Annotated in this window: 46 protein-coding genes (1 of these 46 cut by a window edge); 20 read left to right on the top strand and 26 right to left on the bottom strand. The window is 68.4% G+C overall.

What is annotated here, in order from left to right:
• Nucleotides 1-2,755, bottom strand: the start of a protein-coding gene (locus tag LTT66_RS22030) for a type I polyketide synthase (protein WP_233060403.1). It extends 3,569 nt beyond the left edge of the window; the window shows 2,755 of its 6,324 coding nt (coding positions 1-2,755); the start codon lies at nucleotides 2,753-2,755; the stop codon falls past the left edge of the window.
• A gap of 458 nt (nucleotides 2,756-3,213) precedes the next feature.
• On the opposite strand from LTT66_RS22030, the gene LTT66_RS22035 reads away from it, so the two are divergent.
• On the top strand, nucleotides 3,214-3,762 hold the full coding sequence (locus LTT66_RS22035) for an ester cyclase (protein ID WP_233060404.1): 549 nt from the start codon (nucleotides 3,214-3,216) through the stop codon (nucleotides 3,760-3,762).
• Nucleotides 3,763-3,778: 16 nt separating this feature from the next.
• On the opposite strand, the gene LTT66_RS22040 is transcribed toward LTT66_RS22035, so the two are convergent.
• Nucleotides 3,779-4,504 carry a TetR/AcrR family transcriptional regulator gene (locus LTT66_RS22040; protein WP_195064683.1) on the bottom strand — a complete coding sequence of 242 codons (726 nt, stop codon included), beginning with the start codon at nucleotides 4,502-4,504 and terminating at the stop codon, nucleotides 3,779-3,781.
• A gap of 786 nt (nucleotides 4,505-5,290) precedes the next feature.
• Here LTT66_RS22040 and LTT66_RS22045 point away from each other — a divergent pair.
• Complete coding sequence (locus LTT66_RS22045) at nucleotides 5,291-6,403, top strand: MAB_1171c family putative transporter (protein WP_233060405.1); 1,113 nt, start codon at nucleotides 5,291-5,293, stop codon at nucleotides 6,401-6,403.
• On the opposite strand, the gene LTT66_RS22050 is transcribed toward LTT66_RS22045, so the two are convergent.
• The 3 genes from LTT66_RS22050 to LTT66_RS22060 form a co-directional block, all read right to left on the bottom strand.
• The gene (locus LTT66_RS22050) at nucleotides 6,400-6,801 is read right to left on the bottom strand and encodes a PaaI family thioesterase (protein ID WP_181718841.1); all 402 of its coding nucleotides are present in this window, start codon (nucleotides 6,799-6,801) and stop codon (nucleotides 6,400-6,402) included. The genes LTT66_RS22045 and LTT66_RS22050 overlap by 4 nt on opposite strands.
• Nucleotides 6,802-6,901: 100 nt before the next feature.
• On the bottom strand, nucleotides 6,902-7,651 hold the full coding sequence (locus LTT66_RS22055; protein ID WP_233060406.1) for an SDR family oxidoreductase: 750 nt from the start codon (nucleotides 7,649-7,651) through the stop codon (nucleotides 6,902-6,904).
• Nucleotides 7,652-7,713: 62 nt separating this feature from the next.
• The gene (locus tag LTT66_RS22060) at nucleotides 7,714-8,085 is read right to left on the bottom strand and encodes a hypothetical protein (protein ID WP_233060407.1); all 372 of its coding nucleotides are present in this window, start codon (nucleotides 8,083-8,085) and stop codon (nucleotides 7,714-7,716) included.
• 554 nt (nucleotides 8,086-8,639) lie between these two features.
• Here LTT66_RS22060 and LTT66_RS22065 point away from each other — a divergent pair.
• The 3 genes from LTT66_RS22065 (at nucleotide 8,640) to LTT66_RS22075 (ending at nucleotide 11,453) form a co-directional block, all read left to right on the top strand.
• On the top strand, nucleotides 8,640-9,944 hold the full coding sequence (locus tag LTT66_RS22065; RefSeq protein WP_233060408.1) for an N-acetylmuramoyl-L-alanine amidase: 1,305 nt from the start codon (nucleotides 8,640-8,642) through the stop codon (nucleotides 9,942-9,944).
• A 94-nt stretch (nucleotides 9,945-10,038) separates the two neighbouring features.
• A complete protein-coding gene (locus tag LTT66_RS22070) occupies nucleotides 10,039-11,073 on the top strand; it encodes a CobW family GTP-binding protein (protein ID WP_233060409.1) in 1,035 nt (344 codons plus the stop codon).
• Between the two features lie 188 nt (nucleotides 11,074-11,261).
• The gene (locus LTT66_RS22075) at nucleotides 11,262-11,453 is read left to right on the top strand and encodes a hypothetical protein (protein WP_043695958.1); all 192 of its coding nucleotides are present in this window, start codon (nucleotides 11,262-11,264) and stop codon (nucleotides 11,451-11,453) included.
• On the opposite strand, the gene LTT66_RS22080 is transcribed toward LTT66_RS22075, so the two are convergent.
• From LTT66_RS22080 to LTT66_RS22095, 4 genes are all read right to left on the bottom strand, one after another.
• Nucleotides 11,443-12,465 (bottom strand): AraC family transcriptional regulator, encoded by a 1,023-nt coding sequence (locus tag LTT66_RS22080; RefSeq protein ID WP_233060411.1) that lies wholly within the window; start codon nucleotides 12,463-12,465, stop codon nucleotides 11,443-11,445. The two genes, LTT66_RS22075 and LTT66_RS22080, sit on opposite strands and share 11 nt — an antisense overlap.
• 172 nt (nucleotides 12,466-12,637) lie before the next feature.
• A complete protein-coding gene (locus LTT66_RS22085; RefSeq protein ID WP_233060412.1) occupies nucleotides 12,638-13,072 on the bottom strand; it encodes a molybdenum cofactor biosynthesis protein MoaE in 435 nt (144 codons plus the stop codon).
• Complete coding sequence (moaCB, locus tag LTT66_RS22090) at nucleotides 13,059-14,111, bottom strand: bifunctional molybdenum cofactor biosynthesis protein MoaC/MoaB (RefSeq protein ID WP_233060413.1); 1,053 nt, start codon at nucleotides 14,109-14,111, stop codon at nucleotides 13,059-13,061. The genes LTT66_RS22085 and moaCB overlap by 14 nt, the downstream gene beginning before the upstream one ends.
• Nucleotides 14,108-15,352: a molybdopterin molybdotransferase MoeA gene (locus tag LTT66_RS22095; RefSeq protein ID WP_233060414.1), complete on the bottom strand. Its 1,245-nt coding sequence runs from the start codon at nucleotides 15,350-15,352 to the stop codon at nucleotides 14,108-14,110. Before LTT66_RS22095 ends, moaCB begins: the two co-directional genes overlap by 4 nt.
• A 177-nt stretch (nucleotides 15,353-15,529) precedes the next feature.
• On the opposite strand from LTT66_RS22095, the gene moaA reads away from it, so the two are divergent.
• Entirely contained in the window at nucleotides 15,530-16,588 is a 1,059-nt protein-coding gene (gene moaA / locus LTT66_RS22100) for a GTP 3',8-cyclase MoaA (RefSeq protein ID WP_233060416.1), read from the top strand.
• Nucleotides 16,581-16,823 (top strand): MoaD/ThiS family protein, encoded by a 243-nt coding sequence (locus LTT66_RS22105; protein WP_181718831.1) that lies wholly within the window; start codon nucleotides 16,581-16,583, stop codon nucleotides 16,821-16,823. Before moaA ends, LTT66_RS22105 begins: the two co-directional genes overlap by 8 nt.
• Before the next feature lie 209 nt (nucleotides 16,824-17,032).
• Here the strand turns inward: LTT66_RS22105 and nadE are convergent, their stop codons facing one another.
• Nucleotides 17,033-17,857, bottom strand: coding sequence for an ammonia-dependent NAD(+) synthetase (gene nadE / locus LTT66_RS22110; RefSeq protein ID WP_181718828.1), 825 nt, complete (start codon nucleotides 17,855-17,857; stop codon nucleotides 17,033-17,035).
• 22 nt (nucleotides 17,858-17,879) lie between these two features.
• Entirely contained in the window at nucleotides 17,880-18,485 is a 606-nt protein-coding gene (locus tag LTT66_RS22115; protein ID WP_233069350.1) for a TetR/AcrR family transcriptional regulator, read from the bottom strand.
• 144 nt (nucleotides 18,486-18,629) lie between these two features.
• Here LTT66_RS22115 and LTT66_RS22120 point away from each other — a divergent pair, with 144 nt between their 5' ends.
• The 9 genes from LTT66_RS22120 (at nucleotide 18,630) to LTT66_RS22160 (ending at nucleotide 26,232) form a co-directional block, all read left to right on the top strand.
• Nucleotides 18,630-19,256 carry an NAD(P)H-dependent oxidoreductase gene (locus LTT66_RS22120; RefSeq protein WP_233060417.1) on the top strand — a complete coding sequence of 209 codons (627 nt, stop codon included), beginning with the start codon at nucleotides 18,630-18,632 and terminating at the stop codon, nucleotides 19,254-19,256.
• A 394-nt stretch (nucleotides 19,257-19,650) separates the two neighbouring features.
• Nucleotides 19,651-19,884, top strand: a complete 234-nt coding sequence (locus tag LTT66_RS22125; protein WP_181718826.1) for a redoxin NrdH — start codon at nucleotides 19,651-19,653, stop codon at nucleotides 19,882-19,884.
• A 70-nt stretch (nucleotides 19,885-19,954) separates the two neighbouring features.
• Nucleotides 19,955-20,416: a class Ib ribonucleoside-diphosphate reductase assembly flavoprotein NrdI gene (gene nrdI, locus LTT66_RS22130; protein WP_181718825.1), complete on the top strand. Its 462-nt coding sequence runs from the start codon at nucleotides 19,955-19,957 to the stop codon at nucleotides 20,414-20,416.
• A 62-nt stretch (nucleotides 20,417-20,478) separates the two neighbouring features.
• On the top strand, nucleotides 20,479-22,560 hold the full coding sequence (nrdE, locus tag LTT66_RS22135; protein WP_233069351.1) for a class 1b ribonucleoside-diphosphate reductase subunit alpha: 2,082 nt from the start codon (nucleotides 20,479-20,481) through the stop codon (nucleotides 22,558-22,560).
• A gap of 85 nt (nucleotides 22,561-22,645) precedes the next feature.
• Complete coding sequence (locus LTT66_RS22140) at nucleotides 22,646-23,467, top strand: SAM-dependent methyltransferase (protein WP_233060418.1); 822 nt, start codon at nucleotides 22,646-22,648, stop codon at nucleotides 23,465-23,467.
• Between the two features lie 438 nt (nucleotides 23,468-23,905).
• Nucleotides 23,906-24,553 carry a hypothetical protein gene (locus LTT66_RS22145; protein ID WP_233060419.1) on the top strand — a complete coding sequence of 216 codons (648 nt, stop codon included), beginning with the start codon at nucleotides 23,906-23,908 and terminating at the stop codon, nucleotides 24,551-24,553.
• A complete protein-coding gene (locus LTT66_RS22150) occupies nucleotides 24,553-24,882 on the top strand; it encodes a hypothetical protein (RefSeq protein ID WP_233060420.1) in 330 nt (109 codons plus the stop codon). The genes LTT66_RS22145 and LTT66_RS22150 overlap by 1 nt, the downstream gene beginning before the upstream one ends.
• A gap of 65 nt (nucleotides 24,883-24,947) precedes the next feature.
• Nucleotides 24,948-25,679 carry a hypothetical protein gene (locus tag LTT66_RS22155; RefSeq protein WP_233060421.1) on the top strand — a complete coding sequence of 244 codons (732 nt, stop codon included), beginning with the start codon at nucleotides 24,948-24,950 and terminating at the stop codon, nucleotides 25,677-25,679.
• The gene (locus LTT66_RS22160; protein WP_233060422.1) at nucleotides 25,666-26,232 is read left to right on the top strand and encodes a hypothetical protein; all 567 of its coding nucleotides are present in this window, start codon (nucleotides 25,666-25,668) and stop codon (nucleotides 26,230-26,232) included. Before LTT66_RS22155 ends, LTT66_RS22160 begins: the two co-directional genes overlap by 14 nt.
• 97 nt (nucleotides 26,233-26,329) lie before the next feature.
• Here LTT66_RS22160 and LTT66_RS22165 read toward each other — a convergent pair whose 3' ends face one another.
• A complete protein-coding gene (locus tag LTT66_RS22165) occupies nucleotides 26,330-27,328 on the bottom strand; it encodes an LLM class F420-dependent oxidoreductase (protein ID WP_233060423.1) in 999 nt (332 codons plus the stop codon).
• Between the two features lie 244 nt (nucleotides 27,329-27,572).
• On the opposite strand from LTT66_RS22165, the gene LTT66_RS22170 reads away from it, so the two are divergent.
• The gene (locus LTT66_RS22170) at nucleotides 27,573-28,121 is read left to right on the top strand and encodes a hypothetical protein (RefSeq protein WP_233060424.1); all 549 of its coding nucleotides are present in this window, start codon (nucleotides 27,573-27,575) and stop codon (nucleotides 28,119-28,121) included.
• Nucleotides 28,122-28,358: 237 nt separating this feature from the next.
• Here the strand turns inward: LTT66_RS22170 and LTT66_RS22175 are convergent, their stop codons facing one another.
• From LTT66_RS22175 to LTT66_RS22190, 4 genes are all read right to left on the bottom strand, one after another.
• On the bottom strand, nucleotides 28,359-29,318 hold the full coding sequence (locus LTT66_RS22175; protein ID WP_408638659.1) for a TauD/TfdA dioxygenase family protein: 960 nt from the start codon (nucleotides 29,316-29,318) through the stop codon (nucleotides 28,359-28,361).
• A gap of 163 nt (nucleotides 29,319-29,481) precedes the next feature.
• The gene (locus LTT66_RS22180) at nucleotides 29,482-30,372 is read right to left on the bottom strand and encodes an ABC transporter permease (protein WP_233060426.1); all 891 of its coding nucleotides are present in this window, start codon (nucleotides 30,370-30,372) and stop codon (nucleotides 29,482-29,484) included.
• The gene (locus LTT66_RS22185) at nucleotides 30,365-31,222 is read right to left on the bottom strand and encodes an ABC transporter ATP-binding protein (protein WP_233060428.1); all 858 of its coding nucleotides are present in this window, start codon (nucleotides 31,220-31,222) and stop codon (nucleotides 30,365-30,367) included. Before LTT66_RS22185 ends, LTT66_RS22180 begins: the two co-directional genes overlap by 8 nt.
• Complete coding sequence (locus LTT66_RS22190; RefSeq protein ID WP_233060429.1) at nucleotides 31,219-32,301, bottom strand: ABC transporter substrate-binding protein; 1,083 nt, start codon at nucleotides 32,299-32,301, stop codon at nucleotides 31,219-31,221. Before LTT66_RS22190 ends, LTT66_RS22185 begins: the two co-directional genes overlap by 4 nt.
• Nucleotides 32,302-33,162: 861 nt before the next feature.
• Between LTT66_RS22190 and mgtE the strand changes: the two genes are divergently transcribed.
• Nucleotides 33,163-34,527 carry a magnesium transporter gene (gene mgtE, locus LTT66_RS22195; RefSeq protein ID WP_181718816.1) on the top strand — a complete coding sequence of 455 codons (1,365 nt, stop codon included), beginning with the start codon at nucleotides 33,163-33,165 and terminating at the stop codon, nucleotides 34,525-34,527.
• A gap of 86 nt (nucleotides 34,528-34,613) precedes the next feature.
• Here the strand turns inward: mgtE and LTT66_RS22200 are convergent, their stop codons facing one another.
• The gene (locus tag LTT66_RS22200) at nucleotides 34,614-35,006 is read right to left on the bottom strand and encodes a MerR family transcriptional regulator (protein ID WP_233060430.1); all 393 of its coding nucleotides are present in this window, start codon (nucleotides 35,004-35,006) and stop codon (nucleotides 34,614-34,616) included.
• A 71-nt stretch (nucleotides 35,007-35,077) separates the two neighbouring features.
• Between LTT66_RS22200 and LTT66_RS22205 the strand changes: the two genes are divergently transcribed.
• The gene (locus LTT66_RS22205; protein WP_233060432.1) at nucleotides 35,078-35,587 is read left to right on the top strand and encodes an SRPBCC family protein; all 510 of its coding nucleotides are present in this window, start codon (nucleotides 35,078-35,080) and stop codon (nucleotides 35,585-35,587) included.
• Nucleotides 35,588-35,685: 98 nt separating this feature from the next.
• Here the strand turns inward: LTT66_RS22205 and nrdF are convergent, their stop codons facing one another.
• A complete protein-coding gene (gene nrdF / locus LTT66_RS22210; protein ID WP_195032479.1) occupies nucleotides 35,686-36,648 on the bottom strand; it encodes a class 1b ribonucleoside-diphosphate reductase subunit beta in 963 nt (320 codons plus the stop codon).
• A gap of 517 nt (nucleotides 36,649-37,165) precedes the next feature.
• Between nrdF and LTT66_RS22215 the strand changes: the two genes are divergently transcribed.
• Nucleotides 37,166-37,558 (top strand): DUF7144 family membrane protein, encoded by a 393-nt coding sequence (locus LTT66_RS22215; protein ID WP_233060433.1) that lies wholly within the window; start codon nucleotides 37,166-37,168, stop codon nucleotides 37,556-37,558.
• 57 nt (nucleotides 37,559-37,615) lie between these two features.
• Here LTT66_RS22215 and LTT66_RS22220 read toward each other — a convergent pair whose 3' ends face one another.
• From LTT66_RS22220 to LTT66_RS22255, 8 genes are all read right to left on the bottom strand, one after another.
• Complete coding sequence (locus LTT66_RS22220; RefSeq protein ID WP_233069352.1) at nucleotides 37,616-38,494, bottom strand: dioxygenase family protein; 879 nt, start codon at nucleotides 38,492-38,494, stop codon at nucleotides 37,616-37,618.
• Nucleotides 38,495-38,649: 155 nt separating this feature from the next.
• Nucleotides 38,650-39,468, bottom strand: coding sequence for an ABC transporter permease (locus LTT66_RS22225; RefSeq protein WP_233060434.1), 819 nt, complete (start codon nucleotides 39,466-39,468; stop codon nucleotides 38,650-38,652).
• Nucleotides 39,468-40,286: an ABC-2 transporter permease gene (locus tag LTT66_RS22230; RefSeq protein ID WP_195064660.1), complete on the bottom strand. Its 819-nt coding sequence runs from the start codon at nucleotides 40,284-40,286 to the stop codon at nucleotides 39,468-39,470. The genes LTT66_RS22225 and LTT66_RS22230 overlap by 1 nt, the downstream gene beginning before the upstream one ends.
• Nucleotides 40,283-41,269: an ATP-binding cassette domain-containing protein gene (locus tag LTT66_RS22235; RefSeq protein ID WP_233060436.1), complete on the bottom strand. Its 987-nt coding sequence runs from the start codon at nucleotides 41,267-41,269 to the stop codon at nucleotides 40,283-40,285. Before LTT66_RS22235 ends, LTT66_RS22230 begins: the two co-directional genes overlap by 4 nt.
• Nucleotides 41,266-54,570 carry a non-ribosomal peptide synthetase gene (locus tag LTT66_RS22240; RefSeq protein WP_233060437.1) on the bottom strand — a complete coding sequence of 4,435 codons (13,305 nt, stop codon included), beginning with the start codon at nucleotides 54,568-54,570 and terminating at the stop codon, nucleotides 41,266-41,268. The genes LTT66_RS22235 and LTT66_RS22240 overlap by 4 nt, the downstream gene beginning before the upstream one ends.
• A gap of 199 nt (nucleotides 54,571-54,769) precedes the next feature.
• Nucleotides 54,770-55,231, bottom strand: a complete 462-nt coding sequence (locus tag LTT66_RS22245; RefSeq protein ID WP_233060439.1) for an AMP-binding protein — start codon at nucleotides 55,229-55,231, stop codon at nucleotides 54,770-54,772.
• 138 nt (nucleotides 55,232-55,369) lie between these two features.
• Nucleotides 55,370-56,464 (bottom strand): ABC transporter substrate-binding protein, encoded by a 1,095-nt coding sequence (locus LTT66_RS22250; RefSeq protein WP_233060440.1) that lies wholly within the window; start codon nucleotides 56,462-56,464, stop codon nucleotides 55,370-55,372.
• Nucleotides 56,465-56,754: 290 nt separating this feature from the next.
• On the bottom strand, nucleotides 56,755-57,564 hold the full coding sequence (locus LTT66_RS22255; RefSeq protein WP_233060441.1) for a VOC family protein: 810 nt from the start codon (nucleotides 57,562-57,564) through the stop codon (nucleotides 56,755-56,757).
• Between the last annotated feature and the right edge of the window lie 107 nt (nucleotides 57,565-57,671).

Consider the following 57,671-nt stretch of genomic DNA (forward strand, 5'->3'; position numbering starts at 1 on the left):
GATCGGGCAGCCACGGCAGCGCGGCCACCGACAGCTCGACCTCCCATTCCGGCGCGGACGCCGCCGTGCGCTGGCCGAGCATGACGTAACCGTCGGTCGCGCCGACGCGGTCGGCCTCGATCGCGGGGTCCTCGGTCCACAGCCTGCGGCGCTGCCATGGGTAGCGGGGCAGATCCAGGTGTGCGGCAGGCGTTTCCGGCACGCCGGGCGCGTGCGTGGTGTCGAGCCCGCCCACCTGGTACAGCTCGCCCACGGCGCGCAGCAGGTTCTCGCGGTCGTCGGTGTTGCGGGACAGGGTGCTGATCGCCGCGCCGTCGAGGCCGCGGCGCACGAACGCCTCCCTGATGTTGCCGCTGAGCACCGGGTGCGGTCCCACCTCCAGGAAGACGCGATGGCCCGCGTCGAGCAGGCTGTCCACGGCCGCGCCGAACCGCACCGGTTCGCGGACGTTGCGGCACCAGTATTCGGCGTCCCAGTCCGGCCCGGACAGTTCGCCGCCGGTGACGGTGGACCAGATCGGCACCCGCGCCGGATGCGGCGTGAGGCCGGCCAGCACCGTCGTGAGGTCGCCGAGAATGGGGTCCATCAGGTGGCTGTGATAGGGCACCTCGACGCGCAGCGCCTTGGCGAAAACGCCTTCCTCGGTCAGTTCGGCCCGGATGCGGTCCAACTCGGCGAGGTCGCCGGAAAGCGTCGCCGCCGAGTGGCTGTTGATCGCCGCGACGCAGACGCCCGCCACGCCCGCGAGGCGCTCGTGCAACTGCTCTTCCGCCAGGCCGACGGCCAGCATGCCGCCGGTACCCGCGGTGGTGGCCTGCAACCGGGCGCGGTGGTAGCTCACCAGCAGCGCGTCGCGCAGCGACAGCGAGCCCGAGGCGTAGGCGGAGGCCACCTCGCCGACGCTGTGGCCGACCACCGCGGCGGGATGGATGCCGAGTTCGGCGAGTTCGGCCAGGAGCGCGGCTTGGACCAGGAAATTCGCCGGCTGTGCGTAGGCGGTCCTGGTGATCCGCGACTCCTCTTCCGGGCGCAGGAGTTCCTCGACGATCGACCATCCCGCGATCTCGCGGAAGATCTCGTCGATCGAGCGCGCGGCCGCGGCGAAGTGCCCGTCGGCCTCGAGCAGGCCGCGGGCCATGCCCCACCACTGCGGACCCATGCCGCTGAATACGAACACCGGCTGGGTGGAACCGTCGGTGAGCGCGCGGGCCGGTGACTTGCCCGCTCCCGCGGCGAAATCGGCGAGCTTGGCACGCAGATCGTCGGCATCCCGGTATCCGAACGCGGCGCGGAGCGGATGGTGCGCGCGCTGGGTCCAGGCCGCTTCGGTCACCGCGTCCACCGGGGCGGTCTCGGTCAGGTCGTGCAGCTGGGTGGCCATGGTGCGCAGCGCGGTCTCGTTGCGGGCCGACAGCGGCAGCACGGTGATCGGCGTCCGCGCGGCGTCGGCGGGCACGGGAAGCTCGGGCGCGCGGGTGAGGATCGCGTGGGCGTTGGTGCCGCCGTAGCCGAAGCTGTTGACCGCCACCGCGGCCCGGCCGTCGTCGTTCGGCAGCGGTTCGGTCGCCAGCGGAATGCGCACCCGCAGTTCGTCGAACCGGATCTCCGGGTTCGGGTTGTCCAGTCGCAGTTGCGGGGCGATGACGCCGTGGTGCAGGGTGAGCGCGGCCTTGATGACGCCGGCGACGCCGGCGGCGGCCTCGGTGTGCCCGATGTTGTTCTTCACCGAACCGACCGGCAGCGGCTCGTCGCGGCCGTCGACCGCGCCGTACACCGCGCCGAGGGCGGCCAATTCGAGCGGGTCACCGACCGGTGTGCCGGTGCCGTGCGCCTCCACGAAACGGATGTCGTGCGCGTCGATGCCCGCCAGCCGGTGCACCCGCCGGGCCAGGGCCTCCTGCGCGACCGGGTTGGGCACCGGGATCGCCAGCGTGCGGCCGTCCTGGTTGACGCCGCTGCCGCGCACCACCGCGTAGATCCGGTCGCGGTCCCGGACCGCCGCGTCCAGCGTCTTCAGCACCACGGCGCCGGCGCCCTCGCCGCGCCCGTAGCCGTCGGCGGCCGCGTCGAAGGACTTGCACCGGCCGTCGACGGCCAGGAACCGGCCCTTGCACATGGAGATGAACGCCTCGGGCCGCAGCATCGCGTTGGCGCCGCCGACGATCGCCGATTCGCACTCGCCCGACTCCAGTGCGAGCACCGCCTGATGCAGCGCGACCAGGGAGGACGAGCAGGCGGTGTCGATCGTCATGGTGGGCCCGAGCAGGTCCAGCAGGAACGCGATGCGAGCCGACAGCAGCGTGTGCGACGAGCTGGTCGGGCTGTGGCTGTTGATCGAGGCGCGGGACATCGAACCGCTGCGCACCAGCGCGTTGTCGTTCATGAAGCCGCCGACGAACACGCCGACCTCACGTCCGCCGACCCGGCCCGCCATCCCGGCGTCGTCGAGCGCCTCCCAGGCGACTTCGAGCAGCAGCCGCTGTTGCGGATCCATGATCGACGCCTCGCGCTGGGAGATGCCGAAGAACTCGGCATCGAACTCCCACAGCGACTGGGTCAGGAAGCCACCGTGCCTGGTGTACATCCGGCCGGGCGCGTCCGGGTCGGGATCGTAGAACTTCGCGAGATTCCAGCGATCCGCGGGCACCTCCACGATCCCGTCGCCCTTGCGGACGACGAGGTCCCAGAAAGAGTCCGGCCCGTCGATGCCGCCCGGAAAACGGCAGCCGATACCGACAATTGCTACATTGGGCATGCAAAATCCCCTGGTGCTCAGGTATTCGTAAACCGCCGACGCGTTTTCCGTCGGCGTCTTCGAATCAGCGTGGAGACAACCGGAATCGCGACGCCGGTAAACCTGTTCGGCTGTGCGCGTCGGCCGGAGCGAAGTGGTTCCGCGGTAGGAGGTCTGTGTCCACCCATGGTAGGAGGACCGATTCGCGAAGGTCAATACGGAACTGTGCGGTCGGAGACCGAAAATTGTTGCGCGGGAAGTAATGCTGGACGCGTCATCATCGCAGTTCAGTGCCGGTATGACGGTATTATTCTGCTGTTATTACACGGTTATTTACCCCCGAATGCCGAGCAATTACACCGTTATTCCGGTGTTATTCCGTTCGTCCTGGCCCCGATCTGCCGGAAGCTGTTGAGTGCGCGCTCGATTCGTGGCTACGATGACTCGTGCGAATACGCACTGGGCGAAAGGCGATGGGCGTGGATCCGTACAACACCGGGCAGTTCCGTATCGAGGCGGAGGCCGAGCCCATCGAAAGCCTCGCCTGGTTGCTCGGGTTCACCGAGCAATACATCGCGGGCTGGAACAGCGGGGACGGCACGGCTGTCGCGAAATGCGTCACCGAGGACACGATCTGGCACGACCCCTCGCTGGACGCGCCCGCGCACGGGCGGGCGGGAGTGGAGAAATTCGTCGCCGACACGGTGCGCTCGTTCCCGGATGTGGCCTACACCAACCCGTTTCCGCCGGTGCTCGCCGCGGACGACCGGATCGCCCTGGTGCCGTGGCGGATGACCGGGACCCATCTCGGGCCCATCGACCCGCCCGGCTTCGGGCCGACCGGCAAGCGGATCGACCTGCTGGTCATCGACGCGTGGCAGTTCCGCTCGGGGCTGATCTGGCGTAGCCAGGCCACCTGGGACCTGACGGAGATGTTGCTGCAATTGGGTCTGATGCCGCCGCGCGGAAGCACCGCCGAGCGCGCGATGGCCCGCGCCCAGCGGCTGCGGTCCCGGCTGCCGTTCTGACCGGCACCCGGGGTTTTCAGTCGCCGAATCGATCGGCGAAGCGCTCCACCGCGAGCAGGACCGAGGCGCCGACGGTCTCCAGTTCGGCGCCCATGCCGACGAGCAGATTCACGATCGCGGGCACCAGCACTTCGAGCAGGCCGTCGTCACCGAGGTGTCCGGCCATCTCCAATTGGACGAAACCGAACAGGCCCATCCAGAGCTGCGCCGCGGCCGAACGGACGTCGGAGGTGTTGATCAGCCCGGCGTCCTGGGCGCGCTGCACCGCGCCGACCACGTGGTCGAAGGTCTCCGCGTAGTGCTCGAACTCCGAATCGTGCCCGGCCACCAGCACGTTGCCGCGGTTGATCTTCATGTCGATGCGCGTGCCGGTGCCGAACATCAGCCCGAACAGCTCCGGCCTGCGCTGGGCCTCGTCCCGGAACACCAGGCCGAGCACGAGCAGATCGGTGATCGGCTCCTCGCTCACCCCGGCCGCGTTCATGCGCTCGGCCAGTTGCGCGAAGCCGGCGGAACCCGCCGCCCGGATCAGGCCGGGCATTCCCCCGAAATTGGAGTACACGGCCATCGTGGAGACTCCGCACATGCGCGACACGCGGCGGACGGTGAGCGCGTGCAAACCCTCGGTGGACACCACCTCGACGGTCGCGTCGATCAGGCGATCGCGCAGCGCGGTGTTCATCGAGTCCGTCCCGGCAGGGCGCACGGCTAGTTCGGTTGTTCCGGCAGTCTGCTTGCTCATCGCTTCCGTTTCCCCGAACACGGTCAAGCCGTGACGCATAGGTCCGCTAGTGCGCTGTCTTCGGGAACGCGGTATCGCGGCGCGGCCGAGCGCCCTCCGGTCGCCGCCACCGCGAAGGCCGCCGGTCTCGCGGCCGTCGATCGTGGCCGGAGTGCTCGGCCCTGTCCTGGCAGTGCCAACGGAACGACGCCTGTTCCGATCGATGCACCATCGACTCGCTCGGTCCGGAAAGCTGATCGTGGTTCATCGCGCACAGATATCTCCGTTCTTGCCGCACGAACGGGCGGGCAGAGCATGAGGTGGGACCGCGTTCGCGGACTACGAAGAGTAAGCGCACCCAGCGCGGGGTGCGTGTCGGAAGTGAGTGTCGTCACTGAAACTCTATGTGATACAGCGTAACATCGACGCGCGATCCGCCAAATGTTTTGCGTCCTTTTCGAATTCGCCGTGCGACGAGGCGTTGTGAGATCGAACGACGGAGACGCCGAAGTTATGGGTGCGGTGACAATCGCTGTCCCCGCCTTCGGCGCGCACTGTCGCAAACTGGGCAAACGGGACATGGGCTCGGTGAACGAGTGCGCGTATCGCGTATCTGTCAAGATCGACCTCGAATGTGCGGAAGCGGCGACTTGCCGGTCCCGGGAGCGCTCCGGGAAGGTGGAATCACGGGCGAGGGGATGACGCGCCTCGGTAATCGGCTGCTGCCGTTTCTCGATCTGCGCGGTCACGAACACGCGGCAACGTTATCGTTCGCGGAGGACAGTTTCGTGGGTGGGAGGTCGGCCGATGTCGTCATCGATTTCGGGAATCATCGCGTGGCCGGTAATCGGCTTCGTCGCCGCCGTTCTGGCGGGCCGGTGGTTGCTGGTACGCGACACCCCCGTCGATAAACTGCTGAATCAGCTGTTCCTGTGGGGCTTGCTGAGTCTGCTGCTGTATCGCTGCACCATGACACCCGGCATCGCGAGCCTCGCTCATCAGCTCTCGCTCGGCTGCACGGTGATGGCATCGATGTGCCTGCAGGGGATCGTCCGCATCTGGGCCTTCGACGCGGACCCGGGTGCGGTGCGGCGCAGGCACCGCGTCTGCTGTGTGCTCGCGGCCGCGTCCACCGCCGCGATCCTGCTGGCGGGCACGTCGGCGCGGCAGGAAGGCAGACTCGTCGACCTGACGCTGGACGCAGAGGGATTGGTGGTGTGGACCGCCTTCGGCCTCCCGCTGCTGGTCAACGTCTCGCTGCTGGCCCGCATGTGCGTTCGCGAGCTGCGGACGGGCGGGATCGACCTGGCGGAAAAGCTGGTGTGCGGCCTGATGATCTGGGCGGCGACACTTTTCGGGGTGAACCTGGTGTTGTCGACGGTGCGTGCGATCACCGGATGGCAGCGCTGGGGCACGCATCTGATCAGGATCGAAGCAACGGTCACCATCTGCCTGGCGCTCGACGCGGCGGTGGTCGCCATTCCGCTGATCCGGTCGCTGCTGGCCACCGCGGAACTCGATCGGGCCGGACGAGTCTGCCGCAAGCTGCGCCCGCTGTGGCGGGATCTCACCACCGCGGTGCCCGAGATCGTGCTGCGGCCCGCGGCGGGCGAGCGGGCCGACCCGGGGACCCAGCTGCTGCGGATGACGGTGGAAATCCAGGACGCGCTGCTGCATCTCGGTCGCTACGCCCCCGTGGCGCCCGGCTCGCGGTGCCCGATGACCGACTACGCACACCAAGTGGCGTGCGCGGCGGTCGCGCGAAAGGCGGGGTCGGCACCGATCGGATCGAACTCGGCCCGGCTGCCGGTCCCGGCGGCGGATTTCGACGCCGAGCTGCGCCAACTGCTCGATCTCGCCCGGGTCTGGCCCGCGGCCCGCGCGTCGGCGGGCGAGCGGGCGCCGGTGGGCGTCGGCTAGAGCACCGCTTGGGTCTGGGTGACCTTCGCGACCAGCTTGTCCGCGTCGTCCCGGATCACCGTCTCGACCACGATGAACGAGCGCCCGGCATGCAGCGGCGCCGCCGAGGCGATGGCATGCCCCGAGCGGACCGCGCGCAGGAAATTGGTCTTCGACTCCACCGTGGTGGTGCCCTGCTTGCCTTCGGGCAGATTCAGGAACGCGCAGACCGCGCCGGTGGCGTCGGCGAGCGACATCAGCACCCCGCCGTGCAGCATGCCGCCGAGTGTGCACAGTGATTCGTCCCAGGCGAGGCGGCTGCGGACCAGTTCCGGTCCGTGCGCGAGGACTTCGACGCCGAGGCGTTCGGTGAACGGCATGGTTCGGTGGAACAGCGCGGTGCCCATCTCATCGATCATGGCCGCGATCCTGCCTGCCACGAGTCATCGAGTCGATTACCTGGCGGGTAATCGACGGCTGCCCGTCCTGTTGCGCGACCACCGGGAGGCGGCGGCCGGTTCAGCTCATCCGCGCCACCAGGGCGTCGGGTAGGTGGGGGAGGGCGACATCGATCAGGCGCCACGGCCATCCCGGCACGCAGGCCCGGCGGCGCTCTTTCTCGATGGCGGCGACCATCGCCGCCACACCCTTGTCCAGGGGCGCCACCATCCGCGCGTCACCCGCTTTGGCCGCCATGTCGGTGGCGATGAATCCCGGCAGCAGCGTGGTCACCGCGATCGGCGTGCCGGCCAACTCGGTGGCGAGTCCCTCGCCGAGCGCGGCGAGGCCCGCCTTGCTCGCGGAGTAGGCCGCCTTCTTGCCGGGGAGTCCGCGCACCGCGCTCATCGAGGAGACGAGGACGAGATGCCCGGCGTCGCGGGCGCGGAAGATCTCCAGTGCCGCTTCCGCCTGCGCGAGCGCGCTGACGAAGTTCGTCGTCGCCGTGGCGATGTTCGCGTCGGCCCGGCCGCTGCCGACGCGCGCTCCCTTGCCGATCCCGGCGTTGACGATCACGCGGTCCAGTCCGCCGAGTTCGTCCTGCAATTCGCCGAACACGAGCGGCACCGCCGCGTGATCGTCCACGTCGAGTGCGCGGATCGCGACGGTGACGCCCGGGTGGGCGCTCGCCAGTTCGTCGCGCAGCGCGGTGAGCGCGTCCAGCCTGCGGGCACACAGCGCGAGGTCGCGGCCCTTGGCGGCGAAGTTCCGCGCCATGGCGGCCCCGAGGCCCGCGCTCGCGCCGGTGATCAGAATCTTGCTCCTCGTCATGCGGCCGACCCTAGCTTCTGTTGAACGCCAGTCAATAGGCCGCCCGCCGGGCGCTGCCCGGTTCAGCCGCCGAACGATCCGCTCGGCGGCGGCGTCGGCAGCAATCGCCACGGACCGCAGTTCTCGGTCTTGAATCCGACGTCGGTCGGCTTGATCACCACCCGGACCGGGCTCAGTCGGGTGTAGTTGTTCGCGATGATGTTCTGCATATTCGTGTTGTCGCCCTCGACCTTCCACAGCCTGGCCCAATCGCAGGCGTAGGCGGGGTCGGGCGTGCCGGGCGCCTCCCAGACGCCGGGGAGGATGTCGACGCCGACCAAGTAGACGCCGTCGTGTGACATGGTGTTCGACGGTTCGGCCGCCGCCGTACCCGTGGCGAGCAGGGTTACCGCGGAGGATATGGCCCCAGCGAGCAGAAGCGTGCTTGCACGCATACCGGTTCTCCTTGACTTGTACTACCGCCGCGTTCACGGTCGTCCGTCCGTGGTCGCGGCCGACTCGGGAGATCCCCGCATCTCCGCGGCCAGAAATACCAGAACCGACCGAGTGGTGTGCCGAAAATCCGTGGATCCGGCGGTCGATGCCGACGGGCCGAGGGCGGCGCTCCGGCCGAGTCCCACTCCGCGCACCCGGATTTCGCGGACGGTCGGTCGAGGGATTTCTGGCGGCCCAGCTACTTGCTTTACTCCCGTTGTTGCCGCGCGCTGTGGTCGCCGGGGTACTCTTGCGCGACCACGCCTATCAGGAAGTTGATAACTTCCCGACGAATTCGGCGTGCCGATCGGCATGGCGCCGGTTCGGGTGCATTACGCTCTGCTATCTCTGCGCAAACTGCCGCGGCTGATCCGACAGCCGGGCGCTGGGCCTGCGGTAACACTTCGATAACGCTCCTTGATTTGCTGATACGCACGTTGCCAGAGTTAACCACTGGGTTTGGTGTTACAAGTGGGAAGGGAGGGGCGCCTCATCCCGGGGCGCCGACCGCACTATGAAGCCAAGCATCGTCAAAGCCGGTATCTGTACCGCCGTCACGGCTGCGGTGACGGTGACGTTGTCCGGATTGCTTCCGGTCAGCGCACATGCGGCGCCGTCGGCGCTGGACATGTCGAAAAAGCTCGCAGGCAAGACCGTGTTCCTCGACCCCGGACATCAGGGGTCCAACCACACGCAAGATTTGGCCAGACAGGTCAGCGATGGTCGCGGCGGCACCAAGGACTGCCAGACCACCGGTATGACCACGATGAACGGCGTTCCCGAGCACACCATCACCTGGAACGTCGCCCAGGTCGTCAAGACGTCGCTGGAGACGCTCGGCGCGCACGTGGTGCTGAGCCGTCAGGACGACATGAACTGGGGCGGCTGCGTCGACGACCGGGCCCGCGCGGCGAGCCAGTCCGGCGCCGACGTCGCCGTGAGCATTCACGCCGACAGCGCGCCCGCGCAGTATCGCGGGTTCCACCTGATCGTTCCGGAGCTGCCCATCCCGAATCCGATCATCGATCAGGCCCAGTCGGGAGCTGGTCTGGCCGCGTCGAAGTCGGTGCGCGACGCGTATCGCGAGGCGGGTTTCCCGCCCGCGAACTACGGCGGCGTGGTGGACGGCCTGCAAACCCGCAAGGACATCGCCGGGCCCGCGCTGACCACCGTTCCGGTCGTCTTCCTCGAGATGGGCAACGGCGCCAATCCCGAGGACGCGGCGCTGCTGGAAACACCCGATGGGCAGCTCAAGCACGCGATCGCGCTCACCACCGGCGTGGTCGGCCACCTGCTCGGCGCCCAGCCGGGTACGTCGTCGGATCAGCAGGCGGCGCAGTCCGTTCCGCAGGGTACGTCGTTCGACCGCCCCGCGGTGAATCCGGACGCTCCGCAGGGGCAGACGAACCCGGCGGCACCGCAGGCGCAGACCAGCCCGGGTACTCCACAAGCGCAGACGAACCCGGTGATCCCGCAGGCCCAGACGATTCCGGCGGTGCCGCAGAGCCCTGCGGCTCCCGCTGTGCCGCAGGCACAGGTCGCGCCGGGCACCTCGACGCCGAAGCCTGCGCCGGGTACGGCCACACCGCAGTCGCCGGGTACCTCGGCGGCGCCGAAATCGCCCGGCACCTCCGGTAACCAGTCACCGGGTACGCCGAACGCCCAGCAGTCACCCGGGACCGCGGGCGGTGACGCGTCGATCATGGAGTTGCTGATGCCGTTGGCGAAGATGCTCGGCCTGGACGACAACGCCATCGCCACGGAGTTGATCAACCTCGGCTACAGCCTGGCGGGCATGCTGCTGGGGCCCTCGAAATAGTCCGCACACCGAACCCGCCGGACGCCATCCCCGTCGGCGCGAGGGTGGCGTCCGGCTTTTTCCGCGGGCCGCGCGGCGCACTAGGGTGAACGGAATGGCTGACCGGATTCCTGTTGTGCTGGTCGCGGGGTTTCTCGGTTCCGGGAAGACCACGCTGCTCAATCACTTGCTCCGGGACAACCGGGGGACGCGGATCGGCGTGGTGGTCAATGATTTCGGGGCGATCAACATCGATTCGATGCTGGTCGCCGGGCAGGTCGACGCCATGGTCTCGCTCGGCAACGGCTGTGTGTGCTGCGCGGTCGACGTCACCGAGCTGGACGAACTGTTCACCCGGCTGACCCAGCCGCGCGCCGGGATCGACGTGATCGTGGTCGAGGCCAGCGGCCTGGCCGAGCCGCGCAACCTCATCCGGATGGTGGTCGGCAGCGACAACCCGCGACTGCGCTACGGCGGCCTGGTCGAAGTGGTCGACGCCGAGCAGTTCCCGCGCAGCAGCGCCCGTCATCCCGAGCTGCGCACCCATCTGCGGCTGGCCGACCTGGTGGTGGTGAACAAGGCCGATCGGGTTCCGTCCGAGCAGCTCGCCCGGCTGCGTGCGGACCTGGCGGAACTCGTCGGTCCGGTTCCGGTGTACGCGACCACGTACGGCCGGATCGATCCCGGGCTGCTGTTCGACGAGCCGTCGCGGGAGCGCCCGCTGGTGGCCGAGCAGCTGAGCTTCGACGAACTCCTCGCCGAGCACGACCACGATGACCACGCCGGGCACCGCCATCTGCACGACGATTACACCAGCGTCTCCTTCGCCAGCGGCCGAGCACTGGACCCGCGCAAGCTGATCGGTTTCCTGGAGGACCCGCCGCCGGGACTGTTCCGGGCCAAGGGCTTCGCCGCCTTCGGGGTGGCGGAGGAACGCAGAAAGTTCGTTCTGCACGTGGTCGGCCGCCACATCGTCTTCGAGCCGGGCAACTGGTCGCGGGGCGAAGCACGGGGCGCGCGGCTGGTGCTCATCGGGGCGGGCCTGCACACCGATGCGGCGCTGGCCCGGCTGCGCGACACGGTGCACGACGGCGCCGATCCGCTCGACCCGCAGAGCATGCTCGGCGTGTGGCGCTATACACCGCACTGAGCCACACCAGATTGGCGCGTTCGGTAGCGACCTGTCGCGTTCGGTGCTGGTGACAGAGCGGTCTTTTCATGAGACTGAATGCGGTGTCCGCCGGTCCGCGGGCGCCGGGAGCGAACTGCCGCGAACGGCGCCGCTCGGCAGCCGATCCGTGACCGACCGAATCGTTCTGCGACCGATGGGAGTTTCCCGTGTCAGATTCCATGGAGAGCGCCACCGCGTACGTCATCGAGGCGCTGGAGGCCAAAGGCACCGCCACCCGCGACGACTTCGACGTACCCGCGATCGTCGCCGAGACGCACGCCCTCACCAACAGCTGGGATTTTCGTGCGATCGAGGACGCGACGTTCTGGTCGATCGCCGCGCGTTTCCTCAGGCCGTGAACGTGCGCTCGACCCGCTCGGCGCGGTGTGCGGAGGTGGCCGGCGACCACCGCCGCGCGGCTCGGCGCATCGAACCCGGGTCGGAGTAGCCGAGGATCTCGGCCTGACGCGACGGACTCAGCGGCCCGGCGGCGCTGGCGGCGACCAGCCGGGCGCTGCGAGCCCGATCCAGTTCCGCGCGCCAGGTGGTACCCGCCTCCCGTAACCGGCGCTGGAGCGTGCGCGGGCTGGTGGCCAGCCTGCGCGCCACCCGCTCCAGGGACGCGTCACCGTCGTTCAGGCAGTCCGCCAGGGCCGCCGCGACGCGCTCCGGCCAGGCGTCGGCCAGCGGCGGCGGTGGCGGAAGGGCGGCGGCCAAGGGCCGGAGTATGCCGGCCAGCACCGGATCACTGGTGGTCAGCGGCAAATCCATGTCCGAGGCGCGGAAGGTCATGGCGTCCACCGGCGCGTCGAACTCGATCGCGGTGGTGCCGAACACCCCGATGAAGGCTTCGACCTTGGCGGGCGCGCGCTGGCGCAGCGAGACCCGCAGCGGGGCCAGCGGTTCGCGCACCACGCGCCGGGCCCGGCTGAGCACCGCGCTCAGGCCCCACAACTGGGTGAGGTCGCGGCCGCGGCCCGCCCCCTCGATCATGTCCAGGTACAGCGTCACCTCGTCGTCGTTCTCGGTGACCAGATCGAAGCGGTGGTTGGTGGTCACCGCGGTGACGTACGGTCCGCAGGTCGCCAGTCCGGCGCCCAGCGTCGGAGCCGAGGAGAACAAATAGTCGTAGAGACCGAGGCAGGTGAGTCGATAGCGGCTCGCCACGTTCAGTGCGACGTCCGGGTCGCCCAGCGCGTGTTCGCCGATCTCCCACAACCGGGAGAACGTCTGGCTGGGCAGGTGCAGGTCGTCGCCCGCCATGGTCCACTCCGGCAAGCGGGATTCCCGCAGCAGCCGGTCGCGGTCCACGCCGGCCGCGGTGAGCTGCGAGACGACGAATCGGTGGAGCAGAACCTGGTCGGTTCCCATCGCGCGCTCCCTTCTCTCTCCCCACGCGACGAGAGGCCCTACCGGCCTACGCGCGAAGCGAGATCAAGTATGTTCCGGCCGCGGCGCCGCGGGCACCCCGAGAGCGACACCGCGACGCGGACACGCTATACCCGCCGTGTTGATTCGTCATGAGATTCACGTCACGGGGAGATCACCCGCAGGCGTTCACCCATTCGGACAGGCCGTCGGCGAACAATTGGCGCTTCCAGATGGGGACTTCGTGTTTGATCCGGTCCACCAGTTCGGCGCAGGCCGCGAACGCCTCGCCGCGATGCGCCGCCGCGACCGCGACGACGATCGCGCGGTCACCGATGCTGAGCGATCCGACGCGGTGCGCGGCGGCGACCGGCAAGCCGTGCGCGGCGGCGAGTTCCGCGCAGACAGTGTGCAGGAAGCGCTCCGCCTGCGGATGCGCGGAGTACTCCAGCGCCGAAACGGACTGTCCGCCATCGTGGTCGCGGACCTTCCCGGTGAACACCACGACCGCACCGTAGTGCGGCCCGGTGACCGCCGCCTCGACCTCCGCCGCGTCGAGCGGCTGGTCGCTGATCCGGGCGAGCCGGACCGTGGCCTCAGCCGTTGTCATGACTTCCACCTCCGGCAACTTGTGCGAGCAGATGATCGAGCAGCGGTTCCAGCACCGCGATGCCGTCTCGGACGCCGCCCGGCGAGCCGGGCAGATTCACGACCACCGAGTGCCCCGCGAGCCCGGCCACGCCGCGACTGAGTGCGGCGAGCGGGAATTTCGCGGTGCCGCGTTGACGGATCGCCTCCGCCACGCCCGGCAGTTCGCGGTCGAGCACGGCGAGGGTGGCTTCGGGAGTCGCGTCGGTGGGGGAGGCGCCCGTGCCGCCGGTGCTGATGACGAGGGCGGGTTCGAAGCGCAACGCGTCGGACAGTCCGTATTCGATCTCGGCGTCGGCGTAGACCAGTGGACCGCGCACCGAGAATCCGAGACCGGCCAGCCAGTCCACGAGCACCGGGCCGGTCGTGTCGGCGCGGGTGCCCGCCGCGACGCCGGTCGAGGCGACCAGTACCACGGCCGAGCGTTCCCCCTCGTCGAATGCCGGTTCGGTGGCCTCGGCGGTTTCCTCCGCGGCCTCCGCACCGGCGGCGAGGTCCTCTTCGGCGGAAGGCCCGCTCGTGTCCTCGTCGGCCGGGCGCTCCCAATGTCCGCGCTTGCCGCCTTCTTTGGCGAGCAGCCGCACGTCGGTGAGGGTAGCCGCGGGATCGACCGCCTTCACCATGTCGTGCAGGGTGAGCCCGGCGACCGCGACCGCGGTGAGCGCCTCCATCTCGACACCCGTGGGGCCCTTGGTCTTCGCGGTGGCCTCGATGGTGATGGCGGTGTCGGTGAAACCGAACTCCACCCGCACCGACGAGAGCGCCAGCTGATGGCACAGCGGAATCAGCTCGGAGGTCTTCTTCGCACCCGCGATGCCCGCGATGCGGGCGGTGGACAGCACGTCCGCCTTCGGCAGGTCGTCGGCCCGGACCAGGGCGACCACCTCGGCCGTGGTGCGCAACTCGCCTGCCGCGACGGCGATCCGGCTGGTCTCGCTCTTCGCGCTCACATCGACCATGCGGGCGCGACCTTCCTGGTCGACATGGGACAGCTCGCTCATAGTGACCACACTCGCACAAGCGCTCCCGCGGGCAGCGCGGTGACCTCGGCGGGCACGTCGATCAGCACGTCGGCCCAGGCCATGGCCGCTACCAGATGCGAGCCCGCGCCGGACACGACCTCCACCGCCTCCGGCTGCCGGGGCGCCTGCGCTTGCCCCGGCCGCGCGCGGACGAGCTTGCCGCGCAGGAATTGACGTTTGCCCTCCGGCGAGCGCGCGATGGCGGTGCGCAGCGGAAGCTGGTAGGCGTCCACCTCGGGCAGCCCGGCGAGGTGGCGCAGCATCGGGCGGGCGAAGACCTCGAACGAGACCATCGTGCTGACCGGGTTGCCGGGGAAGCTGAGCACCGGCACGCCGTCGACGACGGTCAGTCCCTGTGGGCCGCCCGGTTGCATCGCGACCGCGCCGAACTGGCCGCCCATCGGCTCGAGCACGTCCTTGACCACCTCGAAATCGCCCTTGGACACCCCGCCGGAGGTGAACACCACATCGGCGCCGGCGGTCGCGGCCGACAGCAGCGCGCGGAAGCGCGCCGGATCGTCGGTGCTGTGCGCGACCGAGACGACGTCGACGCCGTTCGCCGTGAGCGCCGCGGCGAGGGCGACGCCGTTGGAGTTGTAGATCTGCCCGGGACGCAGGGTTTTTCCGGCCGCGACCAGTTCGTCGCCGGTGGTGATCACGGCGGCGCGTACCGCGCGGAAGACCGCCACCGCGGGCAGGCCGACCGCGGCGAGCGCGGCGACGTGCCGAGGCGCGAGCACCGTGCCCGCCCGCACGAGCAAGTCCCCGGTCCGGACGTCGGTGCCCGGTTCCCGTACGAATTCGCCTGCGCCACGGACGCGTTCGATGGTCACCGTGCCGTCGCCCGCGTAAGTGTCCTCCACCGGCACGACGCAGTCCGCGCCGGGCGGGATCGGTGCGCCGGTCATCACCTTCATCGCCGCACCCTCCGGCAGCGGCGCGCGGCCCGCCGCGCCCGCCGCGATCACGCCGGTCAAGGGCAGGGTGACCGGCGCGACCAGCACCGATTCCGCGCGCACCGCGTATCCGTCCATCGCGGAGTTGCGGAACACCGGCAAGTCGATCGGCGAACGGACGTCCTCGGCCACCTGCCTGCCCAGCGCCCGTGGCACCGCGGCGGACTCGACCGCGCGCGCGGCGAGCGGCCGCAGCAGCTGTTCGATGCTGTCGCGGTAGTCGTCGACGGGCCTGGCCGACAGACCGGCGGGCCGAGGGTTCATGCGAGTCAGCCTAACGCCCGATCGGAGCGGTTTTCCGCCGCTGTCGCCGGGCGCCGGTTCGCCAGCGGGTCGCTCGGCGTCGCGGGCAGGCGCCTCACCGCCGGTTCGCGATCGTGGTGAGCCTCGGGCGGGTATTCCGCCCGATGACGAATCGGGATAGGCGGTCATAATGGACGTGTGACTCTGGTCGAGATCGGGATACCCGCCGTGCGTTCCGGGCGTCCCTCGCTCGCCGGCCGTCCCGACACCCCCCACTTGCTGGATCGTTTCGGACGCGTCGCCCGCGACCTGCGCATTTCCATCACCGAGAAGTGTTCGCTGCGCTGTACCTATTGCATGCCGGAGGAGGGGTTGCCGGAGATCCCCCGGCACGAACTGCTCACGGTGGACGAGATCGTGCGGCTGGTGCGCCTCGCGGTGCGCGATCTGGGGGTGCGCGAGGTTCGCTTCACCGGGGGCGAGCCGCTGATGCGCCGAGACCTGGAACACATCATCTCCGGTTGTCATGCCGAGGTGCCGCACATCCCGCTGGCCATGACGACCAACGGCATCGGGCTCGAGCACCGTGCGTTCGGCCTCGCCGCCGCGGGCCTGCACCGGGTGAACGTGTCGCTGGACACCGTCGACCGGGCCGGTTTCGCGCGGCTGACGCGCCGCGACCGTCTCGAATCGGTGTTCGCGGGCATCCGCGCCGCCCGTGCCGCGGGGCTGGCCCCGATCAAGGTCAATGCCGTCTTGATGCGCGAAACCCTCTCCGGCGCGGCGGATCTGCTGCGCTGGTGTCTGGACGAGAGCTGCGAGCTGCGTTTCATCGAGGAGATGCCGCTCGACGCCGACCACGAGTGGGCGCGCGCCAACATGGTCACCGCCGCCGAACTGCTCGAGGTGCTCGGTACCCGGTTCGACCTCACCGAGGTCGGCCGCGCCGATCCGTCGGCTCCGGCGGAGAAGTGGCTGGTCGACGGCGGCCCCGGCACCGTGGGCATCATCGCCACGGTGACCCGCAAGTTCTGCGACACCTGCGACCGCACCCGGCTCACCGCCGACGGCATGCTGCGCTCCTGCCTGTTCAGCGACCAGGAGTTCGATCTGCGCCAGGCGCTGCGCTCCGGCGCCGGCGACGAGGAGGTCGCGACCCTCTGGCGCGGCGCGATGTGGAACAAGTGGGCAGGTCACGGCATCGATGCCGAGGGCTTCATCCCCCCGGAGCGGACGATGGGAGCCATCGGTGGTTGAGATCCGCTATTTCGCCGCGATCGCCGACGCCGTCGGCAAGGACAGCGAAACCCTGGACTTGCCGGCCGGGGCCACGGTGGCCGACCTGCGCGCCGCCCTATCGGCGACCTACGGTCCGGACCTGGACAAGATGCTGTCGGTGTGCGCGTACCTGATCGGCGACGAGCTCACCCGGGATCCCACATCCGCGCTCAGCCCGCGCGTCGACGTCCTGCCCCCTTTCGCGGGCGGATAGACCGCGCCCGCCGGGCGAGGATCTCCAGTCGTGCCCGCGGTCGACCGGGTCGCACGTGATTCCTGCGACCCCGCGCCGATCCGCTGCGGCGCAGCGGTCGTCGGCGGGAGGCGCGCGGAACTACCGGGCGGCGCTGGAACTCGCGGGCAACCACCAGGTACGGCGGTTCCTGGCGCGCCGTCTCGCGGGATGCGAGTCGGTCCGGGCGCTCAGCGCCACCAGGTGTCCAGCGGCGTCACCGGGACGGTGCGCTTATGGCGGGTGTCGCGGAAGATCTTCTCCAGCCGCTCGGCGACCTCGGGAGTGACCTCTTTGCCCTCCAGGTAGTCGTCGATCTCGCTGTAGCGCAGGCCGAGCGCCTCCTCGTCGGGCAAGGCGGGCCGGTCGTCCTCCAGATCGGCGGTGGGCACCTTGGACCAGATGCTGGCGGGCGCGCCGAGTTCCTGCAGCAGCGCCGCGCCCTGACGCTTGGTGAGGCCGGTCAGAGGGGTGAGGTCGACGCCGCCGTCGCCGTACTTGGTGAAGAATCCGGTGACCGCCTCGGCCGCGTGGTCGGTGCCGACGACGAGCAGGTTCTCCTGCCCGGCCAGAGCGTACTGGATCACCATGCGTTCGCGGGCTTTGATGTTGCCGCGCACGAAGTCGCGCAAGTTGTCCACCTGCAACCCGGACGCCGTCTCGGCGGCTGCCGCGTTCGCGCTGGGGCGGACGTTCACGACCACCTGCCGATCGGGCTGGACGAAGGTCAGCGCGGTCAGCGCGTCGGCCTCGTCGGCCTGCACGCCGTAGGGCAGCCGCACGGCGAGGAACGTCGCGTCCACGCCGTCGCCGCGCAGTTCCTCGGCCGCGAGCTGGCACAGCCGACCGGCGAGCGCGCTGTCCTGCCCCCCGCTGATGCCGAGGACGAAACCTCGTGCGGGAGTGGCGTTCAGATAATCCTTGAGAAAATCGATCCGGCGGCGCACCTCGTCCTTCGGTTCGATGCTCGGCAGGACGCCCAATTCGCTGATGATCTGTTCGCGCAGATTCCCCATGGCGCCCGAGTCTACTGGCCGATCACCGGCCGACAACGCGCCGAACGACGCTCTCCCAGTTGTCGCCGATCTGTTCACGGGTATAGCCGAGAACCTGCATCTGGTGCATGATCAGCGCCGCGCCCAGCATCGCCAGCAGCCAGTCGGCGACGAGCAGGAGGTCACCGGGCGCGTCGGCCTGCCGCAACAGCATCACGACGTGCGCGCGCAGCAATCCGTACGGCCCGCCGGAATAGCGGTCACCGGCCTCGCCGAGTTCAGCGGCGCGGTGCAGTTCGCCTTCCACTTCGATGTCCAAGAGCCGGGCCCGCCCGAAGGCGACCAGCCGTTCCACCGGGGGTGCGCCGGGACCCAGCGGCGGCGGTCCGAAGATGAACGACTCCTGGTACTTCCGCTCCGAGTGGTCCAGCAGCGCGAGCATCAGGCCGGACCGGCTGCCGAACCGGCGGAACACCGTCCCCTTGCCGACCCCGGCGCGTTTGGCCAGCGCGTCCATGGTGAGGCTGTCCACGCCCTGCTCACGCACCAGCTGCTGCGCCGCGTCCAGCAGCAGCCGGCGGTTGCGCGCCGCGTCGGCGCGCTCGGCGGGCTCCGACGCGCCGAGCAGCGGCGCGCCGACGTCGAGCAGCCGGCGCGGGCCGGATGTGGACGCGTCCGATGTGGGGTAGTTCACAGCGCTCACGCAGACTCCGCGGGAAGTATTCGGACCGTGGTCCGGTTAGTGTGTGGTGAACGTAAGGACACCACACCATTCAGTACACCAGGAGTCGTCATGAGTGAGCGAAGCGAGCAAATCGTCAACCCAGCGTCCGTCGACTCCGGCGAGGCCGGGAGTCGGACCCGCGTTCTCGCACTCGTCGGCAGCCTGCGTGCCGCCTCGGTCAACCGGCGGCTCGCCGAGGCTGCCGCGCATACCGCGCCGGAAGGTGTCGAGGTCATCCTCTATGACGGCCTCGCCGGCATCCCGTTCTACAACGAGGACATCGATGTCCCCGGCGCCGTTCCCGCCGCCGCCCAGGCGCTGCGCGAGGCGGTCGCCGAGGCGGACGGCCTGCTGGTCGTGACGCCGGAGTACAACGGCACGCTGTCGGCGGTGCTGAAGAACGCGATCGACTGGGCTTCCCGCCCGTACGGCGCGGGCGCCATCAAGGGCAAGCCCACCGCCGTGGTGAGCGCGTCGATCAGCCCGAACGCGGCGCAGTGGGCGCACGGTGACGCGGTGAAGGCGCTCGGTGTGGCGGGCGCGCAGGTGGTCGAGTCCGCGCATCTGCACTTCGGGGTCGTGGGCGAGCGGTTCGGCGCCGGGCATCCGCGTGACGACGCCGAGGCGCTGACCCAGCTGGCCGGTACCGTGCGCGAACTGGTCGAGGCCACGCGCGGCGAATTGGCGTCGGTGTAAGCTCCATCTCCGGTCTCGGACGAGGGTCATCGCTGCGTGTGCAGCGGTGGCCCTCTTCGCTTGCCAGATAGTTTGCTGGAAGTATGCTGACGCGCTGGGCAGTGATCTGCACCACTGTTTGATCCAGGGGTGAATCGAGCGTCCTGGTACTTCTCTCGATGGAATTTCATCAATGTGACTCGCTACATGTCGTGTTGTAGGAATCTGTCGGCCACTAGGTGTAGTGTCTTCGCTACTGGAAGACGGTGAGAGGCCCCCCTCTCTAGGAGTCGGTCACATGTGGCTGATCAGGGGATTCGAGTCCGGCTCCAGGAGTTTGCGCAGCATACGTTGGATCGTGCATTGCATACGGATCTCAGGCTGTGGATCAGGCACAAGGAGAGAGGGACATCAATTGACCGTCACTGTGTACACCAAGCCCGCTTGCGTCCAGTGCAACGCCACCTACAAGGCCCTCGACAAGGCCGGGGTGGACTACGAGGTCATCGACATCTCGGAGAACGACGACGCGCGTGACTACGTCATGGCCCTCGGGTACTTGCAGGCGCCGGTCGTGGTGGCGGGGGACGATCACTGGTCGGGTTTCCGGCCCGACCGCATCAAGTCGCTCGCGACAGTGGCGGCCTGAGGCGCTTCCACCGCTTCCGGTTCATCCGAAGGGCGAGCGCCGCGGCGCTCGGCGAGAGAGGAAGGCGACCATGCCGGACACGACGGCGCTGGTCTACTTCTCCAGCGCTTCGGAGAACACGCATCGCTTCGTCGAGAAGCTGGGCCTCCCGGCGACTCGCATACCACTGCACACCGCCGACTCGCTGCGCGTAGACGAACCGTACGTGCTGATCGTCCCCACCTATGGGGGCGGTCGGCACGTGCTCGGGGGCGACCGTTCCGACAAAGATTTCGTACCGCGGCAGGTCGCGAAGTTCCTCAACGATCCGCACAACCGGGCGTTGCTGCGTGGCGTCATCGCGGCGGGGAACACGAACTTCGGCGACACCTTCTGCTACGCGGGCGAGCTGATCGCACGCAAGTGCGGCGTGCCGTACCTGTATCGCTTCGAACTCATGGGAACCGCTGAGGACGTCGAACGCGTCCGAGAGGGATTGGGATTGTTTTGGCAACAGCAACGACAGCACCGGCCGGAAAAACAGCTCGCTTAGAGCAGCCCCCGGTCCGCGGCGCCGAAGCGGGCGAGGTCCTCGACTACCACGCCCTCAACGCCATGCTGAACCTGTACGGTCCGGACGGCGAGATCCAGTTCGACAAGGACCGTGAGGCCGCCAACCAGTACTTCCTGCAGCACGTCAACCAGAACACCGTCTTCTTCCACAACCTGGACGAGAAGCTGGACTACCTGGTCGAGGAGAACTACTACGAGGCAGAGGTTCTCGACCAGTACAGCCGCGAGTTCATCAAGAAGCTGTTCAAGCGGGCCTACGCCAAGAAGTTCCGGTTCCCGACCTTCCTCGGCGCGTTCAAGTACTACACCTCGTACACGCTGAAGACCTTCGACGGCAAGCGCTACCTGGAGCGGTTCGAGGACCGGGTGTGCATGGTCGCGCTCACGCTCGCCGCCGGTGACGAAGAGCTGGCTGGCAAGCTGGTCGACGAGATCATCGAGGGCCGCTTCCAGCCGGCCACCCCGACCTTCCTGAACTCGGGCAAGAAGCAGCGCGGCGAGCCGGTGTCGTGCTTCCTGCTGCGCATCGAGGACAACATGGAGTCCATCGGGCGCTCGATCAACTCCGCGCTGCAGCTGTCCAAGCGCGGCGGCGGGGTCGCCTTGCTGCTGAGCAACATCCGCGAGCACGGCGCGCCGATCAAGAAGATCGAGAACCAGAGCTCGGGCGTCATCCCGATCATGAAGCTGCTCGAGGACTCCTTCTCCTACGCCAACCAGCTCGGCGCGCGTCAGGGCGCGGGCGCGGTCTACTTGCACGCGCACCACCCGGACATCTACCGGTTCCTGGACACCAAGCGGGAGAACGCGGACGAGAAGATCCGCATCAAGACCCTCTCGCTGGGCGTGGTCATCCCGGACATCACCTTCGAGCTGGCCAAGAAGAACGAGGACATGTACCTGTTCTCGCCCTACGACGTCGAGCGCATCTACGGCAAGCCGTTCGCCGACATCGACGTCACCGAGAAGTACTACGAGATGGTCGACGACAAGCGCATCCGCAAGTCGAAGATCAAGGCGCGCGAGTTCTTCCAGACCATCGCGGAGCTGCAGTTCGAGTCCGGCTACCCGTACATCATGTTCGAGGACACGGTGAACCGGGCCAACCCGATCGCGGGCAAGATCACCCACTCCAATTTGTGCTCGGAGATCCTGCAGGTCTCCACGCCCTCGGAGTTCAACGACGACCTGTCCTACGCCAAGGTGGGCAAGGACATCTCGTGCAACCTCGGGTCGCTGAACATCGCCAAGACGATGGACTCACCCGACTTCGCGCAGACCATCGAGGTGGCCATCCGGGCGCTGACCGCGGTGTCGGACCAGACCCACATCTACTCGGTGCCCTCCATCGAGCAGGGCAACAACACCTCGCACGCCATCGGCCTCGGGCAGATGAATCTGCACGGCTATCTGGCGCGGGAACGGGTCCACTACGGGTCCGAAGAAGGCATCGATTTCACCAACATCTACTTCTACACCGTGGTCTACCACGCGATCCGGGCGTCGAACCGGATCGCGATCGAGCGCGGCACGTACTTCGGCGGCTTCCCCGAATCGAAGTACGCCAGCGGCGAGTACTTCGACAGGTACACCGATCAGGCGTGGGAGCCGAAGACCGATCGCGTCCGGCAGCTGTTCGCCGACGCGGGCGTGCACATCCCGACCCAGGAGGACTGGCGGGAGCTGAAGGCCTCGGTCATGGCACACGGCATCTACAACCAGAACCTGCAGGCGGTGCCGCCGACCGGGTCGATCTCCTACATCAACCACTCCACCAGCTCCATCCACCCGGTGGCGTCGAAGATCGAGATCCGCAAGGAAGGCAAGATCGGGCGCGTCTACTACCCGGCGCCCTACATGACCAACGACAACCTCGAGTACTACGAGGACGCCTACGAGATCGGCTACGAGAAGATCATCGACACCTACGCCGCGGCCACCCAGCACGTGGACCAGGGCCTGTCGCTGACGCTGTTCTTCAAGGACTCCGCCACCACCCGCGATCTCAACCGAGCCCAGATCTACGCCTGGCGCAAGGGCATCAAGACCCTCTACTACATCCGGCTGCGCCAGATGGCCCTGGAGGGAACCGAAGTCGAGGGTTGCGTCTCCTGCATGCTGTAGTTACCGAGCTTCTGTCGCGGGCAGTGCCCGGCCCGTATCTGGAATATGCTGGCGCAGAAGCGATCTGGTAGCGATAGGAACGACGATGACCGATCTCGGCGGCGACGCCGCGCCGCTCCGGCCGATTCACGACCCGAGCGTGCCGAGCAGCGCCCGAATATACGACTACGTCCTGGGTGGGAAAGACCATTACCAGGCGGATCGGGACGCGGCCGAGAAGGTGGTCGCGGCGTTTCCCACCGTCCGTGTCGCCGCTCGGCAGAACCGGCTGTTCATGCACCGCGCGGTGAACGCCCTCACCGCGCTGGGCGTGACACAGTTCCTCGACATCGGCACCGGCATCCCCACCGAGCCGAACCTGCACCAGGTGGCCCAGGCGCCGCGGCCCGAGGCGCGCGTGGTCTACGTGGACAACGACCCGATCGTGTTGAGCCACGCCCGTGCTCTGCTCACCGGCACCCCGGAGGGACGCACCGCCTACGTCGATGCCGACCTGAAAGATCCCGCCGCGATCCTGTCCGCGCCCGCGCTCCTCGACACCCTGGACCTGAAGCGCCCGGTGGCACTGAGCCTGGTGGCCGTACTGCATTTCCTGTCCGACGAGCACAACCCCTACTCGATCGTCGAGACGTTGCTGGACGCCCTTGCCCCGGGTTCGTTCCTCGTGGTTTCGCATATCACCGCCGACCTCGAACCGGAGATCATGTCCGACGCCCTCGCCGTGTACCGGCAGAGCGGTGTCTACGCCCAAGCGCGCACACGGGACGAAGTCGCCCGATTCTTCACCGGATTGGAACTACTGGACCCGGGAGTCGTCGTCGCCAACCAGTGGCGTCCGGCGACGGAGTCACCGGCATGGCTCGACGCGCAAGTGAACTGCTGGAGCGCGGTCGGCCGAAAGCGGTGACCCTGCCCGCGCCCAAGTCCCAATTGGATCAGGTTTGATCTGATATGGGTGGGCTCGTTTGAGCGTTCATTGACAGGGGTGGATAGGTTCAGTAGCTGTCCGATCGCTCAACGAGTTTCATGCAGAAGCGCCCCGCGGATGGTTGGTTGACAGAACGATCAGACGACTGAGAGCATGGCTGCCGTCGTCGTGTGCGGCGTACTGACAATTCTGGGGTGATTTCGGTTCGCGCGAAGACGCCGTACGACTGGAGAGTCGCGGCGCGAAGGTCGGACGGTTAGCGGAATGGGGGTGCTTCTGATTTTTGATCCGTATCTTACTTTATACGATGCGAGCGTGTCCTCGTCATATGTACACGTCGCTGATGGTAATGGGATAAAGCACTCGAATAGGGTGTAGTCGAGTCGACCGCTGTCAGGATGCGGAGAGGAAGAATGTATGGCTTCGAATTATCACTTGTACGGCGATGATCTGGATGACATGGGGAGGGGTGATGCCGGAGGCAAGGATACTTTGCAGCAGCCGCAGAAGTCTTCCCTGGTGAGGGTGGAAATCGGTAGTGATCGTCTGCCTACAAGTGTCGAACTGGCTCGCAGCTGGAAAGAAGCGTTCGACCCGTTGCACTATGGTCGATCCATCATGGATGCATACGACTATGCAGTATTTGAATTGACGATGCATTACGTGGATTCGGCCACGTCACCGCCATCGACTTTGCCAACTTTGCGTGAGGTCACACCTTTGCTGTTGCAGACCCGCACTTACGAAGAATATCGAGATCTGTACAATCGGCTATATCTAGAGGAGGTGTATACCGTTCACGGCCCGGGTTCCAACGAATACGACGAACCCGCTATGACGGTGACCGCGACGCTATCCAGCCTTGTTTCCGTTGACATCGACCCGAGTTGGGCCAAGAAAATCGAGGCGGACTTCATCGCGCAAGATATCATCGAATGTTTCGATCAGGTGCGCGCAAAAAAGCCAGAATGGGTCAGAGATGTCTATCTGGATCAAGAATCCGAGCAAGAATTGGCTGCTCGTCTAATCAAGCACGAACGGCAACTGCTGAGGAATGAGTTCTAATGGCTGATGGCATGAAGGCGGAGTTGGACCGCCTTGAGGGCGCGTCGAAGACTTGGATAAACGATGTGGCACCCGCATTGCGGAACGTTGCTGCATCGATCGAGGAGTTGAAATACTCGTCGCTACAATTCGGGCCACTCTTTATTCTGGCATGGAAGAACTACAGCATAGCCGCGGCATATATTCAGGACCGACTCAATGAGGGTGCTCCTGCGGCCGAACAAATCGGAACTGCTCTGTACAGCGCGGTGGTCAGTTTGCATGAACAGCAGGTGGAGCAAAAGGAGGGCTTGGAAAAGCTCGCGGGAGAGATGGACTTTTCGATCTAATGGGAAACGGCGCAAACCCGACGATAGATCAATTGACGGCAATAAGTGACGAATTCACGAGGAAGGTGGAGGAGGTCAAAGAGTTACCGGATCGGCTGAACCGCAGATTTGATGAACTGAAATGGAAACTGCCAGGCGCCTACTTGGCGTTGACCGACGTCAGAGACGCCGCGCAGGATAACTTGAAGACTCTGATGTCGAAACTGGGGGATGCTGTTGAGGGGCAGGCTGCTCCGATATTATTCGTCGGCTACGCAGCCAACTGGCAGCAGGTCGGCGCCAATGTGTCGAAGGTCAACAATACGCAGAACGATCCCAGGGTGAACCTAGAGGGCTACTGGGACGGAAGCGCATACAAGGCATTCAAAACGGCGCAGACCTATCAAGCGGCGGCCATGTCCAAAATAACGGAGATGTGCGAAAAAGTTCATGACCAGCTTCTGATCATTGCAGAAGAAGGCAGGGCGCTCTATAAGCAGATAATAGACAAGCTGGGCACGCTGCTCGGGCAGGCGGCTACCGCCTTGGCGGAGTCTTCAACGGGTGTCGGAATAATTTGGTCGATAAACAGTTTTAATGATGCGATAGTCACCGCTGTCGAACTTGTTGTCGAGGCAATGACCAGCTTCCTTGAATTGCAGGCGAAGTCGGTAATTGCTTCGAATGAGCTCGCAAATATCATCAATCATCCGGCGGGATTCTTTCCCGACAGCGAGGGCAAAGATCGGTGGCCCAGTCCCCAAGTAGAGGGGTATGACAGCAAAGAAGATGATTGGAAGTTGGATGGGGCAGACTGATATGCGTGCTTCTACTGGACGTTGGACGCTAAGAAGTGCTGGGATCGCTGGGATCGCTGTCGGGGCATCGCTGATTATCGGTTGTGGCGCGGCCGAGGTCACTCCGACGGCGCAGCCGAGTTCCCCTGCTGCCACCACGGCGGTTCCGAAAACATGTCTCACGGTGCCTGCGGCGGAATACCAGAGTTCGGACGAAAAGGAGTTGACCGGAAAGTTGGCGAAACTGGCGCTTCCGGTTGGCACCTGCTTCTTTGCGGTGGACACCGGCGACCTACCTGGCCAGCCCGGAAAGATCTCGGTGCGAGTCGACCTCACCATTCCGGCATCGACCGGCCCCGAAGATCTCCGAGCGGTTGCGACCGATATCGCTCACCTGGTGAAACAAGATGAAGTCGCGCAGCGGACGTCCGTCCTGAGGGTCACCAACTGGGGTTTCGCGAAGCCGAAATATCGAGATCACCTCGTCGACGACAACTTTCAGGCCCATCCATGGGACGGGACTCCGTCCCGGGAGGCAGAAATGGCGCTGTGGAAAGTCTTCGAGCAGAATTGACCGCATAACGGAGCAGATTGGCTAGAAAGGCCGGGTGGTTCCGAAATTGCTGGCCGCTGGAGGAAAGGACAGCCATTTCGGTCTGGAAACCGGGGGATTACGATGTCGACAAAACCGGGATCACTTCGCGTTCGAAGAGTTCGATGCCGGAGGTGTCGTAGGCGGATTCGGGGAAGTTGAGGATGGCGTAGCCGAGGCCGAGGTCGCGGACGCGGGTGAGGTTTTCGATGATCTGCTCGGGAGTGCCGACGGCGGCCGAGCCGCGGTAGACGTCATCGATGTGGGTCTTGGCTCCGTCGGCGCCGATGAAGGGGGTCAGGCGCGCGGCCAGGGTCGCGAGGCGCTCCTCGACGTCGGCCTCCGTCGAACCGATCGCGACGTTGAAGTTCGACGTGCGCACGATGGCGTCGAAGTCGGTGCCGACCTCCGCGCAGTGGGTGCGCAGGATGTCGGACTTGCGGGTGAACTCCTCGGGATTACCGCTGAAGTTGGTGTACCGCGCGTATTTCGCGGCGATGCGCAGCGTCTTCTTCTCGCCGCCTCCGGCGATCCAGAGCGGAATTCCGTTCTCCTGCAAAGGAAGCGGACGCACGATGGCGCCGTCGACCTGGTAGTACCTGCCGTCGAGCGTGGCCGAGCCCGTCGTCCATGCCTGCCGGAAGATCTGCACGCCTTCGTCCAGACGGCCCAGTCGTTCGCCCGCGGACGGGAAGCCGTAGCCGTAGGCGCGCCACTCGTGTTCGTACCAGCCACCGCCGATGCCCATCTCGACGCGGCCGCCGGAGATCAGGTCGACCGTCGCGGCCACCTTGGCAAGGTAGGCCGGGTTGCGGTAGCTGATCGCGGTACACATCTGGCCCAGGCGGACGCGTGCGGTGGCGGCGGCGAACGCCGACATCAGCGTCCATGCTTCGTGCGTCGCCTCCTCGGTGGGGACCGGGACGGTGTGGAAGTGGTCGTAGACCCACAGCGATTCCCACGCCGGATTCGCATCGGCGCGCTGGGCGAGGTCTCGCATCACCCCCCACTGGTCGGCCGGGTCGATGCCCACCAGATCGAGCCGCCAACCCTGCGGAATGAAGATGCCGAAGCGCACGAAACTCTCCTCCGTGTGTACCCGCCGCGGCGAACGTCGCGGCCTCCGTACCTCACTGTTCCCAGTCCACGGCTGATGGGCAACCGTTCGGCGCTCGACGTATCGAATTCGGCCAGGAACGCGCTCTCCACCGAGGCTCGCCCGACAATCGGATCGTCACGAGTGAGGTCGCCATGCCGCCGAGTCCTTCCCGCAGGGAAATCCGCTGGCGGAAGACGGTCGGATTGCCGCACGCTGGAACCGTATGAACGAAGTGAGAAGACAGTCGAACGAAGAAAAGCAACCTCGACTCGGCGTCGATTTCGGCCGGGTCATCCAAGGGGCAGCCATGGCGCCGGGAGACGAGGACACGGTATTCCTCTCCGGCGGACTCGAAGAGGCACTGCGCACACCACCCACCACGGGCGCTTTCGAAGTCCTGCCGCGTCTGGTCCGGCGCTTCGAGGGGCGCGCCTGGGTCATTTCCAAATGCGGCCCCCGGATCGAGCAGCGCACCCGCCAGTGGCTCGATCACCACGACTTCTACGACCGGATCGGAATCGCACGGGAGAACGTGCGCTTCTGCCGTGCGCGGGCGGACAAGGCGGTGCACTGCGCCGAACTCGGCATCACGCACATGATCGACGATCGCCTCGACGTGCACCGCGTGCTGTGCGATCTGGTGCCGTACCGGTTGCTGTTCGGCGTGCAGCCGGAGCCGATTCCCGACTGGGTGCGCCACGTCCCGACCTGGGACGACGTGGAGCGCGCCGTGCTGGAGACGACCGATCCGACGCCGCCGGTGCGCTCGTAGCCGGTGGTGCCCGGATATTCGCGGTGCATCGAGCGCAGTCGGAGGAGCCGCGTCCCGGCTCGTCTCCAGCGGTCTCGGAATCCGGTCGATGGTCGAATGCGGGCTGTTCTTCCTGGCAACGGTTGCCCGGCTGCCAGAGACAGAGACCGTCATTCTTGCGGCATCGGTGCCGTGGCGACCGCGCGAAATCGGCCGGGCGCCCGTGAGGCACCCGGCCGATCCTGGCCTATCCCATCCCTACGCGCCGGTGAACTTCACTCCGGCGATGGACTTCGACGGCTCGCCGTCGACGCCGACCGGGATGTCGCCCTCGAGCGTCGTGCGGTACAGCACCCGGGTGACGTCGAGATGGTCGAGATCGCTCGGCGCCAGATGCGCGGTGGCGCGGTTGTCCCAGAACGCGAGACTGCCCGTCTCCCAGCGGAACCGGACGGTGTACGCCGGGTTGGTCACCTCGTCGAACAGCAGTTGCAGCACCGCGTCACTCTGACTCGGCCGGAGGCCGACGATCCGGGTGGTGAAACCCGGATTGACGAACAGCGCCCGCTCGCCTGTCACCGGATGCACCCGGACCACCGGATGCTCGGTGATCAGCGGCGTGGCGGCGACCTTCTTCGCGTAGTCGCTGTCGGCGTCCCAGGCCGGCCTGCTGCCGCCGAAGCGGTGCTCGGCGCGCAACCCTTCGACGAACCGCTGGAGCGACTCCGGCAGGTTCTCGTAGGCGGCGACGAGGTTCGTCCAGCCGGTGTCGCCACCGCGCTCCGGTGCGATCTCCGCGCGCAGGATGGAGGCCGCGGGCGGGTTGATCAGCGCGGAGACGTCGGTGTGCCAGTGGTTGGTGTAGCTGAATTTCCGCACACCGAACCGCTTCTCGTACAGCCTGCTGTCGACCGCGAGGATCTCCGGGTGCTCGGTCGGCGCGTCGTCGTCGTACGGGTGCGACGGCGTGACCGCGCCGAACCGGCGGGAGAAGGCGATCTGCTGAGCGTGATCGATGTGCTGATCGCGGAAGAACAGCACCTTGTAGGTGTGCAGCGCGTCGGTGATGGCCGCGACCTGCTGGTCGGTCAGCGGCTGACGCAGATCGACGCCGGAGATGTCGGCGCCGATGTAACCGGCGACGGGTGCGACGTGCACCGCGTGATCGGTGGCGTTCGCGACGGGGGTTTCGTGTACGGCGGTCACTGAAATACTCATTTCGGGATAGCGGATCGGGCCGGCTCCAACCGGAGATGCGGGGGTCGGGCCGAGCGACAAGCGCTGCCGCAGGTCCGCATGAAGTCGACGACGCGCCGTTTGGTCAGCGCCCGGACGACCACCGCCTTCCGCGCGCGGCGAGCCTGGCGACGGGCGGTCATGGTCAGCCGTTCGCCGGGGCGCGCCACCGCGACAGGCGGCGTTCGAGGGTGACCAGCAGGCCGTTGAAGCCGAGGCCGAGCAGCGAGATGGCGAGGATTCCCGCGTACATGTTCGGGATCGCGAAGTTCTGCTGCGCGGCGGTGATCAGATAGCCGAGCCCGGCCCTCGCCCCGAACATCTCCGCGGCCAGCAGCACGAGGATGGAACTGGCGGCCGCCATCCGCAGACCGGTGAAGACGGACGGCAGCGCCGCGGGCAGAATCACCTTCTGGAACAGGCGCAACGGCGAGAACCCCAGGGATGCTGCGGATTTGACGAGCAGGGGATCGACGGTGCGCACACCGGTGATGGTGTTGAGCAGAATCGGGAAGAAGCTCGCGTAGACGACAATGGCGACCTTCGAGGTCTCGCCGATGCCCAGGATCAGCAGGAAGACCGGGAGCAACGCCAGCGCCGCGGTGTTGCGGAACAGTTCGAGAATCGGGTTCAGGAAGTCCGCCACCGGCTTGTACCAGGCGATCGCGATGCCCACCGGGATGCCTGCTACCAAAGCGAGCGCATACCCGGCCAGCGAACGATTCAGGCTCGCGGACAGGTGGGTCCACATCTCTCCACTCGCTACCAAGTCGGCGAACGCCTGGGCGACCACCGAGAACGGCGGCAGGAACACCTCGTCCACCGGACCGAGCGTCGGGGCGAGCTGCCACAGCAGCAAGAACAGCGCGATCACGACGGTCGGTTTGAACACCCGCCAGGCCAACCGGCGCACCGCCCGGAGCGCTTGCGGCACGGCGCTGGGGCGCGCCTCGGTCAGGCGCACCGGAGCCGGACGGGTGGGCGCGGCCGTGTGCTCGCGCACCGGCCGTTCGCTCAGCTGAATGGCACTAGACATCGGCTGTCCTCTCGATGGTGGATTCGACATCGGCCGGGTGGTCGGACAAGGACTCCAGTTCCAGGCTCGCCGCCCGCTGGACCTCGCTGTGCAGCAGCGTCCAGATCTCGTGGCGGTAGTCCCGGAAGCGTTCGGACGAACGGACGTCGTCGTCGGTGTCCCGATCGATCTCGACGTCGACGATGGCCTTGATCCGGCCGGGTCGTGAGGTCAGCACGGCGACGCGCTGACCGAGGTACACCGCTTCGTCGATGCCGTGTGTGATGAACAGGACGGTCTTACCGGTGGCCCGCCAGATGCGCAACAGCTCGTCCTGCAACGATTCCCTGGTCTGCGCGTCCAGCGCGGCGAACGGCTCGTCCATCAGCAGCACCTCGGGATCGAACGCGAGACTGCGCGCGATCGCGACGCGTTGTTTCATGCCGCCGGACAGCTCGTGCGGGTAGCGGTCGCCGAAACCGGAGAGCCCCACCAGTTCCAGGTAGTGGTCGGCGAGTTCGCGCCGTGCCTTGCGGCGCAAACCCTTGGCCTCCAAACCGAATTCGATATTCGATCGCGCCGTGCGCCAGGGCAGTAACGCGTACTGCTGGAAGACGATGCCGCGATCCAGGCCCGGCCCGGTGATCGGTTTGCCGTCCAGCAGGATCTCACCGGAGGTCGGCTTGCTCAGTCCACCCAGCAGGTCCAGCAGCGTCGACTTGCCCGAGCCGCTCGGCCCGACCAGGACCAGGAACTCGCCTTCGCGCAGCTGCAGCGAGATGTCCTCGATCGCGGTGAACCGCTCGGCGGAGCCGCGCACCGCGAACTGCTTGTGCACTCCGGTGAGCGATAGTTTCGTCGCCGTGGTCATTTCGCGGCCACCACCTCTCCGGTCGGTCCCGCCTGCGGCTGGTATCTGCCGTTGGCGTAGGGGTTGAACTTGTTGGTGTACAGATCCGCGGCCTGCAACTTGCCGTTCGGCAGTTCGCCGTTGCGTACCAGCCAGTCGATCCAGATCTGCAGCTCCTTCTCGGCGACCACCGCTCCCGGCACCGGGATGCCCGAGCTGAGCCAGTACGGCACCAGGTTGGTGTTCTCGTTGCGGCCGCGCTTGCCGATGATCTGGATGAACCGCTCGCGCACCTGATCACGCGGCGTCACCTGCAACCAGCGGATCGCGCGTGCGGTGCCCTGCACGAAGTCCTCCACGGCCGCGGGATTCTTGGCGATGTAGTCGTCGCGGAAGACGTAGGTGCCGTAGTCGAACGTGCCGAAGATGGCCTTGTCGGTGTACAGCGGATGCAGGCCGCCGCGCTGCAGGGCGGTGTCCCGGAAAACGCTGCCCAGGGCGCCGACGTCGACCTGCCCCTTGCGCAGCGCGTCCTCGGTGTTGGCCGGTGGCACGACGATCAGCTGCACCTGCTTGATCTCGTCGTCGGTGAGGCCCTGCTGATGCAGCCACTCCCTGGTGATGAATTCGTGGTGCGCGCCGAGGGTGTTGACGGCGACCTTCTTGCCGATCAGATCGCGTGCCGAGGTGATGCCGGAGTCGTCGCGTACGTAATAACCGGTGAACGACTGCTCGTCCGCGCCATAGGAACTGAGCACGGAGGTGACCTTCGCCCCGCCCGCGATCAGCTTCACCACGGCGCCGTTGAACGCGCTGCCGAAGTCGACCTGGTTGGTCGCCGCGGCCTGGATATTGGCGGGGCCACTGGTGGTGTCACCCTCCCAGCGCAGGCTGATCTTCGTGAAGTAGCCGAGGTCCTCGGCCAGCTCGAAGTGGTTCACCTGCCCGGTGGCTCCCTGGTAGCGGAGCACGGTCTTGCCGTCGGCGGTCTTGGCGGGAGCGGTCTGGCCGCATCCGGTGAGCACGGACAGGCCGGTGAGCACGGCGACAGCGGCGGAGAGCGCGCGGGTGACGCGCCGGGTGGGTAGGGGGAAGGGCATTGTTCGTTCTTTCGAAGACGAGAGGACGCCGGGCGGTTCGATGCTCGGCATCCGGTGACACCACAGCGGAGCGATGCGGCGGTGGATGACCGCGCGGGATTCGGTCGCAAACCTCGGCCGCGCTGACTCAGCGGCGACAGATTCCGTGCGGAACGCGCATGAAGTCGACCGCGCGACGGCGGATCAATGCTGTTGCTGTCGACATGCGAGACTTCCGTGAGCTGTGCTGGGTGTGCGCCTGTGCCGGGAACTTTCGGTTTCCCGCACCTGCTTGGCAAACACTGTCCCGCTTCCCGGGCATGGGAGCAACAGTTCGACGCCGACTGCGTATAACCCTGTATTCCGGCGGTTTATCGATGCCTAGCCTGGTACGACGGTCATCGGTTGCGGTGATATTCCACGCTGCGTGATCGGCGTGCGCATCCTGAGGCGACGACGGCACTGGGCGGCGGGGCGTCGTGGCTTCCGTCGCCAGGTGCGCCGGGTTCGGTCGGTCATCGTCGCGGTCGGCGCGCCGTGCCGATGCGACACCGGCATCCTCGGGCGCGACACACCCGGATTCGATCGATATGGAGCGGCTTAGGTCACAGCGCGCTGCCGTATGGTGATCATCGTCGCCGAAGCGATGTAAGCTGCACGAGGACGTTTCCGCGTCCGCGAGATGTTGATCCGAATGGTGCGGATTCCGAGATCCGCGGCGACGAGAGGGAGGTGGGGTAGCGATGCGCAGCGAACCTCCCAGTCGAAGGCCGCGCGGCGCCGCCCCTTCGCATTCCTAGTCAGGTCGCGACGGCAGGGGCCGGCGCCCGCGGTGTGAATTTCGAGCTCTCCGTTCACTCACGCATGTGCTGAGGTCCTCCCATGTCGCAGACCGACATCATCGAAGTACGTCCGACGCTGTCCGAGTCCCTGCAGGACGTCGTCGAATCCCGCCGCGTGGACGCCGCGCTGGACTGGCTCGGCAACCATCCGCCGCACGTCATCGCCGACCAGCTCGCCCGCATGGACGCGGTACGAGCCGGGATGGCGTTCCGCCTGCTCGACAAAGACCTGGCGCTGGCCGTGTTCGAGGAACTCGAGCCGGTCGACCAGCAGCAGATCCTGCAGGGGCTGCGCGACCAGAGCTTCCGCGACCTGGTCGAGGGCATGGCGCCCGACGACCGCGCCCGCATGCTGCGCGAGGCGCCGGCCAAGGTCGCCAAGAAGGCGCTGGCCGGGCTGAGCCCGCGCGAGCGGCGGATGACCGCGAGCCTGCTGGGCTACCCGGAGGGCTCGGCGGGGCAGTACATGACGCCGGAGGTGGTGGCGTTGCCGCGCAACCTCACGGTGGCCGAAGCGCTCGGCATGGTGCGGACCAAGGGCGGCAACGCCGAGACGGTGTACACCCTGCCCGTTGTCGACGCGGGCAGGCGGCTGACCGGGATCGTCGAACTGCGGGAGCTGGTACTCAGCAAGCCCGAGACGATGGTGTCGGAGCTGGTGGTCACCGAGCCCGCCTTCGCGCGCGCCACCGATTCGGCGGAGAAGGCCGCCCGGTTGATGCGCGAGACCAACGACATCAACCTTCCGGTGGTGGACAGCGAGGACCGGTTGGTCGGGTTGCTCACCATCGACGACGCGGTCGAGGTGATCGAAGCCGCCGACAGCGAGGACGTCGCGCTGCAAGCGGGTTCCGCGCCGTGGGAGGGCCACTACATGGCCGCCGGGGTGTTCCAGCTGGCCCGCTACCGCGCCTTGTGGCTGCTGCTGTTGCTGTTCGCCGCGACCCTCACGGTGAGCGTGACCGATTTCTTCGAGGGCACCTTGCAGCAGGCCGCGCACTTGGCCCTGTTCATCCCACTGCTGATCGGCGCGGGCGGGAACGCGGGCGCGCAAGCCGCCACCGCCTGCGTACGCGCGGTGGCGGTCGGTGAGGTCCGGGCGTCGGACCTGTTGAAGGTGATCTGGCGGGAATGCCGGGTCGGCCTGGTGCTGGGCTCGCTGCTGGCCTCGGTGGGCCTGGCGATCGGCGCGCTGTTCGTCGGCCCGCGCATCGCCTTGGTCGTCGGCATCACTCTGATCCTGATCTGCGGCTGGGCGGCCACCATCGGCGGCACCATGCCGCTGCTGGCCAAGAAACTGCGCATCGACCCGGCAGTCGTCTCCGCCCCGATGGTCACCACGCTGGTCGACGCCACCGGCCTGATCATCTACTTCACGACGGCCAAGTTGGTGCTGGGGATCTGAAGGGCTGAGGCCCCGGCCTCCGATCGTCGATCAGCGCCGCCGCGTCCGATCCGGAAACCGGACGTGGCGGCGCGGCGCGCTGATCGTCAGGAAAGACGTTCCGCTCGACCGAGCGATTTACCGTGGCGGCGAGCGCTGTCCTCCAAGCGCTTCTGCTCCCGCGTCAGCGTCCGGCTGAGTTCTCGCAGGCCGGTGATCTGTTCTTCCACACGCGCGCGTTTCTCCGCCAGAAGCCGGGCGCCGTCCGCACAGTCGATGTCACGGGACCGCAGCCCGTCCAGAACCTGGCGGATTTCGCCCAGCGAAAACCCCAATGACTGCATGCTTCGCAGCAGCGTGACTTCCTTTACCGTCGACTCGGGGTACTCCCGATAATTGCCGCGGGTCCGGCGCACTTCCCCCAGCAGACCCAGGCGCTCGTAATAGCGCAAGGCGTGCCGACTCGCGCCGGTCCGTGCCTCCAGCTCACTGATCTGCATGGTTTCCCGCTTGACTGTAGACCTGGCTCTACACCTTAGCCTTCGGCGACCACTATCCGAAGGAGGCCAGAATGTTCCCCATTGCCGGCGCCGACACCGTCGTGGCGTGTTCTCCCGAGAAGGCATTCGCCTATGCGGCGAACCTGGAGAACTTCGCCGCGTGGTTCCCCGGTGTGATCAGCATCGACTCGGACGACGAACTGCCGTTCACCGCGGTCGGCAAGCACTACCGCGAGACCGTAGCGGTGCCGCTGCGAGGAAGACGGGAGGTCCGCATCAAGGTCGTCGAAGTCGGTGCGTCACGGCGGCGGTTGGTCACCGAAGGTCGGCTGCCACTGCTGTTGCCGCGGATGGAGATGGAATTCCTCGACGCGGGACCGCATGCCTGCGAAGTGCGCTGGCGCATGTTCAGCAGGAACACGAGGGCACTTCCGCGCTGGACGGTGCTGCCGCTGGCCCGCTTCGTCATACGAAGGCGCGCCGAGTCGGCATTGCGCAACCTGCGGCAGCGACTGGAAGGCGCCGCGCCGCCGTCCGGCCCGGACGATGCGATCCGAGCGACCGATCGCCGCGAGCCGTAGCCGCAGCGGAGGGTTCCGTCGCGCCGGTACTCGGGCGAAAACGAAGGGAGCCCGGCGCCGCGACCGAATCGCGGGCACCGGGCTCGATGTACGCCCGCTCAGAACTCCCAGTCTTCGTCCTCGGTGTTCACGGCCTTGCCGATGACGTAGCTCGAGCCCGAGCCGGAGAAGAAGTCGTGGTTCTCGTCGGCGTTCGGGGACAGCGCCGAGAGGATGGCGGGGTTGACTTCGGTTTCGTCCTTGGGGAACAGGCCCTCGTAGCCGAGGTTCATCAGCGCCTTGTTGGCGTTGTAGCGGAGGAACTTCTTGACGTCCTCGGTGAGACCCACCTCGTCGTAGAGGTCCTGGGTGTACTCGACTTCGTTGTCGTAGAGCTCGAACAGCAGCTCGAAGGTGTAGTTCTTGAGTTCGTCGCGCTCGGCCTGGGAGACCAGCTCGAGGCCCTTCTGGTACTTGTAGCCGATGTAGTAACCGTGCACCGCTTCGTCCCGGATGATCAACCGGATCATGTCGGCGGTGTTGGTCAGCTTGGCCCGCGACGACCAGTGCATCGGCAGGTAGAAGCCGGAGTAGAACAGGAAGCTCTCCAGCAGCGTCGAGGCGACCTTGCGCTTGAGCGGATCCTCGCCGTTGTAGTACCCCAGCACGATCTCGGCCTTGCGCTGGAGGTTGCGGTTCTCCTCCGACCAGCGGAACGCCTCATCGATCTCGCGGGTGGAGCACAGCGTGGAGAAGATGGAGCTGTAGCTCTTGGCGTGCACCGACTCCATGAACGCGATGTTGGTCAGCACCGCCTCCTCGTGCGGGGTCAGCGCGTCGGGGATCAGGCTCACCGCGCCGACCGTGCCCTGGATGGTGTCCAGCAGGGTCAGGCCGGTGAAGACCCGCATGGTCAGCTGCTTCTCGTCGGCGGTGAGGGTGTTCCACGACGGAATGTCGTTGGAGACCGGCACCTTTTCCGGCAGCCAGAAGTTGCCGGTCAGCCGGTCCCAGACCTCGGCGTCCTTTTCGTCGGGCACCCGATTCCAGTTGATGGCCGATACCCGATCGATCAGTTTCATCCTGCCTCCACGCCCTTCCCGAGCACGCTGCCGTCACGGAATGTCTCCCCTCGGAACACTACTCCTTGGGGGTGACATGTCCGCGTAGCACAACACCTTGTGTCGCCGCGACACGCGTCCTGCATGCGTAAGAACGCCGGGACGCGCCGCGCGCGGCCCCTTATTGTGCGGCACGCGTCCCGGGGTGACCACACCGGTGCCGATGACCGAATCGGTCGCTGGATGTTTGCCAATTCCTTGCCCCGTAGCCGGGACCGAGGTGCCGACCGCCCGGCACACAGGTACGGACGCTCGCCTTCGCCGGGCCGCGAAAGCGTTGCCGGGCGCCCCGATTCACCGATTCCCGGGATTTCCGGGAGTCGGACCGTGCCGGAAGTCACGGGCGCTCGGTGGCGATCCGGCTCGCGATACCGGGCGGGCGCGGTGCTGACCCGCCCGCTCACCTGCGCCGATCGGCCCCGGCGAGCGGCTACGTTGGGCCGAGGGTGTCCCACGCGTTTTGGAAGGAGTGAGTGTTATGACCAGTCCGATCACCACCCGTCCGGTACTCGGCGACATGACGATCTTCGCAGGCGTGCTCATCCTCGTCGCCGGTGTGCTGCACCTGCTGACGGCCGTCGCGGCGATCAGCGGCCGCGAGGTCTTCGTGGTCACCGAGGATCAGGTGTTCCTGGTCGATGTCGCCGCGTGGGGCTGGATCCACCTGACCATCGGGGTACTGGTGGTCATCGCGGGCCTCGGCATAGTCGTGGGGAAGCCCTGGGCCTTTCTCGCCGGCCTCGTGCTGGCGGCGCTCAGCATCCTGGACAATTTTCTCTTCGTGTCGATCTACCCGTTCTGGGCGCTGGTGCTGATCGCCGTCGACGTGCTGGTCATCTGGGCGCTGGCCAGGCAGCTCGCCGCCGCATAGCCGTTGCCGAAGGGACCCGGCCCCTGCCCCGTGCTACACGGGCGCGGGGGCCGTCTGTTACCGCGGCGGCCGACCGCCGGGTGCACCGCCACCGGGCCCGCCGCCGGGCGGTCGCCCACCGGGACCGTTGCCCGACTGGGTGTTCTGTGATCGCTCGGCGACGCCCACGGTGAGCGAGACCCGCATGCGGGAGGACGGCGCGCCCGTCACGGTGGCCAGTTCCGCGTCCCACCCATCGCCGAAGACGTTGTCGGAAGCCAGCGTGACCTGGGCGAGGTTGGTGACGCTGCGCGCGTAACCGGCGTCGTGGGCGAACACCGCCGCGCAGGTGTCATCGGGGAGTGCGATCTGCGAGGTCAGCCGCGCGTTCTGGCCCGCGACGGCGGTCTCCAGTGAGTCGTAGACCTCGAAGTGGATGTGCGGCCAGCGGCCCGAGTAGCAGGCCGGGAAGATCGACGTGAAACTCACCTTGCCGTCGGCGTCGGCCACCTGCACACCGCGCAGATAGTTCTGCTCGGTGACGCCCTCGCTGTAGAGCGAGTAGTTGCCGTCCCGATCGCAGTGCCACACGTACACCGCCATGCCCGTCCCGGCGGCGCCGTCTTTCGCCAGGTCCCGCAGCGTCAGGTCGAGTGTCATCGGAACACCTTGCGCGACACCGGAATACGAGCCGAACGAGGTGGTGATGTCGCTGCGCACCACCCCGGACTCGACGAGCACGTTGGGACCGTTGGACCCGTCGCCCGGATACGGTCCCGCGGTTTCCTGCGGGGCGGCGGCGGTGTCGCCGGATCGCGTGGTGGTCGCGGCCGCGGTCCCGGTCGTCGTGGACGCCGTGCCGCTCGATCCCGAGGCGCAGCCGGTCGCCACCGCCGCCGCCCCTGCCGTCGCGCCGAGGAAGAACAGGGCGCGGCGCCGGGACACCATCACCTTCATGTCGTGTGCGAGGCCGAGATCGTGCTCGTGCACCTCACCGCGTCGTGCGCCCACTATCCGTCCTTTCGTCGAAGTCGTCTCCCGCGACGTTAGGAACGGGCGCTGCGGACCGGCTGGTGCCGGGCTGGGAGTTCGCTGTGGATGGCGCTGCGGGCTCAGCGCCTGCTCGCGCGGCGGTAGCCGATGCTCGCGGGCACCGCGAAGAGGAGGATCGCGCCGAGCGACCACACGACGGTGAGGGTGAGCGAGCGGGTGAGCGGGCCGCCGGAAGCGAGCGCGCGCATGGTGTCGACCGCCACGGACATGGGTTGGTTGCGGACCACCGGCTGAATCCACTTGGGGAAGGCGACCAGCGGAACGAATCCGGTGCTGAAGAACATCATCAGCGAGGTGAGGATGGTGATGCCCTCCACCAGAGTCGATTTCGCGGTGAAGACGGCGACGGAGGTGACGATGGTGGCGAAGGCGAGGCCGAACAGCACCGGGATGAACAGGAAGACGATCGTCGCCGCGAGGCCCTGGTGGAAGCGGAACCCGAGCACGAGGCCCACCAGGACGACCGCGAGGGTGCACAGAAAGATGCGGCAGCCTTCCGCGAGCACCCGTGACGCCAGACCGGAAGCGCGGTGCACCGGCAGTACCCAGAAGCGGGCCAGCAGGCCCGCGTCGCGTTCGCGGCCGAGCAGGACGCCCCCGGCCACCGCGCCGGACAGCGCGCCGACCAAGGCCACCATGGGCACCGAGCCGTACAGCGCGCTCTCGCCGGTGAACTTCTTGATCTGCCCGCCGATCACGGTGTTCAGCATGACCAGCAGCAGGCACGGGACGATCAGCGTCTCCAGCAGGGTGACCGGGTTGCGCCCCCAGCGCAGCAACAGTCGCTGGGTCTGGATCAGCGTGTGCAGCACCAAGGCCGACAGCGACAGTTCGGAGCTGGTGCGCAGCTGATCCGGGCGATTCGCCAGCGATATCATCACGCCCTCCTGGAGCTGAGCCGGATCGACAGCGGAACGCAGACGATCAGGATGCCGAGCGCCCACGCCAGTGGGGGACCCAGTAGCGACCAACTCACCTGGCCCGCGTTCGGTCCGCTGTCACCGGCGAACGCGCGCAGGGCGACGGCCCACTGCGACACCGGCTGATTGCGCACGAACGGCTGCACCCACTCCGGGAACTGATCGGCGGGAGCGATCCCGGAGGAGAGCATCCCGAAGATCAACGGCGGCAGCACCAGCGCTTGCGCGGTCGCCTCCGGGTTGCGCGACACGGTGCCGATCACGTCACCGCCCCAGATCAGCGCGAGACCGATGAGCAGCGAGAACAGCACGAAGCCGAGCGTGTGCGCGGCATCGAGATAGAAGCGGAACCCGATGAGGTGACCGCAGATCAGCGCGGTGATCACGCCGATGGCCAGCCGGAAGACGCTGCCGGACAGGCGCGCCGCGACCGGCACCAGCGGGCCGATCGGCATCGCGCCGAAGCGCCGGTTGAGCCCGGCGACCGAATCGGTGGCGGCGCGGAAGGCCGCCGAGACAGCCGTGAACGCGGCGGCCTGCAGGATCACCAGCGGCATCATGTACTGCGCGTAGCTGCTGAATCCGGTGCCGAGGACGGTCATGATGGTCTTCAGCGGGATGTAGAAGCTGGCGGTGAACGCCGCGGGCGCCAGCACCGAGGTGAGCACCTCGCCGGTCTGGACCGACGGCACGATCAGCCGGGTGGTCAGCACCCACCACTGTTGCGGTCGCAGCGGCGCCGCGCGGGTCTGGGAGAGCCAGGTCGCCGTCGTCATGACACGACCTCCGGCTGCGCGGTCTCCTCCGCCGTCGCCAGATGGCCGGTGAGTTGAAGGAAGACGTCGTCGAGTGAAGGGCGGCGCAGCGCGACATCGATGAGGTCGACGCCCGCGCTGTCCAACCGGCGCAGCGCCTCGAGCAGTGTCTTCGCGCCGTCCGGGGCGGGAACGGCGATCCGGTCGGAATCGGGGGTCAGCGCGGCGCGACTTTCCTGCGGCAGCAGCGGACCCAGGGCCGCGGCGATGGCGGGCAGGTCCTTCAGGTTCAGCGGTACCACCTCGCAGTAGCTGCCACCGGTGCGCGACTTCAGCTCGTCGGCGGTGCCTTGGGCGATCACCACGCCGTGATCGATGACGATGATCCGGTCGCTGAGCGCGTCGGCTTCCTCCAGGTACTGGCTGGTGAGCAGCGTGGTGATGCCCGCCTTCTTGAAGCCGGACACCAGATCCCACACGCCCTGCCTGCTGCGCGGATCCAGCCCGGTGGTCGGCTCGTCCAGGAACACCACGTCGGGCCGGACGACCAGCCCGCAGGCGATATCGATGCGCCTGCGCATACCGCCGGAGTAGGTGCCGACCCGGCGGCCGGCCGCACGCTCGAGATCGAACTCGGCCAGCAGTTCGTCCGCCCTGGCGCGGGCGGCCCGTTTGCGCAGGCCCATCAGCCTGCCGAACATCACGAGGTTCTCGTAGCCGCTGAGCATGTCGTCCAGCGCGGCGTACTGCCCGGTCAGCATGATGCTGCGGCGCACCGCCGCGGGCTCGGCGACCACGTCGTACCCGGCGACCGAGGCACGGCCGCGGTCCGGCCGGATCAGCGTCGACAGGGCGTTCACCGTGGTGGTCTTGCCCGCGCCGTTCGGTCCGAGGATGCCGAGCACCTCGCCCGGCTCGGCCGTGAAATCGACTCCGCGTAGTGCCTTGACCGCGCCGAAGGATTTCTCGATTCCCTCGACGACGACTCCTTGGTCGGAACTCATCCTCGGCCTCCAAGATGTGCATCGAGCGCCCGCGCGATGATCGGCAACGCCTGTGGCGCCGTCATTTCGTCGTGGGTGACGTCGATGTCGTGGTTGATGATCTCGCCGGTCACGTACGGCCGCCAGCCGTCGGGACCGAAGATGTCGGAGGTGTCGACGGTCGCGCTGAAGTACACGATGTCGCCGTCGAACACGGGGCGCTGGTAACCGGTTCTGGTTCGCGCGGCGGCGTTGTACGACCCGGCCATCCGCTCCAGCGTGGCGGCGTCGATCAGCGAGACTCCGCCGAGCCGTTCGCGGATCAGGTCGGCCGCCTGCTGGGCGGTCGCGTCCGCGGGGACGTCGTGGATGCCGAACACCGCGCCGAACGAGTTGACGAACGACCCGGCGGTGAGCCGTTCGATGCTGTGGCCGTCGATGTCGGAGGTATCGGCGTCCAGCAGCGCGACCACGCCCACCTCGGCGCCTTCGGCCTTCAGCTGGACCGCCGCCGCGTGGGCGATCAGGCCGCCGAACGACCAGCCGAGCAGGTGGTAGGGCCCTACGGGTTGCAGCGCCCGGATCTCCCGCACGTAGCGGTCGGCGAACTCCTCGATCGAGCGCGCGGGCGGTTCGTGTCCGCTGAGGTCGGGCGCTTGCAGGCCGTAGATCGGGCGGCCGGGCGCCAGCGAGTCCGCGAATCCCAGGTAGGTCCACGACATTCCGGACGACGGGTGGATGCAGAACAGCGCGGGTTCCTCGCCGCCGAGCCGGATCGGCAGCACCACGTCCAGCCCGAGCCCACCGGCCGCCGGAACGGCAGGTGTCGCCGTGGCGGCCGCTTCTTCCTCGGCGGCGATCCGCGCCGCCGGGGTCTGTGCGAAACGAGCTGCCGCGCTCAGCGTGTCGATCCACAGATCGGCCAGCTCGGCGACCTCCTCCCGGCTGAGCAGGGTGGACGGGAAGCCGAGGCTCGCCCGCAGCCGGTCCCCGATCACCACGGCGTTCACGTCGATCGCCGCCTGCAAAGGCACGTCGGGATCTTCGGTGACGTGCACGTCGCCCAGATCGTCGGTCGGCAGCCACCCCAGGCCCTCCAACCCGGCCGGGATATCGCCGGTGGAGTACCGGCCGAGGTAGTTGAAGCCGACCCGTCCCGGCAGCCGCTGCGGGAACTGCCGCGCGGTCTCGGCGTTGAGGTAGCGCAGCAAGCCGAAGCCGATGCCTTTGTCCGGCACCGCGAGCAGCTGATGCTTGACGGCGCGGATCGCCGCGCCCATCGCGGGTCCGCCGGTGAGCGCGTCATCGATGTCGATCCCCGCCAGGTCGAGGCGAACCGGGTACATGCTGGTGAACCAGCCGATGGTGCGCGAGAGGTCGGCGCCGGGCACCACTTCTTCCTGTCGGCCGTGACCTTCCAGGCGCAGCAGCGCCGACGGGTCGCAGTCGCGCCAGCGCACCAGCGCCAGCGCCAAGGTGGCCAGCAGCGCGTCATTGACGCTGCCCTGGAACAAACCGGGCAAGGTGGTGAGCAGCGCGGCGGTGACCTCCGCGGACACCTCCCGCTCGACCATGCGCAGTGCGCCGGTCCGGTCGAGGGCGGGATCCAATTCCCGGCCGCCGATCAACGGGTCGGGTCCGGCGAGCACGTCATGCCAGTACGCCAGTTCGGCGATCCGGTGTTCCGAGCGCGCCTCGTCGGCCAGCGCGTGTGCCCACCGCCGCATCGAGGTCCCGGTCTCCGCGAGCACCGGGGTATTGCCGACCGACAGCTGAGCCCAGGCGGCCACCAGATCCGGCACCAGGATGCGCCACGACACACCGTCGATGACAAGGTGGTGCGCCAGCACGATCAGCCGTCCCGCGCTGGTGCGCGCGCCCGCGACGCCCACCGGGTCCAGCCAGATGAACTGCAGCACGGTGCCGTTCGCCGGATCGAGCCGGTTCGCCGCGGCGTCCAGTTCGGTCATGGCGAACTCGTGCAGCTCGATCCGCTCGATCGCGTCGAACTCGATGCGGTGCACGAGCGCGTCCACGTCGACCGAGCCGGGCGGGCCTACCACGACGCGCGGCCCGTCATCGGCGTCGGCGACCAGCCGGGCGCGCAGGATGTCGTGCCGATCCAGCGCGGCCGTGAGCACCGCGACGATCTGCGCGCGCTCGATACCCACCGGCAGCTCCAACACCGCGGACTGGGCGAAGCGGTTGTAGTTCCCGCCACGCTGGAGCATGTAGTGCACGATCGGCGGCACCGGCAACTCGCCGACACCGCCGCCGGGCAGTTCGTCCAGCGTCACCGCCGTGCCCGCGGCGTCGACCGCCGCGGCCAGCGCCGCCACGGTGCGGTGCTCGAACACCTGCAACGGAGTGCAGCTGATGCCCTGCTGCTTGGCCCGCGACACCAGCTGGATGGCCAGGATGCTGTCGCCGCCGAGGGAGAAGAACGAATCGTCGGCGCCGACCTGCTCGACGCCGAGCAGTTCACCGAAGATCCCGGCCAGCTGCTGTTCGGTCGGTGTGGACGGTGCGCGGTAGGCGGTGCGGTCGGCGGTGAATTCCGGTTCCGGCAGCGCCTTGCGGTCCAGCTTGCCGACCGCGTTGCGCGGGATCTCGTCCAGCACCACGAACGCCGAGGGCACCATGTAGCCGGGCAGGATGTCGGCGGCGAACGCGCGTACTTTCGCCACGTCGAGTTCGACCCCGGGCGCGTGGACCAGGTACGCGGCCAGCGCGGTCGCCCCGGTGGGGCCGGGCACACCGAGCGTCACCGCGAAATCCACGCCCTCCGCGCGGCCGAGCACCGCATCGATCTCGCCCAGCTCGATGCGCTGGCCGCGCACCTTGACCTGGAAGTCGGTGCGGCCCAGATACTCCAGTTCAAGTCCCGCCTCGCCGCGGATCCAGCGCACCAAGTCGCCGGTTCGGTACATCCGTTCGCCCGCGGCGCCGAACGGGTTCGCGTGGAAGCGGGCCGCGGTGAGACTCGGCCGCGCGTGGTAGCCGCGAGCCAGCGCGGGTCCGGCGAGGTACAGCTCGCCCGCAACGCCCACCGGGACCGGGCGCAGCCGGTCGTCGAGCACCAGCGCGGCGGCGCCGTGGACCGGTGTGCCGATGGTAACGGGCATGCCGAGTTCCATCGGCGCGGAACCCGTTGCCCAAATGGTGAATTCGGTGGGTCCGTACAGGTTGACCATGGTGCGTCCGGTGGCCCAGCGTTCGACCAGCTCGGCGCCGACCGCTTCACCGACCGACGCGAGCACCCGCACGCCGGCCAGTTCGGCGGGATCGAGGGTGGCCAGCGCGGAGGGTGTGATCACCAGGTGCGTGACCTGCTCGGCGGCGATCAGCTCGGCGAGTGCGCTGCCGCCGAACACCTCCGGCGGCGCTACCACCGACGCGCCACCCGAGCCGAACGCCATGAGCGCTTCGAACAGCGACGCGTCGAAACTCGGCGACGCCACCTGCAGTACCCGGGAGTGCTCGTCCAATTCGAGGGACTTCTGTTGCGCCGCGACGAAATCGGCGACGCCGCGGTGGGAGACCGAGACGCCCTTCGGTGTGCCGGTGGAGCCGGAGGTGTAGATCATCCATGCCGCGTTGTCCAGCCGGATCGGGCTGGACAGTTCACGCTCGTCCAGCGGGCGGCTGCTCGCGGCGCTCCAGCGTTCCACGAGGGCCAGGTCATCGAGCACCAGCCAATTCGTGCTGTCGGGCAGCATCGGACGGAACGCGGCGAGGGTGAGGCCCAGCGTCGCGCCGGAGTCGGTGAGCATATGGTCGATGCGGTCGATCGGGTGCTTCGGGTCGACCGGCAGGAACGCCGCACCGGCCTTGGCGGCGGCCCACACACCGGTGAGCAGTTCGGCCGAGCGCGGAAGTCCCAGCGCCACCACGGTTTCCGGGCCAGCGCCCTCCTCGCGCAACACCCGCGCGAGGCGGTTGGCGTGCGCGTCGATCTCCCGATAAGTGGTGATGTATCCGCCGACCACCAGGGCGGGCCGATCCGGGAAACGCTGGGCGGTCTCGGTCAGCAGCCGTGGAAGCGTCGTCGTTCCGACGGTTTCGGGACCGCGTACCGGCACCAGCGTCGCGCGTTCGGCGTCGTCGAGGATGTCGATGTCGGCGATGCGCACCTCGGGCCGCGCCAGCACCGCAGCGAGCACGCGCCGCCACCGGCTGGCGAACGCGGCCATCGTCGCCTCGTCGAACAGATCCGTGGCGTAGGTCAGCACCGCGTCGATCCCCGCCGGACCGCCGGCGGTGAAGCGCTCGCGCAGATCCAGGGTCAGATCGAACTGGGAGGCGTTGCGATCGAAATCCTCCACCTCGAACCGCAGGCCGGGCAGCTCCAGCACCGGTTCGACGAAGTTCTGCAGCGACAGCGAGACCTGGAACAGCGGGTGGTGCGCGGTCGAGCGAGCCGGATCCAGCACCTGGACCAACCGCTCGAACGGCACGTCCGCGTTGGCGAAGGCGTCCAGGTCCGCGGACCGGACGGTGTCCAGGAACGCGGCGAAACCCGCTCCGGTATCGACCGGGGTGCGCAGCGCCAGGGTGTTGACGAACATGCCGACGAGTTGGTCGAGCGCCTCCTCGCCACGGCCGGCCACCGGGGTGCCGATCAGCACGTCGTCGGTGCCGCCGAGGCGCGCGAGCAGCGCCGCGAGCGCGGCGTGCACGACCATGAACGGGCTGACGCTGTGCCCGGCGGCGAAGTCCACCAGCGCTCGGTGCGTCTCGCTGTCGACGGTGAAGCCGAAGTCGGCGCTGTGCATGGTCTGTACCGCCGGGCGTGGCCGGTCGGCGGGCAGTTCCAGCACGTCGGGTGCGCCCGTCAGGGTCTCGCGCCAGAACCCGATCTGGCGCGCCGCCAGTGATTCCGGGTCGACCTCGTCGCCGAGCACCTCGCGATGCCAGAGCGCGAAGTCGGCGTACTGCACCGGCAACGGGACGCGGACGGCGTGCCCGCCACCGGCCCGCTCGGAGTAGGCGGCGACCAGGTCGGCGGCCAGCGGCGCCATCGACGCGCCGTCCGCGCTGATGTGGTGCACCACCAGCACGACGACGTGCACCGGCGGCGTGGCGGCCGAGAACTCTCCGGGGCCCGCGGCGTAGCCCGACGCCACCGGTGCGCGCCCGGCGACGGCGCCGGAGGAGACCGGCGCGTCGCCGGTGGAAGGCCCCGATGACACCGGCCCGGCACCGCCGGAAGGCTCCGGGCCGCCGTGCAGCCGGAACAGCCCCACTCGCAGCGGCGGTTGGGTGGCGAGGTCGAATCCGGTACCCGCCAGCTCGGTGATCCGCTCGCGCAGGGCGGGGCCGTCCTCGGTGGCGGTCACCGGCATCGTGGGCACGGCCACGTCGGCGCCGATCACCACCTGGCGGGGGCCCTCCGCGTCCGCCGGGTAGAGCGTGCGCAGGCTCTCGTGCCGCTCGACCACGTCGGCGAGAGCGCCGCGCATCGCCTCGACGTCCAGATCGCCGGTCAGCCGCAGCGCCACTGCGATGTTGTAGGCGGGCGAGGCCGGATCCATCCGGTTGAGCACCCACATGCGCTGCTGCGCGGGAGACAGCGGAACGCGATCGGGCCGGATCCGCGGTGCGAGGACGAACCGGCCCGCCGCCGCGCCGGTGGCGGGGACCACCCGGGCCGACAGCTGGGCCACGGTCGGCGCGTCGAACAGGTCGCGCAGTGCGATCCGCGATCCGAGCGCCGCGTTCACCCGCGCCACCACCTTGGTCGCGCTCAGTGAATTGCCGCCGAGTTCGAAGAACGACAGGTCGACGCCGACGCGCTCGCGGTCGAGCACCTCACCGAACACCGCGGCCACCGCCTCCTCGACCGGCGTGCGCGGCGCGAGGTAGGGCCGATGGCTCTCCGAGAAGTCCGGCACCGGAAGGGCTTTGCGATCGAGTTTGCCCACCGGTGTGAGCGGGATCGAATCGAGCACGACGAGGTAGCCCGGCACCATGTAGCCGGGCAGTTCTGCGGCCACCTGGGCGCGCAGCCGCTCGACGTCCAGGCGCACGCCCTCGGCGGGCAGCACGTAGGAGACCAGCACAGTCGTCCCGGCCGGACCGGTGCGCCCGATGGTCACCGCGTACTCGACCTCGTCGTCGCGGGAGAGCACCGCGTCGATCTCACCCAGCTCGATGCGCAAACCGCGGATCTTGACCTGGAAGTCGCTGCGGCCCAGATACTCCAGCTCGTAGCCGCCGTCGTTGTCGACCCAGCGCACCATGTCGCCGGTGCGGTACATCCGCCGGCCCGGTTCGCCGAAGGGGTCGGCGACGAACCTGCTCGCGGTCATCTCGAACCGGTTGAAGTAGCCGCGGGCGAGCGCGGGGCCCGCCAGGTACAGCTCGCCGGGCACCCCCACCGGCACCGGACGCAGCCAGGCGTCCAGCACCATGGTCGCCGCGCCGCGGATGGGGCCGCCGATCGTGATCGGCTCGCCCGCGACGAGTTCGGCGGGCCCCGTCGCCCAGATGCTGAACTCGGTGGGGCCGTACAGGTTCACCATGCGCCTGCCCGGTGCCCACCGCTCGATCAGCTCCGGCGTCGCCGCCTCGCCCGCGACCGCGAGCACGCGCAGGTGTTCCAGGCCGGCGGGTTCCATGGTGGCCAGCGCCGACGGCGTGATCACCGCGTGGGTGACGCGCTGGGTGCGCAGCAGGTTCTCCAGTTCCGTCCCGCCGTAGACGTCCGGTGGCGACACCACCAGCCTGCCGCCCGCGCCGTGCGCGATGAGCAGCTCGAACACCGAGGCGTCGAAGCTCGGTGAGGCCACCTGCAGCGCGCTGGCGGTGGGGTCCAGCCCGAGCGTCGCGCGTTGCGCGGCAACGAGATCGGCGATGCCGCGGTGGCTGAGCAGTACGGCCTTGGGCTTGCCGGTGGAGCCGGAAGTATAGATCAGGTACGCCGTCTGGTCGAGGTCGATCGGCCCGCCGCGTTCTTCGTCGGTGATCGGCGCTTCGGAGACGGTCATCACCCGCCGGATGGTGTTGAGGTCGTCGAGCAGCAGCCAGTCGATCGTGCCGGGCAGTGTCTCGCCGGTGGCGGTGACCGTCACGCCGATCGGGGCTTTCGAGTCGCTGAGCATGTGCTCGATGCGTTCCACCGGGTAGTTCGGGTCCAGTGGCGCGAATGCCGCGCCGGTCTTGGCCAGCGCCCACACGGCGATCACCGATTCCAGCGAGCGGGTCAGCGCCAGCACGACGAACACCTCGCGTCCGACTCCGCGGCGCAGCAGCACCCGGGCGTAGCGGTTGGACCAGGCGTCGAGTTCGCCGTAGGACATGGTGAGCTCACCGGCGGTGATCGCGATCGCTTCCGGATCGATCCGTGCGCCCGCCATGAGCAGTTCGGGCAGCGTGGCCTGCGGTACCGACTCCGGACCGCGCACCGGCACCAGCGCGGCACGCTCGGCGTCGTCGCAGTACTGCAACTGGGAGACCAGCGCGTGCGGGTTGTCCGCGAGCTGGGTGAGCAACCGGACGAAGCGATCCAGCAGCGGCCGCGCCGCCTCGGCCGGAAGCTGGTCGGCCATGTACTTCAGCGTGATCCGCAGGGTGTCGCTGCTGTCGTCGCCGCGCAGCGGGATCACCATGAGATTCAGCGGATACGGCGTCGCGTCGGTGCCTTCCACGTCGAGCACCCGCATGCCCGCGATGTCCAGCGCCTGCGACAGCGCTTCGCGATCGATCGGATAGGACTCGAACACGGTCAGCGTGTCGAACAGTTCGGCGAGGCCGACCGCCTGGTGGATGGCGGCCAGCCCGACATGCTGATGGTCCATCAGCCGGGCCTGCTCGGATTGCAGGCGCGCGAGCAGGTCGGACACCTTCTCCGCCGGATCGAGCCGCACCCGCACCGGCAGCGTGTTGATGAACAGGCCGACCATCTCCTCGACCCCGGCCAGCTCCGGCGGCCGTCCCGAGACGGTGCCGCCGAAGACCACGTCGGTGCGACCGGTGAGCATCGCGAGCAGCATCGCCCAGGCGGCCTGCACCAAAGTGTTCACCGTGGCGCCCGCTTCCCGGCCCGCGGTCTCCAGCTGGGCCACGGTGGCGCGGGAGAGGTCGGCGGAGATCATCCCGGTTTCGGTCGATTCGATGCCCGCGAGGGTCGGCACCGCGCGCGTCGGCGTGTCGACACCGGCCAGCGATTCGGTCCACGCCCCGAGGGATTCCGCGTCATCCCTGGTCGCCAGCCAGGTCAGGAACTCACGATAGGAGTGCGCGGGCGGCAGCGCCGCGGCGTCACCGTCGGTGACGTAGAGGGTGAGCAGTTCGCGCACGAGCAGCGGCGTCGACCAGCCGTCCAGCACCAGGTGGTGGTTGGTGAGCACGAAACGGTAGGTGTCGGAGGCGATCCGGATGAGCGTGCAGCGCAGCAGCGGGGGACGGGTGAGCTCGAACCGGGTGCGCGCGTCGAGCGCGATCAGCCGATCGAGTTCTCCGGCCCGCTCGTGCTCGTCGGCGATGCCGGTGAGATCCGCCTCCCGCCAGTCGATCTCGGCGTCGGCCAGCACGAGCTGGCGCGGACCGTCCTCGGTCTCGACGAAGGCGACGCGCAGGTTCTCGTGGCGGGTGACCAAAGCCTGTGCGGCGCGGCGCAAGCGGGCCGCGTCGACGGTGCCCGCCAGGGTGAGCAAGGACTGCACCGTGTAACCGTCGGCGGTGTCGGAGTCGTAGAGCGCGTGGAAGAGCAGGCCGTACTGCAGAGGCGAGAGCGGCCACACATCGGCGAGATTCGGATAGTCGCGCTCCCAGGCGTCGATCTGCGCTTGGGTGACGGTGACCAGGTCGAAGTCCGACGGGGTGCGTCCACCCGCGCTCGCGGCTCCGGCGTGCTCGGCCAGCGCGCCGAGCGCCTGCTCCCACAGCGTGGCGAGTTCGGCGATGTCCGCGTCGTCGAACAGGCGACCGGCGTAGGCCCAGGTCACCTCGAGGCCGGTGTCGGTGAGCACGGCGTTGATGTCGACCGTGGCGGCCAGCGGCGCGCGGTCGTCCTGGGTCGCGGCGAACCGGCGCGGCAGCCAAGGCTCCGCTTCGCCGCCGGTGGACGCGCGGCCGAGGTAGTTGAAGCTGATCTGCGGGGTGGGTGCGTCCGCGAGCGCCGCCGCGGTGCTCGGGACCAGGTAGCGCAGCATTCCGAACCCGATGCCCTTGTCCGGCAGGGCGCGCAGCTGTTCCTTGGTCGCCTTGATCGCGGCGCCCGCCGCGGCGCCGCCCGCGAACGCGTCCGCCACGTCGATGCCGGTCAGGTCGACCGCGACCGGGTAGACGCTGGTGAACCACCCCACGGTGCGAGCCACGTCGGCGCCGGGCAGGATGCTCTCCGTGCGGCCGTGGCCCTCCAGGGTGAACAGCGCCGAGGTGCGTCCACGCCACCGGGTCACCGCCAGCGCGAGCGCGGCGAGCAGTACGTCGTCGGCGCCGCAGTGGAAACGGTCCGGTGCGGTGGAGAGCACGGTCCGCGCGATGTCGGGCGCAACGACGGTCGTCCGCTGCGCCATCGTGGCCACCACATCGAGCGCGGGGTCCATCGGCGCCGAGCCGAGCGCCGGGTCGGGTGTGGCCAGGATGCGTTGCCACAGCGGCAGTTCCGTGGTGCGCGTGGGCGCATGCTCACGCTGTCCGTGCGCCCAGCGCCGGAACGAGGTACCCACCGGCGCGAGCGGGGCGCCCAGCGCGGCGGTGGCCAGATCCGGCAGCAGGATGCGCCAGGAGATGCCGTCGGTGACCAGATGGTGCAGCACCAGCCACAGCAGCCCAGCGGCGTCGGCGCGCTCGATCCACACGAAGCGCGCGATCACGCCCGCCTCCGGGTCGAGCAGATCGGCGGCGCGCTGCAATTCGCGCTCGCAGGTCGCGTCGAGATCGCCGTCCGCGGGCACGACCTCCAGCGCGGTGCCCGCGTCCACCGTGCCGGGTTCGGCTACCACCCAGCTCCAGCCGTCGCCGGCGCGGCGCAGCGTCGAGCGCAGCGCGTCGTGCCGGTCCAGCAGCGCTTGCAGCGCGGTGACCAGGCTCGCGCGCTCGAGGTCGGCGGGCAGCTCGATCAGCACGGCCTGGGCGAACCGCCGCCAAGTGTCACCCGGCTCGAGCATCGCGTGCACGATCGGCGTGAGCTCCACCTCGCCGACCCCGCCGCCGGGCAGCTCGTGCACCACCGCGACCGGAACATCGGTGGCCACCGCGGCCAGGGCCGCGACGGTCTTGCGCTCGAAGACATCCCGCGCGCTGAACCCGATCCCGGCCGCCTTCGCCCGGGACACCAACTGGATCGAGACGATGCTGTCGCCGCCGAGCGCGAAGAAGCTTTCGTCGACGCCCACCGCATCCAGGCCGAGCACCTGCGCGAACAGTGCGGCGAGCGTTTCCTCGCGCGGCGTGGACGGCGGCCTGCTCGTGGTGGCGCGGGCGCCGAAGTCCGGTGCGGGCAGCGCTTTGCGGTCCACTTTGCCCAGCGGGGTGAGCGGGAGGCCGTCGAGCACCATGATCACCGCGGGCACCATGTAGGCCGGAAGCGATTCCCCGGCGGCGGCTTTCAGCGCCTCCGGATGGATTTCCGCTCCCGGTTTCGGCAGCACGTAGGACACGAGCGCGGTGGCGCCGGAACCGGTTTCGGCGCCGAGGGTGAGCGCGAAGTCGACATCGGGGTGCCGCTGCAGGGCGGCGTCGATCTCGCCGAGCTCGATGCGGAAGCCGCGCACCTTCACCTGGAAGTCGCTGCGACCCTGGTACTCCAGTTCGACGCGTCCGTCGCGCTCGACCCAGCGCACCAGGTCGCCGGTGCGGTACATGCGTTCGCCGGTCGCGTAGGGGTTGGCGACGAATCGGTCGGCGGTGAGCCCGTTGCGCCGGTGGTAGCCGCGGGCCACGCCGGGACCGGCGAGGTAGAGCTCACCGGTGGTACCCGGCGGCAGCGGACGCAGCCACGGGTCGAGGACCACGGCCGATACCTCGCGGGCCAGACCGCCGATGGTGACCGGGCCGTCAAGTGACAGCGGGGCGCTGAGGGTGACGGTGACGGTGGTCTCGGTGGGGCCGTAGCCGTTCAGCAGTGTCCGGCCGGACCATTTCGCGACCAGCTCCGGCGGGCAGGCGTCGCCGCCGACGATCACGGTGCGCAGCTCGGGCAGGGTCGCCGGGTCCAGCGATCCCACGACGGCCGGGGTCACGTTCAGGTGTGTGACGCGGTGAGTGCGCAGCACGTGGGCCAGTTCCTCGCCGGCGTACGCCGACGGCGGCACGACCGCCAGCGTCGCGCCCGCCGCGAGGGTCACCAGGATCTCCTCGACGGAGATGTCGAAACTGGGCGAGACGGCATGGGCCACAACGGAAGTCGCGTCGACACCGAATCCGGCGCCGGAGCTCGCCACCAGGTTGGCCAGCCCGCGGTGCGGGACGAGCACGCCTTTGGGCAGCCCGGTCGAGCCGGAGGTGTAGATGATGTACGCGACCTGGTCGGGGTGCACCGCGGCGGTCCGCTCGGCATCGGTCAGCGGTGCGGCGTCCTGATCGGCCACCGCCCGCTCGGTCTCCTCGTCATCGAGGATCAGCCAGGACACCCGGTCCGGCAACGACTTTCGCGCGGAGGCCAGCGTGATTCCCGCGACCACCCCGCTGTCGCCGAGCATGTGCTCGATGCGGTCGGCCGGATAGGTCGGGTCGATCGGCACGAAAGCCGCGCCGGTCTTGGCCACCGCGATCGTCGCCAGCACCGACTGAATGGACCGCGGGATCGAGATCGCGACGGTGCGCTCGGGCCCGGCGCCCGCGGCGATCAGCGCCCTGGCCAGCCGGTTGGTGTAGTCGTCCATCTGGCGGTAGGTCAGCGCGCTCTCGCCTTCCACGAGCGCGGTCGCCAGCGGATCGCGGGCCGCGCCCTCGGCGAGGATGGCGGGCAGCGTCCGCGCCGCGACGCCCGCGGGGCCGCGTCCGGGAGCGAAGTCGGCGCGCTCGTCGTCCGACAGCGCCGGAACGGTCGCCAGCGGCGCGTCCGGTCCGGCAGCGAGGAAGCGGTGCAGGAACGACAGGAACCGGCGGTGCTGCGCGGTCAGTTCGGCGTCGGTGTAGAGGTTGCCGTTGGCCTGGAAGTCGATATGCGTGCTCTCGCCGCCGACGCCCGGGTACAGGTTGACGAACAGGTCATCGATCAACCCGGAGGTCAGCACGTGCAGCCGCCCGGTGACCGGGCCGAGCTGGATCCTGGTGTCGACCATCATGAGGTTCACCGAGGGGCCGAACGACCCGGCCTCGTCCATCGGCCAGCCGAGGTCGCGGAAGATGTCCTCCTGCCGGTAGCGCTGGCGGCGCAGCGCCCCCGTCAGCTCGCCCTGGGCCGCGCGGATCACGTCCCCGACCGTCGTGGCCGCTGTCAGCCGCAGGCGCAGCGGGACCACGTTGGCGATCATGCCGCCGGAACGCCGCAGCGTCGCGGTGGTGCGCGCGGACACCGGCAGGCTCAGCACGACTTCCGGTGCGCCGGTCATCGCGGACAGATACGCGCCGAAGGCGGCGACTACGGTCGGAGCGACACCGGAGGACACCTGATCGGCGACGGTGTCCAGCAGTTCCGCGGTGCCAGCGGGCAGCGCGCCCGCGACCCGGCTCGGGTGCCCGTTCACGCCCGCGGTGCGACCGGCCAGGTTCACCGGGTCGGCCATGCCGTCCAGGTGGGCGAGCCAGTGCTCCCGATCGGCGCTGAACCGCTCGGAACTGCGATAGGCCAGATCCGCCTCGACGATCTTGCGCAGATCCTCCGCTTTCGCGGGTGGGGGCTCGCGGCCCTCGACAGCGGCGTTGTAGAGCTCACCCGTGCGCTGCACCATGGTCAGCGCGCCCATGCCGTCGAGCACGATGTGGTGGATTCGCGAGTACCAGAACCAGCGGTCGGCGCCGACCCGCAGCATGGTCATGCGCACCAGCCGGTCGCGGGTCAGTTCCAGCGGGGTCTCGTACTCCGCGCGCATCCACGCCTGCGCGGCCGCCTCCGGGTCGGGCTCGGAGCGGAAGTCGAGCGATTCCAGGCTGTCGTCCAGGGTGGTGTCGACGAATTGGAACGGATGACCCTCCACTTCGATCAGGCGGAGGTAGCCGGTGCCGAACTCGCGCCCGGCCTGCCGCGCCGCGTGCGCGAGCAGATCCAGGTCGACCGGGCCGTTCAATTCGACGTACTGGGCGATGGAGATCGGAGTGTCACCGGCGACGTGCTGGGCGAACCAGATGCCGCGCTGTGCCGCCGACAGGGCGAAGGCCCCGTCGGGAAGAACCGTGTCCGTATCTTTCGCCGAAAGGGAAGGCTGTTGCATGACGTGTCCTACGTTCTGACCGCGGATCGGGCTACCCGGCGAGGACCGCCCGTAGCCACCGCGGTAGCGGTAGTACCTGCCGCCGCGCAGCTCGCGGCAAGTCAATTCTGAACCGGCGCGGGCGGCGCTGCGGGGGTATTGCGCACACTGCGCGACCCGAACATCGCTGTTCGGGTCGCGGGGGGAGGGGTTTGCCCGGTCAGGCGGCTGCCGGGAGCAGATCCAGGTCGGCCGCGCGCAGCGGGGCGGCGGAGCTGGTCAGGTAGCGCTGCAGGGTCGAGCGCTCGTCCAGCACCAGCCAGGTGATCTCGCCGTCGTGCTCGGGCTGCTGATCCTTGGTGGTGATGCCCACCGTGGTGCCGAGCGCGTAGGAGCCGTCCTCGGTGACCGGGACGGTGCCGGCGCCGATCTTGGTGGCGGCCCGCTCGGTCACGACCGACTCGATCGGCTGGTCGATCGCGACCGCGATGCGGCTGCCGGGGCCGGCGCCGATGCCGAGCAGCAGCCGGGCGAGGCGGTTGGACCAGCGATCGAGTTCGGCGTAGGTGAGGTCGCAATCGGCGGTGGAGACCACGACCGCCTGCGGATCGACGACGGCGACGGGCTGGGCCGGCGGCAGGACGTAGAGGTTGTCGGCGAGCGAATCGGTCAGCGTGTGCATGTCGTGTCCTCGAGTGTCGATTAAGAGGTGTTTGGCGTACCTCTTAATCTCGTCCTCGGGACGGGCTTCCGACAGCAACCCCAGCGCTGGTCCGAGCACTCCGAGGGTGGGGGAAATCCCACCCAAGGGGGTGGGTGGTCAGTCGGTCACGTAACCGTTGAGCGTGTTGCGCAGATCGGTGAGCAGGGCGCGGGCGGCGGTGAGGCCGTCGCCGTGCCAGACGCTGTCCTCCACGGCGAACACCCGGCGGTCGGTGGCGGCGCCGAGTTCCTTCCACTCGTCGGAGCGCAGCACCGCTTCCCCGTGCTTCTTGCCCTCCTGGCCCGCGAGGATCACGTAGATCACGTCGCCCTCCACCTTCGTGGCGAACTCGTCCTCGCGCACGTCGAACGACGTGCCGCGCTGGGCTTCGGGGCGCTGCACGCCCGCGTCGCCGAGCACCTGGCCCGCGAAGCTGTCACCGCCCTGCACCCGGTCGGTGTCGGCGGTGAACCGGATGACCGACGCCTGGGTCTGGGCGGCCGCCAGCGCGGTACCGGTCTGGTTCGCTTCGGTGCGGTAATCCCGCAGTGCGGTCTCCGCCGCTTCGAGACGTGCCGAACCCGCTGCGTACGCGGCGAATTCGGCCTGCCAGCCGTTGTTCGAGCCGACCAGCACGGTCGGGGCGATGGCCTGCAGCGCGCTGAAACTCGCCGCGCCGGTGGAGATCTCCCCCAGAATCAGATCGGGGTGCAAGTCCGCGATCCGGGCCGGATCGGGCTGGGCGGCGGTGCCGACACCGGGGATCTTCAACACGCCGGTACCGAGGTAGGCCGGTTGCGGGCTCGGTCCGTCGACGGTCACCGTACCCACGACGCGCTCCCACAGGCCGAGTGCGCAGACCGCGTCCAGTGCGGCCGTGCTGAGTACGACGATGCGCTGCGGGTCGGCGGGTACCTCGGAGACGCCCGCCGCGTGGGTGACGCTGCGGGTCGCCCCGCCCGCCGGATCGGGTGCGCTCGGCAGCGCGCACGCGCGCGTGGTGTCCCGCTCCAGCCCGACGACCCCCGCGCCGGCGATATTGGTGGTGGTGCGCACGATGGAGGCGGAATCGTCGGTGGTGCCACCGCAACCGGCGACGATCAGCGCGGCACACCCGGCCACGACGGCCCGGAACCGGCGGCCGGTCGCGCCGTTTCGATTGCGGACTGCGCGAATTCGGGTGCGTCCATGTATCACGTCGCTCACCGGCATGCGAGTGAGGGTACATGTCGGCGCAGGTCGTCCCCTGGGTGAGGTCGCGGCGGCGAGCGTCCGTGTGCCGGGCTCGGCGCAGACGAACAGTTCGCCGGGTTGCGCGACGAATCGACGGTCCCAGTGCGAGGAGTGCACCGGCCGGTCGCGGTCGTCGCGAACTCGGGGACGCCATGGCGCAGTTGGCGCGTGCGAGGTGACGGCAGCCCGCGTCCATGCTCGGCCCGCATGACGTGCCCGGGTAGGACGACGTGCCCGGGTAGGACAGAGCATCTTCGTGAGTGCCGCCGCTATCGAGCTCGGTCGCCGCCGATGCTGAAGCGGGCGCCGGTGGCGTCGGTGACCGCGGACATGCGGCCGTACGGGGTGTCCTCGGGCGGGGAGAGCACCGAGCCGCCGAGTTCGACGAGTCGTTCGACGGTCTTGTCCACGTCGTCGGCGCCGAAGTAGACGGTCCACGCGGCGGGGGCGCCTTCGGGCAGGAACGCCGAGGCGTCCATGACGCCGCCGAGCATCGGGCTCTCGGCGTGGATGGTGGAGTAGCGGAACTCCGGGGCGTCGGAGATGGTGAAGACGTCCGACCAACCGAACACGTCCCGGTAGAACGCCAGCGAGGCGTCGTAGGCGCGGGTGTGCAGCTCGAACCAGGACGGCGCGCCCTCGTGGTCGCGCCACTGCCCACCGGAGACCAGGCCGATGGTCTCGAACCCGGGGAACGTCCCGGCCTCCCAGATGCCGACGCCCGCGCCTCCGACGTCGCCGAGCACGGCCATCGTGCCCAGGTCGCCGACCGCCATCGGCGGCACGATCAGCGACGCACCCGCCGCCGTCGCCGCGTCCGCGGTGGCCTGGGCACCGGAGCTGGCCAGATACACCGTCCACTGCTCCGGGCTGTCGGTGTCGCCGGGCATCCTGGCCATCGCGCCCGCCACCGCGCGCCCGTCTTTTCGGAAGGTGACATACCCGCCGAACTCCTCGCCCGCGCTCTCGGCGGTCCAGCCGAACAGGTCGCGGTAGAACTCGATACTCCGATCGAGGTCGGAGGTGTACAGCTCGACCCAACAGGGATCGCCGGGCTTCGTACCGTTCGGTTTCGTCATCACTGGTCTCCTGGCCTGAGGTGTAGTGGTGTCACCGATACAGACGCCCCCCACCCGCGGAACTCATCGGTCCACGATCCCGGATAAGCGGTAGCGCGTGTGCAGCC

Origin of the sequence: Nocardia gipuzkoensis, assembly GCF_021183645.1 — a bacterium.
GTDB classification, from domain to species: domain Bacteria; phylum Actinomycetota; class Actinomycetes; order Mycobacteriales; family Mycobacteriaceae; genus Nocardia; species Nocardia abscessus.

Coding starts and splice junctions, on each gene's coding strand:
- LTT66_RS22040 (WP_195064683.1), bottom strand. CDS start 4,504: ATGAGCAAGCAGACTGCCGGAACAACCGAACTAGCCGTGCGCCCTGCC.
- LTT66_RS22045 (WP_233060405.1), top strand. CDS start 5,291: ATGTCGTCATCGATTTCGGGAATCATCGCGTGGCCGGTAATCGGCTTC.
- LTT66_RS22050 (WP_181718841.1), bottom strand. CDS start 6,801: ATGATCGATGAGATGGGCACCGCGCTGTTCCACCGAACCATGCCGTTC.
- LTT66_RS22055 (WP_233060406.1), bottom strand. CDS start 7,651: ATGACGAGGAGCAAGATTCTGATCACCGGCGCGAGCGCGGGCCTCGGG.
- LTT66_RS22060 (WP_233060407.1), bottom strand. CDS start 8,085: ATGCGTGCAAGCACGCTTCTGCTCGCTGGGGCCATATCCTCCGCGGTA.
- LTT66_RS22065 (WP_233060408.1), top strand. CDS start 8,640: ATGAAGCCAAGCATCGTCAAAGCCGGTATCTGTACCGCCGTCACGGCT.
- LTT66_RS22070 (WP_233060409.1), top strand. CDS start 10,039: ATGGCTGACCGGATTCCTGTTGTGCTGGTCGCGGGGTTTCTCGGTTCC.
- LTT66_RS22080 (WP_233060411.1), bottom strand. CDS start 12,465: ATGGGAACCGACCAGGTTCTGCTCCACCGATTCGTCGTCTCGCAGCTC.
- LTT66_RS22085 (WP_233060412.1), bottom strand. CDS start 13,072: ATGACAACGGCTGAGGCCACGGTCCGGCTCGCCCGGATCAGCGACCAG.
- moaCB (WP_233060413.1), bottom strand. CDS start 14,111: ATGAGCGAGCTGTCCCATGTCGACCAGGAAGGTCGCGCCCGCATGGTC.
- LTT66_RS22095 (WP_233060414.1), bottom strand. CDS start 15,352: ATGAACCCTCGGCCCGCCGGTCTGTCGGCCAGGCCCGTCGACGACTAC.
- nadE (WP_181718828.1), bottom strand. CDS start 17,857: ATGGGGAATCTGCGCGAACAGATCATCAGCGAATTGGGCGTCCTGCCG.
- LTT66_RS22120 (WP_233060417.1), top strand. CDS start 18,630: ATGAGTGAGCGAAGCGAGCAAATCGTCAACCCAGCGTCCGTCGACTCC.
- nrdI (WP_181718825.1), top strand. CDS start 19,955: ATGCCGGACACGACGGCGCTGGTCTACTTCTCCAGCGCTTCGGAGAAC.
- nrdE (WP_233069351.1), top strand. CDS start 20,479: ATGCTGAACCTGTACGGTCCGGACGGCGAGATCCAGTTCGACAAGGAC.
- LTT66_RS22140 (WP_233060418.1), top strand. CDS start 22,646: ATGACCGATCTCGGCGGCGACGCCGCGCCGCTCCGGCCGATTCACGAC.
- LTT66_RS22145 (WP_233060419.1), top strand. CDS start 23,906: ATGGCTTCGAATTATCACTTGTACGGCGATGATCTGGATGACATGGGG.
- LTT66_RS22150 (WP_233060420.1), top strand. CDS start 24,553: ATGGCTGATGGCATGAAGGCGGAGTTGGACCGCCTTGAGGGCGCGTCG.
- LTT66_RS22160 (WP_233060422.1), top strand. CDS start 25,666: ATGGGGCAGACTGATATGCGTGCTTCTACTGGACGTTGGACGCTAAGA.
- LTT66_RS22170 (WP_233060424.1), top strand. CDS start 27,573: ATGAACGAAGTGAGAAGACAGTCGAACGAAGAAAAGCAACCTCGACTC.
- LTT66_RS22175 (WP_408638659.1), bottom strand. CDS start 29,318: ATGAGTATTTCAGTGACCGCCGTACACGAAACCCCCGTCGCGAACGCC.
- LTT66_RS22180 (WP_233060426.1), bottom strand. CDS start 30,372: ATGTCTAGTGCCATTCAGCTGAGCGAACGGCCGGTGCGCGAGCACACG.
- LTT66_RS22185 (WP_233060428.1), bottom strand. CDS start 31,222: ATGACCACGGCGACGAAACTATCGCTCACCGGAGTGCACAAGCAGTTC.
- LTT66_RS22190 (WP_233060429.1), bottom strand. CDS start 32,301: ATGCCCTTCCCCCTACCCACCCGGCGCGTCACCCGCGCGCTCTCCGCC.
- mgtE (WP_181718816.1), top strand. CDS start 33,163: ATGTCGCAGACCGACATCATCGAAGTACGTCCGACGCTGTCCGAGTCC.
- LTT66_RS22200 (WP_233060430.1), bottom strand. CDS start 35,006: ATGCAGATCAGTGAGCTGGAGGCACGGACCGGCGCGAGTCGGCACGCC.
- LTT66_RS22205 (WP_233060432.1), top strand. CDS start 35,078: ATGTTCCCCATTGCCGGCGCCGACACCGTCGTGGCGTGTTCTCCCGAG.
- nrdF (WP_195032479.1), bottom strand. CDS start 36,648: ATGAAACTGATCGATCGGGTATCGGCCATCAACTGGAATCGGGTGCCC.
- LTT66_RS22215 (WP_233060433.1), top strand. CDS start 37,166: ATGACCAGTCCGATCACCACCCGTCCGGTACTCGGCGACATGACGATC.
- LTT66_RS22220 (WP_233069352.1), bottom strand. CDS start 38,494: ATGAAGGTGATGGTGTCCCGGCGCCGCGCCCTGTTCTTCCTCGGCGCG.
- LTT66_RS22225 (WP_233060434.1), bottom strand. CDS start 39,468: ATGATATCGCTGGCGAATCGCCCGGATCAGCTGCGCACCAGCTCCGAA.
- LTT66_RS22230 (WP_195064660.1), bottom strand. CDS start 40,286: ATGACGACGGCGACCTGGCTCTCCCAGACCCGCGCGGCGCCGCTGCGA.
- LTT66_RS22235 (WP_233060436.1), bottom strand. CDS start 41,269: ATGAGTTCCGACCAAGGAGTCGTCGTCGAGGGAATCGAGAAATCCTTC.
- LTT66_RS22240 (WP_233060437.1), bottom strand. CDS start 54,570: ATGCAACAGCCTTCCCTTTCGGCGAAAGATACGGACACGGTTCTTCCC.
- LTT66_RS22245 (WP_233060439.1), bottom strand. CDS start 55,231: ATGCACACGCTGACCGATTCGCTCGCCGACAACCTCTACGTCCTGCCG.
- LTT66_RS22250 (WP_233060440.1), bottom strand. CDS start 56,464: ATGCCGGTGAGCGACGTGATACATGGACGCACCCGAATTCGCGCAGTC.
- LTT66_RS22255 (WP_233060441.1), bottom strand. CDS start 57,564: ATGACGAAACCGAACGGTACGAAGCCCGGCGATCCCTGTTGGGTCGAG.